General features: G+C 63.9%; 53 protein-coding genes and 1 other RNA gene. 22 read left to right on the top strand and 32 right to left on the bottom strand.

The genetic code is table 11. The features are described 5' to 3' along the window. On the bottom strand, positions 1–183 hold a 183-nt coding region (locus HY852_RS03940), incomplete at its 3' end, for an AAA family ATPase (protein WP_291602803.1). Between the two features lie 411 nt (positions 184–594). Between HY852_RS03940 and HY852_RS03935 the strand changes: the two genes are divergently transcribed. Beyond that, on the top strand, positions 595–1,029 hold the full coding sequence (locus HY852_RS03935; RefSeq protein ID WP_291602802.1) for a response regulator: 435 nt from the start codon (positions 595–597) through the stop codon (positions 1,027–1,029). Between the two features lie 27 nt (positions 1,030–1,056). On the opposite strand, the gene HY852_RS03930 is transcribed toward HY852_RS03935, so the two are convergent. The 14 genes from HY852_RS03930 to HY852_RS03865 form a co-directional block, all read right to left on the bottom strand. Beyond that, entirely contained in the window at positions 1,057–1,515 is a 459-nt protein-coding gene (locus HY852_RS03930; RefSeq protein ID WP_291602801.1) for a group II truncated hemoglobin, read from the bottom strand. A 155-nt stretch (positions 1,516–1,670) separates the two neighbouring features. After that, positions 1,671–2,114 carry a Rieske 2Fe-2S domain-containing protein gene (locus HY852_RS03925; RefSeq protein ID WP_291602800.1) on the bottom strand — a complete coding sequence of 148 codons (444 nt, stop codon included), beginning with the start codon at positions 2,112–2,114 and terminating at the stop codon, positions 1,671–1,673. Between the two features lie 22 nt (positions 2,115–2,136). Next, positions 2,137–3,333 (bottom strand): DegT/DnrJ/EryC1/StrS aminotransferase family protein, encoded by a 1,197-nt coding sequence (locus HY852_RS03920; protein ID WP_291602799.1) that lies wholly within the window; start codon positions 3,331–3,333, stop codon positions 2,137–2,139. Beyond that, the gene (locus HY852_RS03915) at positions 3,330–3,593 is read right to left on the bottom strand and encodes a hypothetical protein (protein WP_291602798.1); all 264 of its coding nucleotides are present in this window, start codon (positions 3,591–3,593) and stop codon (positions 3,330–3,332) included. Before HY852_RS03915 ends, HY852_RS03920 begins: the two co-directional genes overlap by 4 nt. Before the next feature lie 10 nt (positions 3,594–3,603). Further along, on the bottom strand, positions 3,604–3,963 hold the full coding sequence (locus HY852_RS03910) for a DUF3024 domain-containing protein (protein ID WP_291602797.1): 360 nt from the start codon (positions 3,961–3,963) through the stop codon (positions 3,604–3,606). A 12-nt stretch (positions 3,964–3,975) separates the two neighbouring features. Beyond that, positions 3,976–4,215, bottom strand: coding sequence for a nitrogen fixation protein NifZ (locus HY852_RS03905; protein WP_291602796.1), 240 nt, complete (start codon positions 4,213–4,215; stop codon positions 3,976–3,978). After that, positions 4,212–4,532, bottom strand: coding sequence for a nitrogen fixation protein NifZ (locus HY852_RS03900; protein ID WP_291602794.1), 321 nt, complete (start codon positions 4,530–4,532; stop codon positions 4,212–4,214). The genes HY852_RS03905 and HY852_RS03900 overlap by 4 nt, the downstream gene beginning before the upstream one ends. 45 nt (positions 4,533–4,577) lie before the next feature. After that, complete coding sequence (locus tag HY852_RS03895) at positions 4,578–4,802, bottom strand: 4Fe-4S binding protein (protein ID WP_291602793.1); 225 nt, start codon at positions 4,800–4,802, stop codon at positions 4,578–4,580. A 19-nt stretch (positions 4,803–4,821) separates the two neighbouring features. Next, entirely contained in the window at positions 4,822–6,384 is a 1,563-nt protein-coding gene (nifB, locus tag HY852_RS03890; RefSeq protein WP_291602792.1) for a nitrogenase cofactor biosynthesis protein NifB, read from the bottom strand. A gap of 246 nt (positions 6,385–6,630) precedes the next feature. Continuing rightward, positions 6,631–7,497, bottom strand: coding sequence for an SIR2 family protein (locus HY852_RS03885; RefSeq protein ID WP_291602791.1), 867 nt, complete (start codon positions 7,495–7,497; stop codon positions 6,631–6,633). Continuing rightward, entirely contained in the window at positions 7,494–7,718 is a 225-nt protein-coding gene (gene nifT / locus HY852_RS03880; RefSeq protein WP_291602790.1) for a putative nitrogen fixation protein NifT, read from the bottom strand. Before nifT ends, HY852_RS03885 begins: the two co-directional genes overlap by 4 nt. Beyond that, complete coding sequence (nifS, locus tag HY852_RS03875; RefSeq protein ID WP_291602789.1) at positions 7,715–8,923, bottom strand: cysteine desulfurase NifS; 1,209 nt, start codon at positions 8,921–8,923, stop codon at positions 7,715–7,717. Before nifS ends, nifT begins: the two co-directional genes overlap by 4 nt. Before the next feature lie 13 nt (positions 8,924–8,936). Next, on the bottom strand, positions 8,937–9,230 hold the full coding sequence (locus tag HY852_RS03870) for a NifU family protein (protein ID WP_291602788.1): 294 nt from the start codon (positions 9,228–9,230) through the stop codon (positions 8,937–8,939). Positions 9,231–9,275: 45 nt separating this feature from the next. Next, positions 9,276–9,596 (bottom strand): iron-sulfur cluster assembly accessory protein, encoded by a 321-nt coding sequence (locus HY852_RS03865; RefSeq protein ID WP_291602787.1) that lies wholly within the window; start codon positions 9,594–9,596, stop codon positions 9,276–9,278. A 274-nt stretch (positions 9,597–9,870) separates the two neighbouring features. Here HY852_RS03865 and HY852_RS03860 point away from each other — a divergent pair, with 274 nt between their 5' ends. After that, positions 9,871–10,461, top strand: coding sequence for a hypothetical protein (locus tag HY852_RS03860; protein WP_291602786.1), 591 nt, complete (start codon positions 9,871–9,873; stop codon positions 10,459–10,461). Positions 10,462–10,481: 20 nt separating this feature from the next. On the opposite strand, the gene HY852_RS03855 is transcribed toward HY852_RS03860, so the two are convergent. Continuing rightward, positions 10,482–10,883 carry a Rieske 2Fe-2S domain-containing protein gene (locus HY852_RS03855; RefSeq protein WP_291602785.1) on the bottom strand — a complete coding sequence of 134 codons (402 nt, stop codon included), beginning with the start codon at positions 10,881–10,883 and terminating at the stop codon, positions 10,482–10,484. 249 nt (positions 10,884–11,132) lie between these two features. Here HY852_RS03855 and HY852_RS03850 point away from each other — a divergent pair, with 249 nt between their 5' ends. Together HY852_RS03850 and HY852_RS03845 are read left to right on the top strand one after the other, a co-directional pair. Next, on the top strand, positions 11,133–11,480 hold the full coding sequence (locus tag HY852_RS03850) for a hypothetical protein (protein WP_291602784.1): 348 nt from the start codon (positions 11,133–11,135) through the stop codon (positions 11,478–11,480). Positions 11,481–11,573: 93 nt separating this feature from the next. Then, the gene (locus HY852_RS03845; protein WP_291602783.1) at positions 11,574–12,965 is read left to right on the top strand and encodes an MFS transporter; all 1,392 of its coding nucleotides are present in this window, start codon (positions 11,574–11,576) and stop codon (positions 12,963–12,965) included. A gap of 123 nt (positions 12,966–13,088) precedes the next feature. On the opposite strand, the gene HY852_RS03840 is transcribed toward HY852_RS03845, so the two are convergent. The 5 genes from HY852_RS03840 to ffs all read right to left on the bottom strand — a co-directional run bounded on the left by HY852_RS03840 (position 13,089) and on the right by ffs (position 16,513). After that, positions 13,089–13,508 (bottom strand): hypothetical protein, encoded by a 420-nt coding sequence (locus HY852_RS03840; RefSeq protein WP_291602782.1) that lies wholly within the window; start codon positions 13,506–13,508, stop codon positions 13,089–13,091. Between the two features lie 25 nt (positions 13,509–13,533). Next, complete coding sequence (gene recR / locus HY852_RS03835; protein WP_291602780.1) at positions 13,534–14,136, bottom strand: recombination mediator RecR; 603 nt, start codon at positions 14,134–14,136, stop codon at positions 13,534–13,536. 5 nt (positions 14,137–14,141) lie between these two features. Next, a complete protein-coding gene (locus HY852_RS03830; RefSeq protein ID WP_291602779.1) occupies positions 14,142–14,465 on the bottom strand; it encodes a YbaB/EbfC family nucleoid-associated protein in 324 nt (107 codons plus the stop codon). 20 nt (positions 14,466–14,485) lie between these two features. Then, positions 14,486–16,324, bottom strand: a complete 1,839-nt coding sequence (locus HY852_RS03825) for a DNA polymerase III subunit gamma/tau (RefSeq protein WP_291602778.1) — start codon at positions 16,322–16,324, stop codon at positions 14,486–14,488. A gap of 92 nt (positions 16,325–16,416) precedes the next feature. After that, positions 16,417–16,513, bottom strand: an RNA gene (gene ffs / locus HY852_RS03820) — signal recognition particle sRNA small type. 197 nt (positions 16,514–16,710) lie between these two features. Here ffs and HY852_RS03815 point away from each other — a divergent pair. From HY852_RS03815 to HY852_RS03790, 6 genes are all read left to right on the top strand, one after another. Continuing rightward, positions 16,711–17,130 (top strand): HIT domain-containing protein, encoded by a 420-nt coding sequence (locus HY852_RS03815; RefSeq protein WP_291602806.1) that lies wholly within the window; start codon positions 16,711–16,713, stop codon positions 17,128–17,130. A 7-nt stretch (positions 17,131–17,137) separates the two neighbouring features. Next, the gene (gene nudC, locus HY852_RS03810) at positions 17,138–18,088 is read left to right on the top strand and encodes an NAD(+) diphosphatase (protein ID WP_291602777.1); all 951 of its coding nucleotides are present in this window, start codon (positions 17,138–17,140) and stop codon (positions 18,086–18,088) included. Between the two features lie 86 nt (positions 18,089–18,174). Beyond that, positions 18,175–19,137: a sugar kinase gene (locus tag HY852_RS03805; RefSeq protein ID WP_291602775.1), complete on the top strand. Its 963-nt coding sequence runs from the start codon at positions 18,175–18,177 to the stop codon at positions 19,135–19,137. A gap of 70 nt (positions 19,138–19,207) precedes the next feature. Further along, positions 19,208–19,714: an Lrp/AsnC family transcriptional regulator gene (locus HY852_RS03800; protein WP_291602773.1), complete on the top strand. Its 507-nt coding sequence runs from the start codon at positions 19,208–19,210 to the stop codon at positions 19,712–19,714. Positions 19,715–19,919: 205 nt separating this feature from the next. Then, complete coding sequence (locus HY852_RS03795; protein ID WP_291602771.1) at positions 19,920–21,260, top strand: adenylate/guanylate cyclase domain-containing protein; 1,341 nt, start codon at positions 19,920–19,922, stop codon at positions 21,258–21,260. Between the two features lie 338 nt (positions 21,261–21,598). Next, positions 21,599–22,627: a hypothetical protein gene (locus tag HY852_RS03790; RefSeq protein ID WP_291602805.1), complete on the top strand. Its 1,029-nt coding sequence runs from the start codon at positions 21,599–21,601 to the stop codon at positions 22,625–22,627. A 47-nt stretch (positions 22,628–22,674) separates the two neighbouring features. Here the strand turns inward: HY852_RS03790 and HY852_RS03785 are convergent, their stop codons facing one another. From HY852_RS03785 to HY852_RS03765, 5 genes are all read right to left on the bottom strand, one after another. Then, the gene (locus HY852_RS03785) at positions 22,675–23,697 is read right to left on the bottom strand and encodes an N-acetylmuramoyl-L-alanine amidase (protein ID WP_291602769.1); all 1,023 of its coding nucleotides are present in this window, start codon (positions 23,695–23,697) and stop codon (positions 22,675–22,677) included. Between the two features lie 133 nt (positions 23,698–23,830). Further along, positions 23,831–25,330 (bottom strand): phosphomannomutase/phosphoglucomutase, encoded by a 1,500-nt coding sequence (locus HY852_RS03780; protein ID WP_291602767.1) that lies wholly within the window; start codon positions 25,328–25,330, stop codon positions 23,831–23,833. A gap of 215 nt (positions 25,331–25,545) precedes the next feature. Continuing rightward, on the bottom strand, positions 25,546–26,064 hold the full coding sequence (locus HY852_RS03775; protein WP_291602765.1) for a TIGR02281 family clan AA aspartic protease: 519 nt from the start codon (positions 26,062–26,064) through the stop codon (positions 25,546–25,548). Between the two features lie 126 nt (positions 26,065–26,190). Then, a complete protein-coding gene (hrpB, locus tag HY852_RS03770) occupies positions 26,191–28,680 on the bottom strand; it encodes an ATP-dependent helicase HrpB (protein WP_291602763.1) in 2,490 nt (829 codons plus the stop codon). Between the two features lie 155 nt (positions 28,681–28,835). Then, positions 28,836–30,152 carry a UDP-glucose/GDP-mannose dehydrogenase family protein gene (locus tag HY852_RS03765; RefSeq protein WP_291602761.1) on the bottom strand — a complete coding sequence of 439 codons (1,317 nt, stop codon included), beginning with the start codon at positions 30,150–30,152 and terminating at the stop codon, positions 28,836–28,838. A gap of 178 nt (positions 30,153–30,330) precedes the next feature. Between HY852_RS03765 and HY852_RS03760 the strand changes: the two genes are divergently transcribed. Next, positions 30,331–31,401 (top strand): acyltransferase family protein, encoded by a 1,071-nt coding sequence (locus tag HY852_RS03760; protein WP_291602760.1) that lies wholly within the window; start codon positions 30,331–30,333, stop codon positions 31,399–31,401. Positions 31,402–31,590: 189 nt separating this feature from the next. Beyond that, complete coding sequence (gene polA / locus HY852_RS03755; protein WP_291602759.1) at positions 31,591–34,680, top strand: DNA polymerase I; 3,090 nt, start codon at positions 31,591–31,593, stop codon at positions 34,678–34,680. A 96-nt stretch (positions 34,681–34,776) separates the two neighbouring features. On the opposite strand, the gene HY852_RS03750 is transcribed toward polA, so the two are convergent. Next, a complete protein-coding gene (locus tag HY852_RS03750) occupies positions 34,777–35,403 on the bottom strand; it encodes a glutathione S-transferase family protein (protein WP_291602756.1) in 627 nt (208 codons plus the stop codon). Between the two features lie 180 nt (positions 35,404–35,583). On the opposite strand from HY852_RS03750, the gene pyrE reads away from it, so the two are divergent. After that, positions 35,584–36,147: an orotate phosphoribosyltransferase gene (gene pyrE, locus HY852_RS03745; protein ID WP_291602753.1), complete on the top strand. Its 564-nt coding sequence runs from the start codon at positions 35,584–35,586 to the stop codon at positions 36,145–36,147. Positions 36,148–36,416: 269 nt separating this feature from the next. Then, entirely contained in the window at positions 36,417–37,181 is a 765-nt protein-coding gene (locus tag HY852_RS03740; RefSeq protein WP_291602751.1) for a DUF2865 domain-containing protein, read from the top strand. Between the two features lie 136 nt (positions 37,182–37,317). Here HY852_RS03740 and HY852_RS03735 read toward each other — a convergent pair whose 3' ends face one another. Next, positions 37,318–37,749: a hypothetical protein gene (locus tag HY852_RS03735; RefSeq protein WP_291602749.1), complete on the bottom strand. Its 432-nt coding sequence runs from the start codon at positions 37,747–37,749 to the stop codon at positions 37,318–37,320. A 615-nt stretch (positions 37,750–38,364) separates the two neighbouring features. Between HY852_RS03735 and HY852_RS03730 the strand changes: the two genes are divergently transcribed. Together HY852_RS03730 and HY852_RS03725 are read left to right on the top strand one after the other, a co-directional pair. Continuing rightward, positions 38,365–40,884 (top strand): glycogen/starch/alpha-glucan phosphorylase, encoded by a 2,520-nt coding sequence (locus tag HY852_RS03730; protein WP_291602746.1) that lies wholly within the window; start codon positions 38,365–38,367, stop codon positions 40,882–40,884. 229 nt (positions 40,885–41,113) lie between these two features. Continuing rightward, positions 41,114–41,929 carry a thioesterase family protein gene (locus tag HY852_RS03725; RefSeq protein ID WP_291602744.1) on the top strand — a complete coding sequence of 272 codons (816 nt, stop codon included), beginning with the start codon at positions 41,114–41,116 and terminating at the stop codon, positions 41,927–41,929. Positions 41,930–42,027: 98 nt separating this feature from the next. On the opposite strand, the gene HY852_RS03720 is transcribed toward HY852_RS03725, so the two are convergent. The 3 genes from HY852_RS03720 to HY852_RS03710 form a co-directional block, all read right to left on the bottom strand. Then, positions 42,028–43,644 carry a phosphoenolpyruvate carboxykinase gene (locus HY852_RS03720; RefSeq protein WP_291602743.1) on the bottom strand — a complete coding sequence of 539 codons (1,617 nt, stop codon included), beginning with the start codon at positions 43,642–43,644 and terminating at the stop codon, positions 42,028–42,030. Between the two features lie 280 nt (positions 43,645–43,924). Next, complete coding sequence (locus tag HY852_RS03715) at positions 43,925–46,516, bottom strand: tetratricopeptide repeat protein (protein WP_291602742.1); 2,592 nt, start codon at positions 46,514–46,516, stop codon at positions 43,925–43,927. Positions 46,517–46,567: 51 nt separating this feature from the next. Next, the gene (locus HY852_RS03710) at positions 46,568–47,326 is read right to left on the bottom strand and encodes a DUF2470 domain-containing protein (RefSeq protein WP_291602739.1); all 759 of its coding nucleotides are present in this window, start codon (positions 47,324–47,326) and stop codon (positions 46,568–46,570) included. Between the two features lie 214 nt (positions 47,327–47,540). Here HY852_RS03710 and HY852_RS03705 point away from each other — a divergent pair, with 214 nt between their 5' ends. From HY852_RS03705 to HY852_RS03685, 5 genes are all read left to right on the top strand, one after another. Beyond that, on the top strand, positions 47,541–48,242 hold the full coding sequence (locus tag HY852_RS03705) for a response regulator transcription factor (RefSeq protein ID WP_291602738.1): 702 nt from the start codon (positions 47,541–47,543) through the stop codon (positions 48,240–48,242). Between the two features lie 102 nt (positions 48,243–48,344). Beyond that, on the top strand, positions 48,345–50,150 hold the full coding sequence (locus tag HY852_RS03700) for a sensor histidine kinase (protein ID WP_291602737.1): 1,806 nt from the start codon (positions 48,345–48,347) through the stop codon (positions 50,148–50,150). Next, complete coding sequence (locus tag HY852_RS03695; RefSeq protein ID WP_291602735.1) at positions 50,147–50,671, top strand: HPr kinase/phosphorylase; 525 nt, start codon at positions 50,147–50,149, stop codon at positions 50,669–50,671. Before HY852_RS03700 ends, HY852_RS03695 begins: the two co-directional genes overlap by 4 nt. A 131-nt stretch (positions 50,672–50,802) precedes the next feature. Beyond that, on the top strand, positions 50,803–51,204 hold the full coding sequence (locus tag HY852_RS03690) for a PTS sugar transporter subunit IIA (RefSeq protein ID WP_291602804.1): 402 nt from the start codon (positions 50,803–50,805) through the stop codon (positions 51,202–51,204). Next, positions 51,201–51,533, top strand: a complete 333-nt coding sequence (locus HY852_RS03685) for an HPr family phosphocarrier protein (protein WP_291602733.1) — start codon at positions 51,201–51,203, stop codon at positions 51,531–51,533. The genes HY852_RS03690 and HY852_RS03685 overlap by 4 nt, the downstream gene beginning before the upstream one ends. Before the next feature lie 120 nt (positions 51,534–51,653). Here HY852_RS03685 and HY852_RS03680 read toward each other — a convergent pair whose 3' ends face one another. Further along, a complete protein-coding gene (locus HY852_RS03680; protein ID WP_291602731.1) occupies positions 51,654–53,279 on the bottom strand; it encodes a glycosyltransferase family 39 protein in 1,626 nt (541 codons plus the stop codon). A gap of 114 nt (positions 53,280–53,393) precedes the next feature. Here HY852_RS03680 and HY852_RS03675 point away from each other — a divergent pair. Beyond that, on the top strand, positions 53,394–53,995 hold a 602-nt coding region (locus HY852_RS03675; protein WP_291602729.1), incomplete at its 3' end, for a GTP-binding protein.

The following is a 53,995-nucleotide window of genomic DNA, read 5'->3' as shown; positions in this document are numbered from 1 at the left end:
GCTCAGGATCGTGTCCTGCGCCTTGGCGTGCAGGATGAGCCGGGTGGAGTCCGCCTTGGGGTCGCAGCCGACGATCAGGATGCGGTGGCCCATCTCGGCCAGTGCCGCCAGGGTGTTCTGCGACGTCGTCGACTTGCCGATGCCGCCCTTGCCGTAAAACGCGATTTGTCTCAGTGAAGACATGTTGCTCTCCATCAACCGATTGCCAAAGATTTCGCGCGCAAAAGGACGCGCGAGATTTTGCTTCTGTCGCAGAAGCGGGCACACGGGTTACGGGAAGGAGAGCATCGCTCGCCGTCAGCGTAGGCGCGCCCTCAGCCCTCACTCGTAGTTGCTGAGTTCAAATAGCAACCGGCGTGCCACTCGCCGCTGCCAACGCTAAGCCTCTGAGCAAGCTCGAAAAACATGCGATTCCGCCGTCGGCGCCGTCTGTGTCGAACGCGACAGGCCTCAAGGCCCTGTCAGAAACCGGACAAGACGAGCGCGATATTCGCCTCAGGAGGACGGCTTGCGGCGTCGATATCGGCCGCCGTGGAATGGAAATTGCTACCTCCTTTGCGGAGCGTGCCGGACGCGATTTCCTGGGAGAGCAAAATGCAGATCGGCGTCGAGACAGCCAAGGTCATGGACCAGCGTCGCGTCTTCGTGATCGAGGAGGACGAGATCAGCCGGGCCGCGCTGCAGTTCATGCTGCACGATGAAATCGAGACCCACGAGCTCGCCAGCCTGGAGGAGGCCTACACCAAGGGCGTCGATTGGCTGAAGCCCGACGTCGTGCTGCTCGGCGTGTCCTTTGTGAAGGATCACGGCACGGAGCTTGTCGCCGAATTGTCGGGGAATTTCCCCGGGGTGCGCATTCTCATCGTCACCGGCAAGGCCGACGAGGCCATTGCGATCGAAGCCATGAGAGCCGGCGCGCATGGCGCCGTGGTCAAGCCGCTGACAGTGCAGGCCGTGCGCAGGAAGGTCGACACCGTCCTCGGGCGCGCCGCCGCGGCTCCGCTGATCCAGCTCAGCGTCATGCCCTGAGCCGTGATGGTGTGCTGCTCTTGCGGACTAGTGCTGCGCGCCGCCGCCTCCGCAATGGCCCCCGCAGCCGCCATGCGCCGCATCGTGCGGGTTGTCGATCTGATTACGCATCCAGTCGGCGAGACGCGACATTGCGATATCGAGCTCCTGGCGGGCCGCGGCGTCCTTCACCGTCTCGTTCAGCGCACCGCGCATGCAAAGCAGCCAGGCGTCGCGCTCGGCTTCACCGATGGCAACGCCGAAATGCCGCTGTCGCAGGCGGGGATGCCCCCTCTCGACGGAATAGAGCCTGGGGCCGCCGGTCCATTCGCTGAGGTAGCGCTTCAAGATATCCTTGGTCCTGGCAAGGTCGTCCGGATGCATGGCGCGGATGACCTTCGCCTCGGGCAGCGCATCCATTCGCTGATAGAAACTCTCGACCAGCCGATCGATGGCGGAGGCACCGCCGATCCGATCGAACAATGAAATAACCGCCGTTTCGCTCATCCTCTGTCCTGATGCTCAATGTTGTCGCGGGTTTCGCGGGCCGGACGCCCTGGCGTCCAAGCTCGCAGAAGATAGCTTCCGCCGGCGCGCGCGGGCCTTGATCTCGGACAAATCCAGCCCGTGGCGCGCGAAAGTGGTCTCCTGGAAGTCCCGGACTAGTCCGGGTGGATCATGATGTCCATCGTCTCGTCATCATCGTCGTGCATCGGCCAATCGTCCTCGACCAGCCGCACGCCGCACAGGCACAGCTCACCGCCGACCACGACGAGCGCGACCGGCCGCAGGCTGTCGCCCCGGCAGGGCCCGTCGATGCAAAGGCCGCTGTCGATTTCGAAGGTCGCGCCATGCCGGCCGCATTTGAGAAACCCGCGGTCGGGCGTGAAGAAGTCGCCGCCGCCGATGTTGAGCCAGACGCCATCGTGCGGGCAGCTGTTGGCGTAGCCGAAATAGTCATTGTCGTGGGTCCGGATTACCATGATCGGGAACGGCCGGCTCTCGCCGGCCTCGTCGATGCGCGACAGGCTGAAACTCCTGGCGCCGCCGCGTTCGATGTCGGCGGCGGCGCAGATCACAAAGACCTCGATCTCGTCGGATGTCATGCGGCTGCCTCTTCGTCAGCTTTCAGTAGATCGCAGCTCCGGCGCCGACGTTGATCGAGGCGTCCTTCATGGTCTCGACGATGAAGGCGATCTGGTCGTCGGTCAGATGGGTATGGAACGGCAGCGCCACCGCACGGTCGCCGATCTTCTCCGTGACCATGAGATCGCCGCGGCGATAGCCGAGATCCAAATAATGTCGCTGCAGGTGAAGCGGCTGGCTGTAGGCCGTAGCCTCGACCTGCTCGACCCGGAGGTCGTCGGCAATGGCATCGCGGCTGGAGCGGGTGAAGCGGGTGCCGAGATGCACGACGTAGAGGAACCAATTCACCTCGGTCACGTCAGGGGCGATGTAGGGCGGCTTGATGCCCTCGAACGACTGCACGTGGCGCAGGTAGAGCTGCTCCACCAGCCCGCGGCGCTCGATGATTTCGTCGATGCGGTTGAGCTGGGCGAGCCCGAGCGCCGCCGAGACGTCGCTGATCTGCGCCTGATAGGGCGCGGCGGCGCTGACAACGACGGAACCGCGTTCGCTCAGGCGATGCGAGCGGTGGCGGCGCAATGCCACCGCAATGTCGATATCGTCGGTCACGACCATGCCGCCCTCGCCGCAGGTGAGCAGCGAAGGCTGGGAAAAATCGAAGACGGCAAGGTCGCCGAAGCTGCCGACGAGCTTTCCCTTGTATCGCGAGCCGATGGCTTCGGTGGAATCCTCGATCAGCGGCAGTTGATGCCGTTCCGCGATCGCGCGCAGCTCCGACCATGCGGCGGGATGGCCGTTGTTGTTGCAGGCGACAATCGCGCGCGTCTTCGCCGTGATGCGCTCTTCGACCTTTTGCGGCGCCAGCGTCCCCGACCAGTAGTCGATATCGGCGAAGACCGGACGCGCGCCGGCGAGGCTGATCGCGTGCGCCGTCTCGCGGAACGAATAGGACGAGGCGATCACCTCATCGCCCGGGACGATGCCGTAAGCCTTGAGCGCGACCAGGAGGCCGATCGTGCCGCTCGGCACCGCGACTGCATATTTGCGGCCGAGCCAGGCGGCGAAGGCGGCTTCGAACGCTTCCGCGACCGGCCCGTTCGAGAGGCGCGGCGAACGGAGCACAGCTTCTACCGCCTCGATCTCCACCATGGTGACATCGGGATCGGACAGCGGAATGAACGATTCGCTGCTCCGAACCGGCGTCTCGCGACCATCACAGGCGACGGCAGGGTCGATCATGGCGTCCGCCGCGCGAGCACGAGGCCGGTCGCCCGAGCCAGGTCCGCCGTGATCTGCGCGCAATGCCCGCTGCTGTCGAGGAGATGAAGGTCGAATTCGCGAAAGCTGCGAAACGGCACCTCCGTCACGTCGGAGGCGTCGCAGCGGATCCAGGAAAGATGCGGAAACTTCCTGCGCAATTCGACATAGGCCTGCGATGGCGCATCGGGCGCCGAGAGCACATTTTCGATTTCGTCCAATTCGTTCGCAGCCAGCGCCATCGTGAAATCCCTATTGCCAGAACACCCGCCTCGGATCGGCGTTCAATTCTTCCGTCAGCTCGGCCAGCCGATGATGCATCGAGTACAGCTCCCACGCGTTTGTCGTGTGATCCTTGCGGAACAGCTGCCAGGTGCAGCTCGATCGATCATGATGCAGCAGCGCGATGTCGATGACGCCGCCGTCGGCGTCGATGTTGCGCGAGCAGCACGGGCTCTGGATGCGATAGCCGTCGGCAACGGCGACCACGTCCGGCAGCACGTAGCGGTAGCGCCGCCGCGACTGAAGCGCGCGCTCGATGCGCCGGCGGTCGAGCTCGTTGGGATGCGCAGGCAAGGGAGACACCAACTTTCCGAGAGCTGCAGCGGTCATCGGCGCATTCCCCTAGATCGGGCTGATCTCGTCCTCGAGGCAGCCGATCACAAACCTTTGGCCGAACTCGACGAGGTAGATCGGCAGGTTGGCCTCGGCATGCCGTCCGACGTTGACGATCTCGCCGATGCCGCCGACGCCGATCAAAAGGGCTTCGGCCGGCGCCCCGGGATACGATCCATCGTTGCGCAGGTCGACCAGCGCCTTCACGCGCTGGCCCCATTGGTATTTCGGCAGCCTCGGCTCGATCATGCGACTGTTCCTTCCGGCAAAGGCAGGTCTTCGAGGTCCTCGCGGGGAACGGCGAGCTCGAGCTCCTTGCGCTTCATTCCGACGCGATTGCCGCTGTCCAGGAACTCGACGCCGTAGATGTAGAACTGCTGCAGGAAGGTGCCGATCGAAACGACATAGCCGATCTCGCCTTTTCTCGCGAGAACGTCCCCGATCTCCCTGCCGGCATAGGTGCCGTCGTTGCGGACCGTACGCCGGGCGCGCACCTTCTCGCCATAATTGAAAACCGGCGGATCGTTCAGCTCGACGACGTCGCTGTCACGAACGATATTGCTCATGCCGAAGTCTCCAGCCCATACATCGTGAAGATCATCCCTCCCTCCTCACGCGGGCGCCTGGTAGCGCGGCAGCGAGGCGTCGATGACGCAGGTGTTGTCGACCGGACAGACCGCGACGCATTGCGGCTCGTCGAAATGGCCGATGCATTCGGTGCACTTCTTCGCATCGATCACGAAGGTGCCGCCCTTCTCCGAGATCGCAACATTCGGGCATTCCGGCTCGCAGGCCGAGCAGCTGGTGCATTGGGACGCTATGATCTTGAACGGCATCGCTCTCTCCCGGCTCCGCTCAGGCTGCCGTAATCAACGCGCCCTGGCGGATCGCGGCGTCGCCGCGCTCGACGTGCTGGATCTCGCCGGCATTTATCTTGCCGAGATAGGCCTTGAACCAGGCGATCGCCGACTTCTCGATGAACTCGTGGGCGAATTGATCGATCGGCTCGATTCCGGCCTTGGTCAGATCTGCCTTCGGGCAGCCGCCGATCTTGGCCACGAACACGGCATGGCAGTCGTTGATGGCGCGGATGACGGTCTCGAGCCCGCCCTCCTCGCCATAACCGCCCTGGCAGTACATATCGACGCGGCGATGCCCGATGAATTTCGCGCCCGCGGTCGACAGCTCGTAGATCTGGAACTCCTTGGCGTGGCCGAAATGCTCGTTGATCAGGCCCGAGCCCTTGGTCGCGACCGCCACCAGCACCTTGATGTCGCTCGCAGCTCCGGCGAGCTCCGCGAGCTCGTCCTGCCGGGCGGCGACCTTGGCGACGCGCTCCTCCTCGACCTTGGCCTGATAGGCCTGGCGCGTATCGAGGTCGTACTCGACCTCCATCGCCATGATCTTTTCGGTGGTGAACTCCGCGCTGCGGTCCTCGCCGAGCAGGCCGACCGCGTCGGCGCGGCACTGGCGGCAGTGCCGCATCATGTTCATCTCGCCTTCGCAGGCGTCCTGCAACGACTTCAATTCCTGTGCGGTCGGGCCGCGCTGGCCGCTCAGTCCGAACACCGTGCCGTGCTCCGGGGAAGAGATCAGCGGCATGATGTTGTGCAGGAAGGCGCCGCGCGACTTCACCGCCTTGTTGACCTCGACCAGGTGCTGATCGTTGACCCCGGGGATCATCACCGAATTGACCTTGCACAGGATGCCGCGCTCGGTGAGCATTTCGAGCCCCCTGAGCTGACGCTCGGTGAGGATCTTGGCGGCTTCCACGCCCGTGTAGCGCTTGTGGTTGTAGAAGATCCAGGGATAGATCTTGGCGCCGATCTCCGGATCAACCATGTTGATGGTGATCGTCACGTGGTCGACCTTGAACCTGGAGATGGTGTCGACGTGATCGGGCAGCGTAAGCCCGTTGGTCGACAGGCACAGCTTGATGTCGGGCGCGGCCTTGCTGACGAGGTCGAACGTCTTGAAGGTCTTTTCCGGATTGGCGAGCGGATCGCCGGGACCGGCGATGCCAAGCACGGTCATCTGCGGGATGGTGGAGGCGACCGCCACCACCTTTTTGGCTGCCTGCTCCGGCGTCAGTCTCTCGCTGACGACGCCCGGGCGCGATTCATTGGCGCAGTCGTATTTGCGATTGCAGTAGTTGCACTGGATGTTGCAGGCCGGCGCGACCGCGACATGCATGCGGGCGTAGTGGTGGTGCGCTTCCTCGCTGTAGCAGGGATGGTTCTTGACCTTCTCCCAGATCTCGGCCGGAAGGTCGCCCTGCCCCGCCGCCGAGCCGCAAGCAGCCTTGCCTTTGCCGCTCGTGGTGCCGCAGCCCTTGTGTTCGGCGATCACCTGCATGATCTCGCCGATCTCGGCAACGTTGCCGCCCGTGCTTGCACCGTGTTGCGCTGACGCGTCCATGCCCAGTTCTCCCTGCAGGCGAACAGGTCTCCCGGAGCCCGACTTCCGAGAAGCCCACGCAGGAGGGATTAGCAACTCGCATGCCATGGCCGCGCAGGCCGGCTTTCCTGCTTTGTCTCAATGATTTAGCGGGGCTGGGGCGAATGTCGCGTTGCCAACATGAAGAAAGGCTTCGGGTGCGCGCTGTTGCAAACATGACAGGGGTCGCGCAGCTGTACTCCCTGCAAGCGGGGGTGAGGTGAAAGCTCAGCCCGCGATCAGGATCTCCGCCGCACGCGCCAGCGGAATGGCCAGCGGGGTGATGCCCTGCTCGACCAGGAAGCGCAGCTCGTTCCGGGACAGCGCGTCGGGCTCGACGGTCGCATAATGGATGTCCGTCGACCGTTTCGACACCTGGCGCGCATAAATGCGCAGCAGCTGGTCGTTGAAGCGGCAGCCGAGGAACAGGAAATTGCGTCCGGTCCGCCGCTCCTTCACCTCTTCGGGGATCGGCGTCTGGATGTCGATCTCGGTCAGCACCTCGACATAGTCGGCATCCGAGATCAGGAAGTTCTTGGCCGGCACGATGCTGCCGTGCGGCTTGTAAAGAATGGTGGCCCAGCCTTTCGCCTGGGTGCGGTCAGCTTCCCGGCCGGCGACGTCATAGAACCGGTACCAGCGGTCTTCGCCGATGCCGGCGCGGGTGATGCCCTGGATCTCGCCCCAGTCGCTGCGGTCTGACAGTGCGGCACGTATCGCGCCATCATACCAGCTGTCGACGATGAGCGGCAGCGGCAGCGCGGCGAGATGATGGTGCAACGGCGTCGGCTCGACTGGTGACGCAAACGCGTCAGCCATCAGCGCCGTCACCGTCGCGCGGTGGCGCGTGCTTTCGATATGCTGCGCCGCGGCCCAGGCATTGCCCTTGGCCCGGCGCGGCAGTGCGACCTTGGCGCCGAAGAAGGCCGCGAGCGCCTCGAAATTCATTGGCACGCCCGGCTTTGCGAGTTCGGTGACACCGGTCCCAAGATAGGGAATGACACGGCCTTCGCGCAGGCGCGCGCCGACATCACGGAGGATCGCCTCGGCGTCGGCCGGACCTGCGAAATCGATGCTCGGGACCGCGGCGTTCATCGCTCCCCGCCGTCTTCGCCGCGCTTCCTGGCATTGATGGTGATCGGAAGCGCGGTATCGGCCGCCATCTCCGGCAGATCGAGCACCCAGCCGTTGGCGATCTTGATCCAGCCGCCCCACAGCGTCTCGTGCTGGAATTCCACGATCGGCTCCTCGAGATCCTTCTTCGGTACGTAGATCGACAGCCCCATCTCCGGAGAGCGGCGTATCATGACTTTCATAGGATCATCTCCGTGGATCGAGAGGCGTTGGTTGGCATAACGCTCGCGCGCTCCTGCCACGAAGGTGACAATGCTTTCAGCCTCTGAAGAATTTCCGGCAGCACCTGCAGGACGTGATCGATTTCCCCGACCGTGTTGTCTCGCGACAGCGAGAAGCGGATCGCGCCGCGCAGCCAGGCTCCCGGCACGTTCATCGCCCGCAGCACATGGGAAGGCTGCATCGAACCCGACGCGCAGGCCGAGCCCAGGGAGGCGGCGATACCGGCGCGGTTCAGATGGTGCAGGATCGCTTCGCCTTCGAGATGCTCGAAGGCGATATTCGAGGTGTTGGGCAACCGGCTCCCGGTATCGCCCAGCACCATGCAGTGACCGAGCCGCAGGATCCCCGCTTCCAGCCGGTCGCGCAGCGCGCCGATCCGGCTCCGCTCCCGGTCAAGCTGCGCGGCGGCGATCTCGGCCGCCTCGCCCAGTCCGACAATGCCGGGGACGTTCTCGGTGCCGGCGCGACGGCGTCGCTCCTGCGGCCCGCCGAAGATCAGCGGCTTGAACTCAATGCCCTTGCGCACATAGAGCGCACCGGTCCCCTTCGGTCCATGCAGCTTGTGTCCGGAGAGCGACAGCATGTCGATCTCGGTATTCTTGAGCTCGACCGGCACCTTGCCGGCCGCCTGCACGGCATCGGTGTGAAACATCGCGCCGACTGAATGGGCCATCTGGGCCAGCAATTCGACCGGAAACAGCGTGCCGGTCTCGTTGTTGGCCGACATGACCGAGGCGATCGCGGTGCGCGGCGAAAGCGCGCGCCGATAAGCCTCGATGTCGAGCCGTCCGTACGCATCGACAGGGACGACATGGGTCTTGACGCCGCGGCCGGCGAGTTCCTCGACCAGCGACAGGATCGCCGGATGCTCGACCGCAGTGGTGACGATGTCGTAGCGACCTTCCTGCACCGCGAGCGCCGACAGGATGGCTGTATTATCGGATTCGGTGCCCCCCGAGGTGAAGACGATCTCGGAGTCGGAGGCGGCACCGAGCAGCGCTGTCAGCTGCTTGCGCGCCTGCTTTACCGCGCCGGCGACCTCGCCGCCGAAGGCATGGGAGGAGGAAGCGTTGCCGAACTGCTCGGTGAAGAACGGCAGCATGGCGGCGACGACTCGGGGATCCGTGCGCGTCGTCGCGTTGTTGTCGAGGTAGATCGGCCGCACGAAACCGCCTCTTTCAATGCCGGGGCTTTGCCGCTCCGGCGACCGGGATCAGGCGAACGAACTCGCCGAGCCGCTCGATGAGTTTTCCCTGGATTCCTTCCAGTGTCGCGCTGGCGAGCTTGCACAACACGCAGGCACCGGTGAGCTTGACCATGATCTTGTTGCCGTCGATCTCGATCAACTCGCAATCACCCCCGTCACGCTTGAGATGGGGCCTTACCTCGTCGAGCACGGCGCGGACGATCTGCTCGCGATTGGTCGGCTCTGGGGCTGGCGCTTGCTTCAGGTGTTCGGATTCGACCAGCATGGTTGCTCTCTCTCTCCAAGGTCGCGGATCAATTCTGTTGTTGGACTAGCTGAACGACTTGCCGCAGGAGCAGCTCGATTTCGCGTTCGGGTTGTCGAAGGTGAAACCCGATCCTTCCAGCGCGACCACGAAGTCGATGGTGGTTCCGGCGAGGTGCTCGTGGCTCTTGTTGTCGACGAACACCTTGACGCCCTCGTGCTCGATCACGGTGTCGTCGGGCTTGGCCTCTTCGGCGAGACCCATCATGTATTTGAATCCGGCGCAGCCGCCCGTTTCGACCATGATCCGCAAGCCGGCTGCCGGTTGCGCCGACGAGGCGATCGCGCTCTTCACCGCGTTCACGGCGCTGTCCGTCAGGTTGATCATCGCTTGACCCCTCATTGCCTGGGTTCGCTGAGAGGCAAATTGGCAAGTCCCGTGCCAGCCGACACACAGCTGATAATGCTGGCCTTTCTCGCTTACTGCCTGTTGCCTTCGCGACGCGTGTCGGGTTTCCGACAAAGCTGCTCGCTGCGCAACGCCGGCTCGATGCGCGGTCGGTGCAAAAACGCAGTGTTTTCATCATTTGCTGCATGGTTGGGCGCTGCGGCAAACAACTTGCATAGCCCTCCTCGAGCACAGCGGACGAGGAGTGCATTTCATGACATCAATCGAGAAGACGCCCCTTGGGCGGCTGGATCACGAGGGACGGCTTTTCAATGCAGTCTTGAAGGGCGGCACGACCAAGCCGGGCCGCTTCGGCTTTCGCGGCGACATCGCGCTGAAATTCCAGACCCAGCTCGCGGACGAAAAGCGCCCGCCGGAATATTCCATCGAACAGGTCCTCACCGTCGCGCAGGAAGGCGACGACACCATTCCGGTGCTAGCCGGCTATCTGCATTCGTTCGCCTGGCTCGGCGATGTCGCAAAGGTGCTGCACGGTGCGCTGAGTCCGCAGGGCAGCTATTTCATGTTCTGCAACAACATCGACCTGTTGGCGAAATACCGCACCAGGATCGGCGACATCACCTTCCGCATTCTGCCTTGCGACGAATCCACGGTGTGGAAGGAAATGATGGATCTGGCCGGCGTCGACAAGAACGACGTCAAGAAGCTCAATACGGCCGGAAAGCTCGATTACCTGCTCGATGCCGCCAAGGACATCGACGCGTCATATGAGGAGATCAGCTTTGAAGAAGGCCTGGCGCGGATGGAGCCGGTGAGGAATCGCAACGAGAACCGGCCGGTTTGAGTCCCGCCTCATTCGACGCGTCATGGGGCTTCATCAGAGGCCTCGTCGTCCTCGACGAGCGTCACTCCGGTGACGCAGATGTCACCGTCGAGCACCGCAAGTGCGATCGGCGTGAGCCCCTTCCCCCTGCAGGGACCCTCGACACAGGTGCCGGCGCCGAGCTCGAAGGTCGAACCGTGCTTGCCGCACATCAGGCGGGTGCCGTTCGCGTCGAGGAACTGGTCGCGTTCCCAATCGAGATTCACCCCGTGATGCGGGCACTTGTTGACGTAGCCGAAGACCTGCCTGCCCCATCGCACAATGACGATCGGCCACGGCTGCGGCGCGCCGTCCTCGCCGACGATCAGGAGGTGAAAGCCGCGCGCGCGCTGGCTCGGAATATCGCTGAAACGACAGATCGCATAGGCGGTACTCTGTTCCATGCTGCCCTCCTTCACGACAGGTCGACGCCAGCCTTGCAAGAATCGCGCAAGCACGCGCGAGCGGACTCTTTAGTCGCCTGCCCGGTTCCACATCCTTGTGCGGAATCCGGCAGCGCTGTGGCAACGTCGCCATGCGGTCATTGATGGAAGCAAACCGCGCAACCTCATCCATCGTTCACTGGGATCGGAGCGCGCGAGCCATGTGGCACGGAATTTGATGGACTTCAGCGAACACACATGGAGAGCGACATGAACAGGGCATCCAAATTCGCCGGCTGTGCAGTGGACCAGGCGAAAATGACCTTGGCCGAAGTCCTGCACGGGCCAAACGCGGCCCTGAACGAGCCGGCGCCCATGAGCCTCGTTTGCGGCGGCGAGAGGTTCGAGTTGCTGGCATCTCCCGATCGGACCGCGTTCGTGCTGCGTTCGAAGCGCGACTTCTATGTGGCCCATCTTGAAGGCGAGGAGGCCGCGCGCTTTGTCGCCGACTACCAGGCGATCCACCGGCAATATCCGGCCTGGCAAGCCGACCAGACCCTGTCGCAACTCTGGGACCAGGGCGGATACATGTGGTTTGCGGCCCAGAACGCTGACTGATCCCCGCGACGCCGGGCGAGGTTCGAGCGCCATCCGCACTGAACGGCCCCGGCAACCTCTTCGCCGGTGTCCAGAATCTGCTAACAGGTCAGGATGACCGCACCTCAGGCCACTCCTGGAACAATCGCATCGGCCGCCACGTCGGTCCCATCGACCCAAGCTCCTGCGCCGAACTGGCGCGAGAGCCTCGCCGTGTACCTGAAAAAGCGAGTCCTGATCGTCCTGCTCCTCGGTTTTTCCTCGGGCCTGCCGCTGGCGCTGTCGGGTTCAACCCTCTTGGTCTGGATGCGGGAATCCGGCGTCGACCTCGGCACCATCGGGCTGTTCGCGCTGGTCGGCACGCCCTATACGCTGAAGTTCCTGTGGGCGCCGCTGGTCGATGCGCTGCATGTGCCGGCCTTCACGCGCGTGTTCGGCCGCCGCCGCGGCTGGCTGTTGTTCGCGCAACTGCTTCTGATCATCTCGATCCTGCTGCTCGCCCTGACCGACCCGGCCCGCTCGCCGTTCTTCGTGGCGCTGGGGGCGCTGCTCGTGGCGACGACGTCCTCAACCCAGGACATCGTGGTCGATGCTTTCCGCGTCGAGAGCCTGCCCGAGAGCGAGCAGGCCGCCGGCATGGCCTCCTATGTCGCGGCCTATCGCATCGGCATGCTGGTCTCGACCGCCGGCGCGCTGTTCATTGTCTCCGGCTTCGAGAGCACCGGCCTTCCGCGCCCCTCCGCCTGGATGTGGGGCTATGTCGTCATGGCCGCGCTGGTGCTGATCGGGACGGTCACGGCGCTCGTTGCCACCGAGCCCGAGCAATCGGCACGCGCGGAAGCTGCGGCGGCCACGGAGACCGCGCTGAAGCGGATTGTCCATGCCGCGGTCGGCGCGTTTTCCGAGTTCCTGTCCCGCCAGGATGCCCTTGCCGCGCTCGCCTTCGTCGTGTTGTTCAAGTTCACCGACGCGTTCTCCGGCACCATGACCGCGCCGTTCGTGATCGACCTCGGCTTTTCCCGCAACGACTATGCCGCGATCGTCAAGGGCGTTGGCCTTGCCGCCACGCTCATCGGCGGCTTTGCCGGCGGCTACGTCGCCCGCCGCTATTCGCTTGCCGCGAGCTTGTGGTTCGGCGGCGTGGTGCAGGCGCTCGCCAACCTTTCCTTCTCGTGGCTGGCGCTGGTCGGCGTCAACCAATGGGCGCTCGCCTTTGCGATCTGCGCGGAGAACTTCACCAGCGCCATCGGCACCGTGATCTTCGTCGCCTATCTCTCGGCGCTGTGCCGGAACCCGCTGCACACCGCGACCCAATATGCCCTGCTCACGGCGCTGGCGGCCGTCGGGCGCACCTATCTTTCATCGGGCGCGGGCTATGTGGCGAAGGCCACGGGGTGGCCGCTGTTCTTCGTGATCTGCGTCCTCGTCGCAGTCCCCAGCCTGATCCTCCTTGCCTGGCTGCAGCGGCGCGGGCATTTCGAGGCGCTGGGACCGGTGAAGGTTTAGGGCTTTCGCGTCGTCACCCGCGCAAGCGACGTAGGATGGGCAAAGGCGCGACATCGCCGCGCCCACTATCGATCAAGGTGGTGGGGCGCGCTTCGCTATGCCCACTGCATCTCTCACCCGCTGTTATTTCGTCACCAGGCTCCATTTGGTGATCACAGCCTCGCTCATCTGGCCGGGATCGACGGCGCAACTGACCTCGTCGACCTTCACCGAGATCTGCTTACCGACCAGCGATTTGAGCTGGGTGGCCTGGGCGTCATTGGAGGTGACGAGCTGGAAGGTTTCGGGACCGGTCTCGAGATTGCAGAGCCCGCTCGGCGGCGGCAGACGGCGCGGCTCGCTGGTGAGCTGGAAGGTGGGGACGCCCTTCTTGGCACGGCGCAGCTTTAGAGCATTGAGTTCGCCCGAGAGCACCTCGCCCATCTTGATCGGCTTGCCGGGTTTTGACGGGCTCTCCGCCTGCTGGGCGGATACTGCAGACACGGCAACCGCCGCCATAGCCACGGCCAGAGTCAGCCGTTTGCCGAATGGTCGTTTCGTCATGTGATCCATTTCCGTAACTACTAGGCTAGAACAGCGTCCGCTGCCGCATCGCGGCCGAGAGCGTGCCTTCGTCGAGATAATCGAGCTCACCGCCGACCGGCACGCCATGGGCAAGACGCGTCACCTTGACGTTCGCGTCCTGCAGAAGGTCGGTGATGTAATGCGCCGTGGTCTGACCGTCCACCGTCGCATTCAGCGCAAGGATGATTTCGTTTACCTGCGGATCGTGCGCGCGCGCAACCAGCGCGTCGATGGTAAGATCCTGCGGACCGATGCCGTCGAGCGGCGACAGCGTCGCGCCCAACACGTGATAGCGGCCATTGGTCGCATTCGCCCTTTCCAGGGCCCACAGGTCGGCGACATCGGCAACCACGACAATGATCGACGGATCGCGCCGTGCGTCGGTGCAGACGGTGCAGGGGTTTTGCGTATCGATGTTGCCGCAGGTCTTGCACACCTGCACCCTGTCCAGCGCGACCTGCAGCGCCGCCGATAGCGGCGCCATCAGCGCCTCGCGCTTCTTGATCAGGTGCAGCGCCGCGCGCCGGGCCGAGCGCGGCCCGAGCCCCGGCAGCCGCGCCAGGAGCTGGATCAGGCGTTCGATTTCTGGACCGGCAACCGCAGGCATGGGTGCTAGCCGAGGCCAAACAATCCCGGCGGCAGGCCGAGCCCGCCGGTCAGCGCCTGCATCTTCTCCTGCATGGCGCTTTCGGCCTTGCGGCGCGCATCAGCATGCGCGGTGACCAGAAGATCCTCCAGAACCTCGCGCTCTTCCGGCTTCATCAGTGAGGGATCGATCTGGACACCCTTCACTTCCATCTTGGCGGTCATCCGTACCGCGACCAGCCCACCGCCGGAGATGCCCTCGACCTCGACATTGCCGAGTTCCTCCTGCATCGCCTGCATCTTGGACTGCAGCTGCGCCGCCTGCTTCATCATGCCGAGAAAATCGGCCATCCGTGCTTTCCTTGCCTTTGCTACAGATCGTCGCCGTCAGAACCGTCGGCCAGATCCTCGCTGCCATACTCCGCGTTAATAGTGGATTCTGGCGGCTCGGGGGCAATCCTGCGCACCTCGATCACCTTCGCGCCAGGGAAGCGGGAAAGTACCTCCCGGACGCGCGGATCGGCTTCCGCAGTGCGCTCGCGCTCCTGCCTGGCCACCTGGTTCTGCGAGCGCAGGGTCGGCTCGCCGGCATCGTTGGATACCACCACGGTCCAGCGCCGGCCGGTCCACTGTTCGAGCTTGCGGCCAAGATCGGTGATCAGCGTCTTCGGGGCGTTGGGCTCGAGTGCGATTTCCAGCCGGCCATCCTCGAACCGCACCAGGCGGACGTCGCCCTCCAGCGCGCCCTTGGTCAGAAGATCGCGCTTTTCGCCGGCAAGGGCCACGAGCTGGCGAAAGCTGGTGATCCGCAGCGCGGGCGCGGCTTGGGTATCCGGCGCAGGCGCCGTCATTTGCGGGCGTGCGCCGCCCTCAAACCTTGGCCCCGGCGAGGTCGGCGCGCGAACTGCGGCGGGGGCTGCGGACGCTACCGGAGAAGCGGCCGCGCTGCGCGGCGCAGCGCTTGTGCTCGTGACCTGCGAGGCGCCGCCGCCCTGCTCCAGCATCCTGATCGCTTCGTCCGGCGTCGGCAGGTCGGCGACATAGGCGATGCGGACCAGCACCATTTCGGCGGCGGCCGCCGGGCGGGTCGCGCCTTGCGCCTCGGTGATGCCCTTGAGCAACATCTGCCACATCCGCGACAAGACGCGCATCGAGATCTTGCTGGCGAAATCGCGCGCGCGCAGCCGTTCGGTCTCGCCGAAAGCGACATTGCCCGCCGTTGCCGGCACGATCTTGACGCGGGTGACGAAGTTGACGAATTCGGCGAGATCCGACAGCACCACGATCGGGTCGGCACCGGTGTCGTACTGGTCGCGAAACTCCTTGAACGCGGCGGCGATATCGCCACGGACCAGCGCATCGAACAGCTCGATCACCCGCGTACGATCGGCAAGGCCCAGCATCTGCCTGACCTCGTCCGCACGCACCGTTCCAGCCGCATGCGCAATCGCCTGGTCGAGCAGCGACAGTGAATCACGCACCGAGCCCTCGGCGGCACGCGCGATGATGCCGAGCGCCTCCGGCTCGATCTCCACGTTTTCCTTGGCCGCGATATTGGAAAGATGCCTCATCAGGACATCGGCCTCGACACGGCGCAGGTCGAAACGCTGGCAGCGCGACAGAACCGTGACCGGAACCTTGCGGATCTCGGTGGTAGCGAACACGAACTTGGCGTGCTCCGGCGGCTCTTCCAGCGTCTTGAGGAACGCATTGAAGGCCGCCGTCGACAGCATGTGCACTTCGTCGATGATGTAGACCTTGTAGCGGGCGCTGGTCGGTGCGTAACGCACGCTGTCGTTGATCTGGCGCACGTCGTCGACGCCGGTGTGCGAGGCGGCATCCATCTCCAGGACATCGATGTGCCGGCTTTCCATGATCGCCTGGCAATGCACGCCGAGCTTCGGCATGTGAATAGTCGGCCCTGTCACCGAGCCGTCCGGCAATTCGTAGTTGAGCGCGCGGGCAAGGATGCGCGCGGTGGTGGTCTTTCCGACGCCGCGCACGCCGGTCAGGATCCAGGCCTGCGGGATTCGCCCGGTTTCGAACGCGTTGGAAACGGTCCGGACCACGGCGTCCTGGCCGATCAGGTCCTCGAAGCTGGAGGGGCGGTACTTGCGGGCCAGAACCCGATACGGCTTGCTCGCCTCGGGCGGGGCGCCAGTCTGGCTGGCGCCGTCGGGCCGGGAAGAAGGGGCGCCAGCGTCGGTCATCGGTCAATCCGCAATGAAATGTCTCTCGGCCGGCTTTGCGGAAAGGAGCGCCGCACGGTAATCACCGCCCGCGCGATACGCTCGAAAAACAGGTAGGAGACTGACGAGCGACCCGATCCGGACCTCGTTAGGGCTGCTTCCTTCCGGACCTGACCCGGTTGGCGAGTGGCTCGTCCACCGCCAATCTCCCGGCCTCTATTTGGGGCCAAAAGGGCCGGAAAGCAAGCGGGGTATCCCCGGTGATACCCCAGGGGGAGATGGTCACCGGGGCCGGTGGCGAACCGGATCATCCGCTTTCGCGGATGGTAACGCCTTGGTATGAAGCCAGGACCGTGCCCACAGAAGCACTCAAGAAGCCCGAAAGCATCGGGTATTTGGGAACTCTCATGCCCGATCCCGCCTGGTCCCTCCATTCCCAGCTCCAAAAAGACACCATCGATATCGGCGACCTGCCGCTGTGCCGGGTCCTGGTCATCAAGGATGCCCACTATCCCTGGCTCCTCCTGGTCCCGCGCCGCCCCGACGTGGTGGAAATCATCGATCTTCAGGAAGTCGAGCAGGCGCAATTGATGACGGAGATTTCCCGCGTCTCGCGAGCGCTGAAGGAAATCACCAAATGCGACAAGCTCAACATCGCGGCGCTGGGCAACCTCGTGCCGCAACTTCACGTGCACGTCATCGCGCGCCGCACCAGTGACGCGGCCTGGCCGCGACCGGTCTGGGGCGTGATGCCGCCGCTGCCCCATGACGCCGAAGAGGTGCAGAACTTCATCGGCGCGCTTCGCCGCAAGATCTGGTTGGGTTGAAAGAACAATGTCAGCATTCGATGCCTTTCCGCTGGGGCAGCCGGCCTTCATCAGCAACATCCTCGACCGGGCGGCGCACCTGCGCTCCAACGACGAAAAGCTGTTCGCGCTGGAGAGCAAGCCCTCCTCGCGCGCCTATGTCGTGCACCGCGATTCGCTCCTCGTGAGGCGCGAAGACGATGGAGTGCGCGCGCTTCTGACCATCGACGAAGCGCTGAAATTCGGGGCCAATCCCGGTACCATTTTCCTGGGCTTGCGCGACGGGGCCGCCGTGTTCGGCATGGGCATTTCGCAAGGCGCGGTCGAACAGCTCGTGGGACGCGACGACGTTACGGTCACGGAACTGCGCGGGATGGCCATGCAGGGCGTGCTGCCGCCGGAGCAGCTCTCGGCCATCGCGATGGCGAAATCGCTGGTCACCTGGCATCAGCGCCACGGCTATTGCGCCAATTGCGGAACGCGTACCGGGATGAAGGAAGGCGGCTGGCGGCGCGACTGCCCGAGTTGCAAGGCCGAGCATTTTCCGCGCACCGACCCGGTCGTGATCATGCTGGTGACCTCAGGCGAGAAATGCCTGCTGGGACGGCAAAAGCAATTCCCCCCGGGCATGTATTCGTGCCTCGCCGGCTTTGTCGAAGCCGCCGAAACCATCGAGGATGCGGCACGCCGTGAGATCTTCGAGGAATCCGGCATCCGCTGCACGGACGTCGCCTATTACATGACCCAGCCCTGGCCCTATCCTTCATCGCTGATGATCGGCTGCACCGCACGCGCCCTGAACGAAGACATCGTCGTCGACCGCGCTGAGCTGGAAGACGCACGCTGGTTCGATCGCGACGAAGTGCGTCTGATGATCACGCGCAAGCATCCGAATGGACTCGCCGGGCCGCACCCCTTTGCCATCGCCCATCACCTGGTGGGGCGCTGGTTGCATGGAGCGGATAGCGGCGGCGCATAGCGAGCACAGGAACTGCCGATGCCCTGCGTGATTAAATCGCCTGACCGGCTCTGCGCGGGGGCGCAACCGGCATGACGGATCCCGGCATGGACTTTCACACCGCCGCGCCGAAAATTGCGCCGCGTATTCTTTGCATCGGCATGCCGGTGAGGGACCTGACGTTTCGCGTCACCGGTGTGCCCGCGCGCGGCTCGAAGGAGAACGCGACCCATTTCGGGGAAATCTGCGGGGGCAACGCGCTCAATGCCGCGATCGCCATCGTGCGGCTCGGCGGCCGCGCGGCGATCTGCGGACCGATGGGGGATTCCCGCGAGACCGCGAGCCGGTACATTTTCGACCGGATGGCGCATGAAGGCGTCGAGACCGCGCACATCGTGCATATGCCGAATGTCGTGACGCCCATCTCCGCCATCATGATCGACCCGACCGGCGAGCGTACCATCGTCACGTTCCGCGATCCCGAATTGTGGAAGGTGCAGCTCCCGGACGCGGACGAACTGCTGAACGATTGTCACGCGATCCTGACCGAAAGCCGCTGCGCCGAATTCTGCACCGACCTCTGCGCCGAGGCGCGCCGGCGCGGCATTCCCGTGATCGTCGACGCCGATCGCGCGATGTCGCTGCGCGAGGGGCTACTGACGGTATCCTCCCATCTGGTCTTCTCCAGCGAGCCGTTGCAGGAGACCGCCGGCGTTGCCGACGACGGCGAAGCGCTGAAGAAGGTCGCGCGGCTGACGCCGGCCTTTCTCGCCGGCACGCGCGGCCCACGGGGCACCATCTGGCTGGACGAGCAGGGGAAATTGCAGGAAACGCCGGCCTTCCCGGTCCACACCGTGGACACGCTCGGCGCCGGGGACGTGTTTCATGGCGCCTTTGCCTTGGCCATCACGGAGCGGCAGGAACTGCGCGAGGCATTGCGGTTCGGTTCCGCGGCCGCCGCCCTCAAATGCACCCGCTTCGGCGGCGCCTTCGCCGCCCCGCAACGTGCTGAAGTCGAAACACTTTTGCGCCAGGACCGGGTTTCGCACCCGGCGCGGCCGCCCGGCTAATGGGCTTGCCTTAGAAGATTTTTCTATATATGAGGGAAATAAACCCACATAATGGAATTAAGTTCTTCAAATGAGCGATGCAGCGATCCAGATCCACGAACCCCGGCGCCTTGATGCCATTGATCGCAAGATCCTGATGGTACTGCAGGAGGATGCCTCGCTCTCGGTCGCCGAGATCGGCGACCGGGTGGGGCTGTCTTCCACCCCCTGCTGGAAGCGCATCCAGCGCCTGGAGGCCGACGGGGTCATTACCAAGCGGGTCGCGCTCGTCGACCAGAACAAGATCGGGCTCGGCATTACCGTGTTCGTGTCGGTGGAAAGCAGCGATCATTCGGAAGCCTGGCTGAAGAAGTTCGCCGAGGCGGTCAGCGCCATGCCCGAGGTGATGGAGTTCTATCGCATGGCCGGCGATGTCGACTACATGCTGCGCGTCGTGGTCGCGGACATGCCGAGCTACGACGTGTTCTACAAAAAGCTGATCAGCGCGGTGCCGCTGAAGAACGTGACGTCGCGCTTTGCGATGGAGAAGATCAAGTCGATCACCACGCTGCCGATTCCGGCGGTGGTGGCGGCTTGAACTGAGGGCGTGTACTCATAAATCGGAGAGCCACGGATCTGGGCGTCTTGATTTCGACAACGGCGCGAAAGCGGACGTCGTTGGAGATCCGCTTCGTGGGCATCGGCTCATGCATCAGGAAAGCCGTGCTGACGCATTGATCCGCCGCCACGGACTTGCGGAATACGCCGTAGGGCGAGAACGACGCAGTTGAGGGTGCCAGGCCATGGTCCCTACAATCCACTACGCAAAAAGCGGCGACGTTCACATCGCGTATCAGGTCGTTGGTGAAGGGCCCATCGACCTGGTGCTTATTCATGGCTGGATCTCTCATCTCGAGTATCAGTGGGAGGATCCCGCACTGGCTCGGTTCCTCAACCGTCTGGCCTCTTTCAGTCGACTGATCGTCTTTGACAAGCGCGGCACGGGCCTGTCTGACCGCGTTGCGGAGAGCGCGCTGCCGACCCTCGAACAGCGGATGGACGACATCCGTGCGGTCATGGACGCGGCGGGTTCAAATCGCGCCGTCATCTTCGGCATCTCTGAGGGCGGGCCGCTTTCTACGTTGTTTGCCGCGACCTATCCGGCGCGAACCGCTGCGCTGATCATGTATGGCGCTTACGCCAAGTGGATTCGCGCCGACGACTATCCTTGGGCCCCCACACGTGAGGAGCACGAAGCGGCTTTCAAGGCATTCGAAAAGCATTGGGGAACGCCAATCGGTCTCAAGACCCTGGCCCCCAGTGTCGCCAATGACGAACGAATGCGCCAATGGTTTGCGCATCACATGCGCGTATCCGCCAGCCCTGGCGCCGGCGTCACGCTCTACCGGATGAATGTCGAGGTTGACATCCGTGCCATACTTCCGACGATCAGGGTGCCCACTTTGATTCTCCACCGCAGTGGCGATCGATTACAGCCCTGCCAAGGTGCTCGCTACATGGCCGGGCAGATCCCGGGCGCAAAGTTCGTCGAGCTCCCTGGCGATGATCACATTCCCTGGATCGGCAACGCCGATCTGCTGCTGGCGGAGATCCAGGAGTTTCTGACTGGCGAACCTCCCGTACTAGAGGCGGACCGTGTCCTCGCAACCGTCCTGTTCGTCGATATTGTCCAGTCAACCCAGCGCGCCATGGCGATCGGGGACTCGCGCTGGCGCGACTTAGTCGAAAACTATCAGCAGCAAGTCGCCAAGGAGGTCGCGCGTCTCGGCGGCCGCGTAGTCAACACCGCCGGCGATGGCGTCTTTGCAATGTTTGACGGTCCGGCACGCGCGATCAAATGCGCCCGCGCGGTCAGGGATGTGGTTGGCACGTTGGGATTGGCGATCCGCTGCGGTATTCACACCGGCGAGTGCGCCATCGAAGGCAACGACGTGGCTGGCATCGCTGTTCACATCGGTGCCCGCGTAGCAGCCCGCGCTGACCCCGGGGAGATTCTTCTCTCCAGCACCGTGAAGGACCTGATTGCCGGATCGAGAGTGGAATGCTCGGATCGAGGTTCTCACGTCCTCAAGGGCGTCCCCGGCCGGTGGCGGCTTTTCGCTGTCAAACAAGGTGCCCCTTAAGTGCTGCTTGCGGGAAAAACATCTGCTTTGGGGTCGAGAGCGCCGGTTTGAAAGCCGACCAGTCACGTCCGGCCCACCCCGACGAGCAGACCCTTTCCAAGCCAGAGCGGACTTCGCGTTAGCCAAGCAGCGCGTTCATTGTTTACGATCCGGTGAGTCGTATCCGGTGTAATTTTACGCATTGGGAGACCGCCATGGGGATAAAGCACCGTACCGCCGCGCCCACGGCAGCTCTTGCTCTCGGGCTCTTCTTCATGCCGCAGGTTTCCACCGCCATCGATGGGATCATCAACACGGCCGCGCCGCTGGTCTCGGCCGCCATCGGCAGTTTCAGCTTCATGTCCCCTGCAATGGGTCAGCCGGGCGCACTCACGAAAAAGCAGTCGGATGCACTCAATACGTACAGCCGTGCAGTGAACGACTTCGAGACGATCCTGCGCCAGCGGCGCGAACAGATCAATTCGAATGAACGGCTGCCGAACTTGCCGGGACAAGCGCTCTACCTTGCACGCGTGAACATGATGAGCGCATACAAGGACCTCACCGACGCTGTTCCGTCCAAAGTCGGACGATCCAATAAATTCGGAATCCCTCCGGCGTACTTTGACGCCGACAATGAGCCGTTGCTCGATGAGTACAGGAAACTCTTCGACCTCATGGAGGCGCCGCCCGTCAATGCGCAAAAATCAGATACTCCGTTCAAGGACGTTGTCGATCTGGGAATTGCTATTGCGCGAGCCAGGGGCCTTGATGCGACGGACGCTGAAGCGGCAGGCCGTATCAGCCTGGGGCTGTTCTTTGCCGAGACAAACGGCAATCAAAACGCGGGGAATGCGCGCTCGAATAGATACAAGGGAAGTCTGCAAACGGGTCCATCCGAAGATCAAAACGGTCGAACGAAGTGGGCCGCGATAAAACAGTCGATCGCAGCCTTTGATCCTGCGTTGAGCCTTCGCGACGACACGGAAGAGGCGCGGGTTGGCAATCTGGACCATCGGCTCAACCACTGGACCGCCGTGCGAGATGGCCTAATGAACGCACACGCGGATATTTTTCCGCAGGTACCGGAGATCGTGAAAACACTGCCAAATCCGATCGATCAAATGAAGTTGTTTGAACTCATCCAGATTATTCCCGCTCCCACCAGGTCCGCACTCAAGTCGGGAAACCTGGTCAACCATAGAATTTCCGGCCCGACGATCATGGGATATCTGCGTAACAACAGTATCTTCGCTTTTGGACAGGCTGACAGGGCAAGGACATCCGCAACCTTGCGCGAGATTCTTGATGCGATGTGGCTCTTCAATGATAAGTTTGAGCGAGCGCTGTCCCAATTCGACGCGATCAAGGCGCGGTCAAAGGGTTGAAATCGGCTGGTCGGAATCGGATGCGAAGTGGGGCCGTCACCGCGTCATCAGAGCGGACCGAGGATGGCCCATCGAGGCTCACAGAATTGCTTGACGGCCGCCGTGACACCGCTGCTGATGATGTCCCGGCGTTCAGGTGAGTCCATCTTGAGCTCTTCGTCCCGGTTGATGATCGAGCCCGCCTCCAGCAGGGCGGCAGGCATCCGGGTCTTTCTCAGCACGAGGAGCTGATCGTAGCTGTAGACGCCGGTTTCCTTGTTCAGCAGCGGGTGCTGGTACCGACCCATGATGGCCTGGGTATATTGCTGGGCATACTGGAGGCCCTGGGCCTTCATTTCCTTGCCGATCAGTTCGGCGAACGCGAGGCTCGTCTTGAAGTCCGGATTGTTGCGGGAGACGAAGACGGAATAACCGCTGAAGCGGTCGCTGAAATGGCTTTTCTTGCCCTCGAACTCCCAGTCCTCGAGGAGTTTGCTAGGCACGGAGTCATGGTGGATCGACAGGAAGAGATCCGCGTTCCGATTGTTGGCGGTGGCGATACGCTTGAGGAGGCTGGGCCTGGCCTTGCCCTCGGTCAGGAGCAACCCGGTCTCGACAAAGCCTTCGGCCTTCAATTTCTCCTCAATCCGCTGCGCAAGACGCAGATTGAAGACGAACTCGGCCACGTTGCGGGCGCTGATCGCGCCTTCTGATTCGGCAGTATGTCCCACGTCCAGAACGATCCGGAATCTCGAGGGATCGCATTTTGCGACCCGTTTCGAAGCGACAGGGTTCAAGGCGGCCGGCTCCAAGGCGGCAAGCCTTACGGTGCGGCGCTTTGGCTTGGCGGCAGGCTTCGCCAAGGTGGCTCGCTTGGGCGAGGAGACGTGCTTTGGCGATGTGCCTTGCTTTGACGAGCCCTTGAACACATCCGACAGCCAGCCTGCATCGCTGGCCTCGATTGGCAGTAGCAACAATGCGGCCATCACGGCGACGATGCTGCGGCGGCCGGGCCAAAATCCCGCAACGATACCGCCGAGAACCCAAATAGACCCGCGGCGATTCATGCCGGCCCTCCCGAAGGCCATCATAGCGGATCAGATAGCGATACCGGAAGAGGTTGGTGACGTCCGTTCCTTCACAAAACTGACCATCGATTGAGGCACGCTGCGGCCCACTGGATGCCCCGCTTTCGCGGGGCATAACGCTTGCTGTGCGTGGCGCTCAGATCTTCTGGTTGTACTCGCCGACCTCGGGGTGGGTGCGCAGGACCTTGTCGACCACCTCGAACATGTCGCGCATGCGCTGTTCGGAGACCGGGCTCTCGACCACGACAACCAGCTCGGGCTTGTTGGACGAGGCCCGCACCAGGCCCCAGCTGCCGTCCTCCACCGTGACGCGCACACCGTTGACGGTGACGAGATCACGGATCGCCTGGCCGCCGATCTTGTCGCCCTTCTTCTGCAGCCCCTCGAAATGCTTCACCACGGCATCGACGATGCCGTATTTGGCTTCGTCTGCGCAGTGCGGCGACATGGTCGGCGACGACCACGTCTTCGGCAGGGCGTTCTTCAGGTCTGCCATCGACTTGCCGGGCGCACGGTCGAGCATTTCGCAGATCGCAATTGCCGACACCAGGCCGTCGTCATAGCCGCGGCCGAACGGCTTGTTGAAGAAGAAGTGGCCGGACTTCTCGAATCCGGCGAGCGCGCCCAACTCGTTGGTGCGGCGCTTCATGTAGGAATGGCCGGTCTTCCAGTAGGTCGTCCTGGCGCCCTGCTTCTGCAGGACCGGATCGGTGACGAACAGGCCGGTCGACTTCACATCGACGACGAACTGCGCGTCCTCTTGGATGGCCGACATGTCGCGCGCCAGCATCACGCCGACCTTGTCGGCGAAGATCTCTTCGCCGGTATTGTCGACGACGCCGCAGCGGTCGCCGTCACCGTCGAAGCCGAGTCCGACATCGGCCTTGTGCTCGAGCACCGCGTCGCGGATCGCGTGCAGCATCTCGAGATCTTCCGGGTTGGGATTGTATTTGGGAAAGGTATAATCGAGCTCGGTGTCGAGCCGGATCACCTCGCAACCGATCGCCTCCATCACCTGCGGCGCGAACGCGCCGGCGGTGCCGTTGCCGCAGGCGACCACCGCTTTCAGCCTGCGCTTCAGCTTCGGACGGCTGGTGAGGTCGGCGATGTAGCGAGCCGGGAAATTCTCGTGGAATTGATAGGAGCCACCGACCTTGTTCTTGAAGTCGGCGTTGAGCACGATCTCCTTCAGGCGCGTCATCTCGTCCGGGCCGAAGGTCAGCGGCCGGTTGGCGCCCATCTTGACGCCGGTCCAGCCGTTGTCGTTGTGCGAAGCTGTGACCATGGCGACGCACGGCACATCGAGCTCGAACTGGGCGAAATAGGCCATCGGCGTTACCGCCAGGCCGATATCGTGCACCTTGCAGCCCGCCGCCATCAGTCCGGAGATCAACGCATATTTGATCGAGGCCGAGTAGCTGCGGAAGTCATGCCCGGTGACGATTTCCTGCTTCGCGCCCAGTTCCGCGATCAGCACTCCCAGCCCCATGCCGAGCGCCTGCACGCCCATCAGGTTGATTTCCTTGTTGAACAGCCACCGGGCGTCGTACTCGCGAAAGCCCGTGGCCTTCACCATCGGCTCGGATTCGAAGGCGTAGGTATTGGGAACCAGCACGGCTTTCGGCTTTGGAAACATGCAAATGGCCTCTGAATCGGAAAAAGGACTATGGCCGCAGCCATAGCGAATACCTAGCCGCAGCGGAAGGCGCTTTTGTGAGGATCAATGGGGCGGATTGATGCTCTTGGTCATCGTCTGCGAGGCCGATGATCGAGTTTTCCAGAAACCGGCGAAATGGCGAAAACCGGCGCGCATCCATGCCCGGCCAATCCGGCGCGTGACGTGGAGCTGACCTACTGCTCCAGGACCATCTTCCCGTTGGCATATTCGAAGCGCTTCAGCTTCGACAGGAAGGACAGGCCGAGCAGGTTTTCCGACAGCGCCTCGTCCGGAAGCACAAGGGCGTCGACGTCACGCACGACGAGCCCGCCGACATCGAGCATGGCAATGCGCGTGCGCGCCGCCTTGACCGTGCCGTTGGCGGTGGAGACGGCGGCCTTGTATTCGCCGCGCGCGGGGCGCAGCCCGAAACGGGCAGCGGAGCTCTCGTTCAGCGCTACCACGGAGGCGCCGGTGTCGACCATGAAATCGATGCGCTGGCCCTCAATGCGACCTTCGGCCTGGAAATGACCTCGCGCGTCGCGGGGAATGCTGATGCTGCGGACGCCCGCCTGGCCCGTGGTCGCGGCGACGTTCATGGCGCGCGAAGTGGTCGTGGCCGACGCGGATGTCGGGGTCATCTTGTCCGCCATCTGCGCCATGAAGGTGCCGAGGACGATCATGATGGCCGCGAAGATCATAATGTTACGCATGACGCCACACCCGGAACCGAAAACGCAATTTCACCACGCCCGCCATCGTTCGGCGACCGACACCGCCGGCCGAAGGCTGCCATTTTGGCGAAAAGGATGAGCGAAGGGTTAATTCGCCACTCTCAATCACGTGCCGCGCGGCTTGGCGCGCCGGCTCGGCAGAGCATTGGCCGGGTCGTCCGGCCAGGGGTGGCGCGGATAACGCCCGCGCAGCTCGGTGCGGACCGCGGCATAGCTGCCCCGCCAGAAACCCGGCAGGTCGCGCGTCACCTGCACCGGCCGCTGCGCCGGCGACAGCAATTCCAGCACCAGCGGCACTTTTCCCTTCGCGATGGAGGGATGCGTGTCGAGCCCGAACAATTCCTGCAGCCGCACGGCGATGGTCGGACCCTGCTCAGCCTCGTAGTCGATCGCCAGCATGGTGCCGGTCGGCGCCTCGAAATGCGTCGGCGCCTCGCGATCGAGCCGGGCCCGCAATTCCCATGGCACTAGCGCCAGCAGCGCCTCCGACAACTCGCCGGCGGAAAGATCCTTGAGCGCCAGCTTGTCGTAAAGCGCAGGCACCAGCCAGTCCTCGCGCCGCGCGATCAGGGCAGCGTCGGAGAGGTCGGGCCAGCTCTCGCCCTCGGCCTTGCGCAGGAACATGACGCGGTCGCGCCATTGTTTGGCGTGCTTGGACCAGGGCAGCTTGTCGAGGCCGACCGTGCTCAGCCCGTCGGCGAAAATGCGCGCCGTTTCCGCCGAAGGGGTGAGCGCGAGCGGCGCCTCGGAGAGCGTGATTGCATGCAGCGTGCGCTTGCGTCGTGCGCGTAGCGCGAGCGCGGTCCGATCGAAGGAAACCTCGTCGGCCGCTTCGATGTGATCGGCGAAGCGAAGTTCGATCTCCTCCTGCGTGATCGGCGCGGCCAGGAGGATGCGTCCGTTCGCCGCCGTTCCGGTCAACTCGGCGACGGCGATATAGGGCGCGCGCGCAAGGGCCGACGTCTGCTCGAGGTTGGCGCCACGACCATTGGCGAGGAGGAAGCTGCCGTTGCCGCGGTTGCGTGCAACGCGATCCGGAAAGGCAAGGGCGAGTATGACACCGGTGGAGAGGTCGGCGTTCCTCGCCGCCGTGTTGCCTCCGCCGTTTGCGAACGATGCGACCTGCGAGGCCCAGCGGCGGGCAAGCTCGCGCGCGCTCATGGCGCGTGGCGACCGGTCGCGGCGAAACTGATCGAGCCGGTGGTCGAGATCGACACTGTCGCCGCCGAGCCCGCGCTCGGTGAGCACGGCAGCGATCTCGGCCGCCTCTTCGCCGGCACCCAGGCGGTGCGAATCCACGATCATGCGCGCAAGGCGCGGCGGCAGCGCCAGGGCGCGCAGGCTCTTGCCCTCAGCGGTGATCCGGCCATCGGCATTGAGCGCGTCGAGCTCGGTAAGCAGGCTTTTCGCTTCCTTCAGCGCCGGCAGCGGCGGCGGATCAAGGAAGGAGAGCGCGGACGGATCGCTGACGCCCCATTGCGCAAGATCGAGCACGAGCGAGGACAGGTCGGCGCTCAGGATCTCGGGCTGGGTATAGGGCGCGAGCGAGGCCGTCTGCGGCTCGTCCCACAGCCGGTAGCAAACTCCGGGCTCGATGCGCCCGGCGCGGCCGCGGCGCTGATCGACGGCGGCGCGCGAGGCGCGCACGGTCTCTAGCCGCGTCAGCCCGATATCCGGCTCATAGCGCGGCACGCGCGAAAGGCCGGAATCGACGACGATGCGCACCCCCTCGATCGTCAGCGAGGTTTCCGCGATCGAGGTTGCGAGTACGACCTTGCGCATGCCCTTCGGAGCCGGCGCGATGGCGCGGTCCTGCACGGATGCCTCCAGTGCGCCGAACAGCGGAACGATTTCGATGCCGGTGTCCTGGATGCGTTCGGCGAGAAAATTCTGCGTGCGGCGGATTTCGGCCGCGCCCGGCAGGAACGCCAGCACGGAGCCTGGCTCGGCGCGCAGCGCCGCCGCGATCGCGTCCGCCATCTGCCGCTCCAGCGGCACGTCCACCTTGCGGCCGAGGTAGCGGGTCTCGACCGGAAAGGCGCGGCCTTCGCTCTCGACCACCGGTGCTTCGCCCAGCAGTCTTGCGACGCGCGCGCCGTCGAGCGTCGCCGACATCACCAGGATACGCAGATCCTCGCGCAGGCCTATTTGCGCATCGCGCGCCAGCGCCAGTCCGAGATCGGCATCGAGCGAACGTTCATGGAACTCGTCGAACAGCACCGCGGCGACACCGGTTAGCTCGGGGTCATTCAGGATCTGGCGTGTGAAGATTCCTTCGGTCACCACTTCGATGCGCGTTGCGCGCGAGACCTTCGAGCCGAAGCGGACCCGATAGCCGACGGTTTCGCCGGCGCGCTCGGAAAGCGTGCGCGCCATCCGCTCGGCGCTGGCGCGGGCAGCGATGCGGCGGGGCTCCAGCACGACGATCTTCCTGCCGCTGACCCAGGGCTCATCGAGCAGGGCGAGCGGCACGCGGGTGGTCTTGCCGGCGCCGGGAGGCGCGACCAGCACCGCGGCGTTGTGGCGGGCCAGCGTGCCCGCAAGCTCGTCGAGCACCGCGTCGATCGGAAGTGGCGTGTCGAAGCTGCGGGGCAAGATCTCACCAATCCGTCATGCCCGGACAACAGCCCGAAGCGCGTCTTCGCGCCAAGCTTGCCGGGCGTCCACGTTCTCTTAGCAAGGAGAAAACAAGACGTGGATGGCCGGGACAAGCCCGGCCATGACGAAATCGACAGCTGGAGATAGAGCCGTCATTCCTGCGACGACGTCCGCCCGACGCTTTCATAGACAAAACCGGCGGCCGCCAGATCCTCCGGACGATAGACGTTGCGCAGGTCGACCATCACGGGCTGCGCCATCACTTGCTTGAGCCGGTCCAGATCGAGCGCCCGGAACTGCACCCATTCGGTGACGATGACCAGGGCGTCCGCGCCGCGGGCGCAGGTATAGGGATCATCACAATACTCGATGGTGGGCAGTTCGTGGCGCGCCTGCTCCATGCCGGCCGGATCATAGGCCCGCACCTTCGCGCCCATGTCCAGGAGGCCCGTCACCAGCGGGATCGACGGCGCCTCGCGCATGTCGTCGGTATCGGGCTTGAAGGTGAGGCCGAGCACGGCCACCGTCTTGCCGCGAAGCGCGCCGCCGAGCGCATGGGAGACCTTGCGCGCCATAGCGCGCTTGCGGTTGTCGTTGACCGCCAGCACGGCCTCGACGATGCGCAGCTGCACATCGTTGTCCTGCGCGATCTTGATCAATGCACGCGTATCCTTCGGGAAGCAGGAGCCGCCGAAGCCCGGACCGGCATGGAGGAACTTGGTGCCGATGCGGTTGTCGAGGCCGATGCCGCGCGCCACCTCCTGCACATTGGCGCCGACCTTTTCCGACAGGTCGGCGATCTCGTTGATGAAGGTGATCTTGGTCGCCAGGAACGCGTTCGCCGCGTATTTGATCATCTCCGCGGTGCGCCGCGCCGTGAACATCAGCGGCGCCTGGTTGAGCGACAGCGGCCGGTAGATATCGCTCATCACCTTGTGCCCGCGCTCGTCGGCAGTGCCGATGACGATACGGTCGGGGAACTTGAAGTCGCGGATCGCGGCGCCTTCGCGCAGGAATTCGGGGTTCGACGCCACCACCACATCGGCGTTTGGATTGGTCTCGCGAATGATGCGCTCGACTTCATCGCCCGTGCCGACCGGGACCGTCGACTTTGTCACCACGATCGTGAAGCCCGACAGCGACTTCGCGATCTCGCGCGCGGCGGCATAGACGTAGGAAAGGTCGGCGTGGCCATCGCCGCGGCGTGACGGGGTGCCCACCGCGATGAATACGGCTTCCGCCTCCGCCACCGGCCTGGAAAGGTCGGTGGTAAAGTCGAGACGCCTGGCCTTCACGTTGGCGGCGACCAGCGCGTCCAGCCCCGGCTCAAAGATCGGAATCTCGCCCCGCTTCAAGGCTGCGATCTTGCTCTCGTCCTTGTCGACGCAGGTGACCTCGTGACCGAAATCAGCAAAGCAGGCGCCGGAAACCAGCCCCACATAACCCGTGCCGATCATGGCAATTCGCATGAGAAAGACCTGCCTGGTTTGGTTAACGCAAGATGATGATTTGGGCGGTCTTAGAGCATTTTCATGTCCGAAGGAAAAGGGAAAACCGGCACGGCAATTGTAGGAGTAAAGGAGACCGAAACCGCCGGGCGCCATACTGCCCCGCCCTGGAGCGGCGGGCGCCTCGAAAAAGGACACCATGACACGAATCGGCACAGCTGCGGCCAGCGGGCGTACCACACCGTCGTCGACGCGCGCACGCATCGACTGGGTGGACTATGCCAAGGGCATCTGCATCGTCATGGTGGTCATGATGCATTCGGTGCTCGGGGTCGAGGCCGCCGCCGGCCAAACCGGCTTCATGCACGGCCTCGTCGCCTTCGCAAAACCGTTCCGGATGCCGGACTTTTTCCTGATTTCCGGCCTGTTCCTGCCGCTGGTGATCGATCGCGACTGGCGCACCTATCTCGACCGCAAGGTCGTGCACTTCGCATACTTCTATGTCTTGTGGGTGACGATCCAGTTCGGCTTCAAGGCGCCGGCCTTCGCCGCCGAGACGAGCTGGCGCGAAGTCGGCCTGTTGTATCTCGAATCGTTCATCGAACCGTTCGGCACGTTGTGGTTCATTTATCTGTTGCCGATCTTCTTCGTCGTCACAAAACTGACATGCCGCGTGCCGTCGCTTGCCGTCTGGATCGTGGCGGCCGCGCTGGAGACGGCACATATCCTGACCGGCTGGACCGTCATCGACGAATTCTGCGCCCGCTTCGTCTACTTCTATTCAGGCTATGTCCTGGCAGGCCATGTGTTCGCACTATCGGAGCGGGCGCGGGCACGCCCGATGCTCGCGCTGGCGGGACTCTTCTGTTGGGCGTTGATCAACGGCGGTCTCGTCGCCACGGGAAATAGCGAATGGCCGATCGTTTCGCTGCTGCTCGGCCTTTCCGGCGCCTGCGCCATCGTCACGATCGGCACGCTGCTGGCCCAAGCGCGCTGGCTCAATTTCCTGCGCTTGTGCGGCGAGCATTCCATCGTGATCTACCTCGCCTTCTTCCTGCCGATGGCGGTGACACGGACGCTGCTGTTGCGCTCCGGGCTCATTCCCGATATCGGCACGATCTCGCTGATCGTCACGATCTTCGGGATCGCCGGCGCGCTCGTGATTTGGCAGGCCGCGCTGCGCCTGCGCGCGAACTTCCTGTTCGAGAGGCCGGACGCGTTCTGGATCGCGCCGAAGAAGGCTCAACCGGTGCTGCAGGCGGCGGAGTAGCACAGGTTGTCGTCGCCCCGGCTTGACGGGGCGACCCATTACTCCGCGGCCTATCGGCATATCTCACCTGCTCTGGAACGCTGGATCATCCGCTTTCGCGGATGATGACAGCGGGGATACCTGTTTCGAGTCGCTAAGAATCGGCCCATAGAGGCTGTCAACCGCCGCAAAAATCCCTACATTGCGGCCATGCCCAAATCCTCCCCGAAGACCGCCGCAAAGCCCGTTGCCGACAAGGCGCCCGGAACGGGCGACCATGTCTTTCTGGTCGACGGCTCCTCCTACATCTTCCGCGCCTATCACGCGCTGCCGCCACTCAACCGCAAGTCCGACGGGTTGCAGGTCAATGCCGTGCTCGGCTTCTGCAACATGCTGTGGAAGCTGCTGCGCGAGATGCCTGCGGACAACCGGCCGACGCATCTTGCCATCGTCTTCGACAAGTCCGAGGTCACGTTCCGCAACAGGATCTATCCCGAGTACAAGTCGCACCGGCCGCCCGCGCCGGACGATCTGATCCCGCAATTTCCGCTGATCCGCGCCGCGGTGCGCGCCTTCGACCTGCCCTGCCTCGAACAATCCGGCTTCGAGGCCGACGACCTGATCGCAACCTACGTGCGGCAGGCCTGCGAGCGCGGCGCAACCGCAACCATCGTCTCCTCCGACAAGGACCTCATGCAGCTCGTGACCGACTGCGTCACGATGTACGACACCATGAAGGACCGCCGCATCGGCATTGCCGAGGTGATCGAGAAGTTCGGCGTGCCGCCGGAGAAGGTGGTCGAGGTCCAGGCGCTGGCCGGCGATTCCACCGACAACGTGCCGGGCGTGCCCGGCATCGGCGTCAAGACCGCGGCGCAGCTGATCATCGAATACGGCGACCTCGAGCAGTTGCTCCACCGCGCCGGCGAGATCAAGCAGCCGAAGCGCCGCGAGGCGCTGATCGGGAACGCCGAGAAGGCGCGGATCTCTCGGCAACTCGTGCTGCTGGACGACAAGGTCGAGCTCGAAGTGCCGCTGGACGATCTCGCGGTCCACGAGCCCGACGCGCGCAAACTCATCGCCTTCCTCAAGGCGATGGAGTTTTCCTCGCTCACACGGCGCGTCGCCGAATACTCGCAGATCGACCCGGCCGACATCGAGCCGGACGAACTGTTGAAGAGCGGGGGCAACTCGTCCGCAACCACGCAAGCCGCTTCCATTCCTTCCTCCCCTGTGGGGGAGGGTCAGGAAGGGGGGTCCCACACGAACGGTGCCTCGGGCTTACCCCTCTTCCCCACCCTCCCCCACAAGGGGGGAGGGAGCGCAGCGGGCCAAACGGCGCTCGCCGGTGCACCGAACAACAAAGCCAAGGAAGACAAGGGCGCGAGCCCCAAGGGCTCGCCGATCTCGCTGGCCGCTGCCCGCGAGGAAGCCGCGCGCAAGACGCCGGTCGACCGGAGCAAGTACCAGACGATCAGGCACCTCGACCAGCTCAAGGCCTTCATCGCGCGCATCCACGAGGTCGGCCATGTCGCCATCGAAGCCAAATCCGGTTCGATCGACCCGATGCAGGCCGATATCTGCGGCATTGCGCTGGCGCTGGCGCCGAACGACGCCTGTTACGTCCCGCTGGCCCATAAGCAAGGCGGCGGCGCCGATCTGTTCGATCCGGGTCTCGCGCCCGACCAAATCAAGCTTGCCGATACGCTCGAGGCGCTGCGGCCGGTGCTGGAGTCGCCGGGCATCCTCAAGATCGGCTTCAACGTCAAATTCGACGCGGTGCTGCTGGCGCAGCACGGCATCAGCCTGCGCAACTACGACGACGCGCAACTGATGTCCTATGCGCTCGATGCCGGGCGTAACGCGCACGGACTGGATGCGCTGGCCGAGCGCTGGCTGGGACACGCCACCATCAGCCATGGCGAACTGACCGGGAGCGGCAAGAACAGGCTGTCCTTCGACCAGGTCGCGGTCGACAAGGCGACCGCCTACTCGGCCGAGGACGCCGACGTGATTTTGCGCCTGTGGCGCGTGCTGAAGCCGCGCCTTGCGGCGGAGCACATGGTGGCGGTGTACGAGACGCTGGAACGGCCGCTGGTTGCCGTGCTGGCACGAATGGAGCGGCGTGGCATCTCGATCGACCGCCAGGTGCTGTCGCGCCTGTCGGGCGAATTCGCCCAGACTGCGGCCCGCGTCGAAGCCGAATTGCAGGAGCTCGCGGGCGAGCCGATCAATGTCGGCAGCCCCAAGCAGATCGGCGACATCATCTTCGGCAAGATGGGAATTCCCGGCGGTACCAGGACCAAGACCGGCGCGTGGTCGACCTCGGCGCAGATCCTCGACGACCTCGCCGAGCAGGGCTACGAGTTTCCGAAGAAGATCCTGGAATGGCGCCAGGTCTCAAAGCTGAAATCGACCTACACCGATGCACTGCCGAACTACGTCAACCCGCAGACCCATCGCGTGCACACCACCTACGCACTCGCGGCGACCACGACGGGGCGGCTGTCGTCGAACGAGCCCAACCTGCAGAACATCCCGATCCGCACCGAGGACGGCCGCAAGATTCGCCGCGCCTTCATCGCTTCCCCCGGCCACAAGCTGGTCTCGGCGGACTATTCGCAGATCGAATTGCGCCTGCTCGCCGAGATCGCCGACATTCCGGTCCTCAAGCAGGCGTTCCGCGACGGGCTCGACATTCACGCCATGACGGCGTCCGAAATGTTCGGCGTGCCGATCCAGGGCATGCCGAGCGAGATCCGCCGCCGGGCGAAAGCGATCAATTTCGGCATCATCTACGGCATCTCGGCTTTCGGCCTCGCCAACCAGCTCGGCATCGCGCGCGAGGAAGCTTCCGCCTACATCAAGAAGTATTTCGAGCGCTTCCCGGGCATCCGCGCCTACATGGACGAGACCAAGGAGTTCTGCCGCAAGAACGGCTACGTCACCACGCTGTTCGGCCGCAAATGCCACTACCCGGAAATCAAGGCTTCCAATGCCTCGGTCCGCGCCTTCAACGAACGCGCGGCTATCAACGCTCGCCTTCAGGGCACCGCGGCCGACATCATCCGCCGCGCCATGACGCGGATCGAGGACGCGCTGGCCGAGAAGAAGTTGTCGGCGCAGATGCTGTTGCAGGTGCACGATGAATTGATCTTCGAGGTGCCGGACGGGGAAGTCGCGGCGACGCTGCCGGTCGTGCAGCACGTCATGCAGGATGCGCCGTTCCCGGCGGTACTGCTCTCGGTCCCACTCCATGTCGACGCCCGCGCCGCCGACAACTGGGACGAGGCGCATTGAGGGCGAATGGCGAATAGGGACTAGCGAATAGTCGTCGCGGGCGGAGCGCGGAATACTACTTCCTATTCGCTACTCGCCCCCTTCGCTATTCGCCAACTAGTCCAATCTTGCTTCCATGCCGCGCTTGACGGCCGGGCGCGCCATCAACGCATTGTACCAGCGCTCGACATTGGGAAAATCCGCAAGGTCCACCTTGTGGCGCGGATGACGCCAGGCCCAGCCGAGGATGGCAAAATCAGCAACCGACAGATCGCCGGCAACGAACTCGCGGCCCTCAAGCCGCCGGTCCAACACGCCATACAACCTCCGCGTCTCCGCCATGAAGCGCTTCAGGCCGTAGGCACGGTCCTGCTCGTTTTCCAGCGCGATGAAGTGGTGCACCTGCCCGGGCATGGGGCCGAAGCCGCCCATCTGCCACATCAGCCATTCATAGACCGGAATGCGGTCGATCAGGGCCTTAGGCAGGAATTTTCCCGTCCTCTCGCCGAGATAGAGCAGGATCGCGCCCGACTCGAAGACGCTGACGCGCTTCCCCTCGGGGCCACCGGGATCGACAATCGCCGGGATCTTGTTGTTGGGGCTGATTTCGAGGAACGACGGCGCCATCTGCTCGCCCCTGGAGATGTTCACCGGGATCACCTTGTAGGGCAGCTCCATCTCCTCCAGCGCAACGGAAATCTTGCGGCCGTTCGGCGTGTTCCAGGCGTAGAGCTCGATGGTCATCCTTGTTCCTCCGCGAAAGCGCCTCAGTACGCTGGACTGACCCGGCCTTACAACCGGCGTCAAAATACCGGCCGCTGCGGCGGATGGGCCTGTTGACGGCGTTGTCTCCGCTCTGGAATGTAACGGCCAGCGCCGGTAAATTCCGCTGCTTTTCAAACATATAGACCTTAAGAGAACGCCGTGTCGAAATCAGCCTCCCGCGCCCGCCTTCACGACATCATCCGCAAGCGCTCGTTCGGACGCGGCGAGATCACGCTCGCCTCGGGACGCAAGAGCGATTTCTATTTCAACCTCAAGCCGACCATGCTCGATCCAGAGGGCGCGGCGCTCCTCGCCGAGCTCACCTACGAAGCGCTGAAGGACGACCAGCTCGACTTTGTCGGCGGGCTGGAGATGGGCGCGGTGCCGCTCGCCGGCGCCATCGCCCAGCTGTCCTGGCTCAAGGGCCATCCGATCGCGGCCTTTTTCGTCCGCAAGAAGCCGAAGGAGCACGGCGCGCGTCTGGCGATCGAGGGATTGGCCAAGGACGAGAATCTTCAGGGCAAGCGCGTGGTCGTGGTCGAGGACGTCACCACCACCGGCGGCTCGGCGATGAAGGCGGTCGAGGCCTTGCGCGAAGCCGGCGCCAACGTCGTGCTGGTCTTCACGATGGTCGACCGCGAGGAGGGCGCGAGCGAAACCTTCGCGCAGGCCGGCATCCCCTTCCGTTCGCTCTACAAGGCCTCGGAATTCTTGAAGAGCTGATCGCTTCAGCCAAGGCCGTCATGCCGTCCTCTGCCGGGCGTCCACATCTTGGCCGATCGATTCAAGAATTTCGTGGACGGCCCGGACAAGCCCGGCCATGACGGATGCGCGCCTCTTTTCCGGCAAAGCGGCGCGCCGGTGACCGCTCATTTACCATCCAACGCTATGATCAACCCAAAGCTGAGGCACGGCCTCGGCATGGTCAGTTGCGTGCGGTGGAGTAAGCGTTGCGTAGAGAGTGGTCGGTTGCGCGAAGGCGGCGCCGCGTGATGTCAATTGCCGCCGCCACGATCGCCATGCCGCTCCTCTTGGCACCGGCGCCGGTTTCGGCCGAGAACCTGTTCGATTTCCTGTTCGGCGGTTTCCAGAGGCCCCAGCGCGAAGTGCCGGCGCAGGCGAACTCCTATGCCGATCCCGGCGGGTGGCAACCCTACGGCAATCAGCAGCCTGTATCCCGTCCGGTCATGGCCGGCTCGGGACCCGCCTTCTGTGTGCGCACCTGTGACGGCAAGTACTTTCCGCTGATGCGCGGCAGCGCGTCGCCGGCGCAAATGTGCCAGGCGTTCTGCCCAGCCAGCGTCACCAAGGTCTATTTCGGCTCCAATATCGACGGTGCCCATGCCGCCACCGGCGAGCGCTATGCCGACAGCGAGAACGCCTATGCCTACCGCAAGGCGCTGCGCGCGGACTGCACCTGCAACGGGCGCGATCCCGCCGGACTCGCGCCGATCGACGTCGCCCTCGACACGTCGCTGCGACCTGGCGATGTCATCGCTACCACCGATGGATTGGTTGCCTATTCGGGCGTCCGCATCGGCAACAACCAGGCCGCGGAATTCACGCCGGTTGCGTCCTATCCCGGGCTGACCCCGGAGGTGCGCGCGCGGCTCGGGGTGATGAAGGTCGCTCCGGTGCGCGCCGAGATGGTGACCGGCGACGCGCCGATCTCCGATGCGGCTCACGAAGCTCCACCTACCTTGATCGAGGTGCCGAAGCTATCGCCAAAATCCGCCAAACGCGCGGCGGTGGAGTAGATCCTCATGGTGAGGAGGCGTGCATGCGCCGTCTCCGAACGATGCTTCGCATCGCCGGCAGAACCATGAGGCCTCCCGCGGCCTCATCCTATCGAGACGCCGCTTGCGCGGCTTCTCAGGATGGCGGGCAACCTTCTCACCTTCCGATGATCACGCCGATGACGTTCGGCGCCGCGAGGTATTTTTCCTCGATCGCTGCACGCGCGGCGGCGCGGTTCTCCGGTGTCAGAAATCCGCGCTTCTCCGCGAGGATCATCCAGCAGAAACCCCACCAATCGGTCAGCATGCCGCTGTCATCAACGAGGTCGTAGCCCTGCTCGGCGGCAAAAATGCGCGCATGCGCCTCGTCCAGGGTATCGAGGAACAGATGATCGTCGGCGGAAAATAGCTCGTCGCTGAAATCGTCGGTGGTGTAGCCCCAGATCGACTGGCACACCGCGTTGAATTCGCGGTCGATCTCATCGTCATTCACCGGCCGGTGGCGCGCCGCTTGATGCAGGCGCGACAGCGAGCGCGCAAAGTCGCCAATGCGGGTGAGGGCAAATTGATCAAAAGCGATAGTGGACATGTAGTCCTCGCAAAGTCGGACAGACCCTAGATATTGTGTCGGCGATACGCCGAATCACAATGATATATCAGTCACTTGCTAAAGTGTTCTTAATTTGTTCGCCCGTCCATTTTCGTCCCTGATCAAGGCGAGGCGAAGAGGCTCCGGCCACGGTGTGCGCTTCGATCTGCCAAAGCGGCCCGTCCCATTCCGAGGGGAGCGCGTCGGTGTCTCAAACGATGCTGATGAACGGCGCCAATCGGAAATCCCATTCACTGAGCCGGGCCGCATCAAGTGATGCAAAGATTTTTCGCGCCCCCTCGAGCTAGGAAAGATTGCTCAACAGCATCTCTTTGGCAGCAAGACGTATGGTGCGGCGGGCGGCGATGATTTCGCCTTGGTTCCAGTTCATGAGATCTTCACTCGCAGCCTCTTACTGTAAGCGCCTTGCCTTACAGGGCCCCGATCCGCCCGGCCGTATGGCGCCGCAACCCGGCGGGTTCAGGTGGATTTGGCGGCCCGGTCCTTGCGGGGAACCTTTGGGGCAACCAGGCAACCCGCACCCGCGGCAACCCGGGTTTCGGTTGCGCAGCAAGGCGCGTATGATTTGGCTTGTCACACTGTCAGGATGCGAAGTTGCACGATCAGTTGTTCCATTATCCGACGCCCGACCACCCGATTGATGAACTGACGCTTGCCGAGATCAAGGGCGCGATCCTGGCCAAGCTGCGGCTCGCCATCGGCAAGGACGCAAGCGTGGCGACGCGGCACGACTGGTACAAGGCTGCAGCGCTCGCCTTGCGCGACCGCATCGTGCACCGATGGCTGACCTCCGAGAAGGAGAGCTACGATGCCGGCCGCAAGCGGGTCTACTATCTGTCGCTCGAGTTCCTGATCGGGCGGCTGTTCAGCGACGCGCTGAACAATATGGGGCTGCTGTCCGTGTTCGACGCGGCGCTCGGCGACCTCGGCGTCAATCTGTCGGACCTGCGCAAATGCGAGCCAGATGCGGCGCTGGGCAACGGCGGTCTTGGGCGTCTTGCCGCCTGCTTCATGGAAAGCATGGCGACGCTGGCCATTCCGGCAATCGGCTATGGCATCCGCTACGATTTCGGGCTGTTCCGCCAGTTCATCAACAACGGCTGGCAGCAGGAATATCCGGACGAATGGCTGAGCTTTGGCAACCCCTGGGAACTGCAGCGGCCGGAAGTGGTCTACCAGATCCATTTCGGCGGCGGCGTCGAACATGTCGACGACAAGGGGCGCGACCGCGCGATCTGGCATCCGGCGGAGACCGTGCAGGCGGTCGCCTACGACACCCCGATCGTCGGCTGGCGCGGCCAGCACGTCAACGCGCTGAGGCTGTGGTCGGCGCGGGCGTCCGACCCGCTGAGGCTCGACGTCTTCAACACCGGCGACTATGTCAGCGCCAGCGCCGAGGAGGCGCGGGCCGAGGCGATCTGCAAGTTCCTCTATCCGAACGACGAAAGCCACGCCGGCCGCGAGCTGCGGCTCCGGCAGGAATATTTCTTCGTCTCCGCTTCGCTGCAGGATCTCGTCAAGCGCCACATGACCGCCGACGGGCAGCTGCGCAGCCTCGCCATGAAAGTGGCGGTGCAGCTCAACGACACGCATCCGAGTCTCGCGGTCGCCGAGCTGATGCGGATCCTGATCGACCTGCACAACTTCCGCTGGGACGAGGCCTGGAAGATCACTGTCGCGACACTGTCCTACACCAACCACACGCTGCTTCCCGAAGCGCTGGAGACCTGGCCCGTCGAACTGTTCGAGCGGCTGTTGCCGCGGCACCTGGAGATCATCTACCGCATCAACGTCAACCATCTGGCGTTGGCGGAAGCGCGCTGCCCCGGCGACATCGATTTCCGCGCCTCGGTCTCGCTGATCGACGAGAAGAGCGGTCGGCGCGTGCGGATGGGGCAGCTGGCGTTCGTCGGCTCGCACCGTATCAACGGCGTCTCGGCGATGCATTCCGATTTGATGCGCGAGACCGTCTTCCACGATCTGAACCATCTCTATCCCAGCCGCATCGTCAACAAGACCAACGGCATCACCTTCCGGCGCTGGCTGATGCTCGCCAATCCGAAGCTGACAAAACTGTTGCGCGAGGCCTGCGGCAACGCCGTGCTCGACGATCCGAACAGGCTGGAACTGCTGGAGGCGCGCGCCAGCGACAATGCATTCCAGCAGCAATTCCGTAGCGTGAAGCGCCACAACAAGATGGCACTGGCGCGCCTGATTGCCGAGCGGCTCAACATCTGGGTCGACCCTGGCGCGCTGTTCGACGTGCAGATCAAGCGCATCCACGAATACAAGCGTCAGCTCCTCAATATCCTGGAGACGATTGCCCTCTATCAGGCAATCAAGGACGATCCCAACCGCGACTGGGTACCGCGCGTGAAGATCTTCGCCGGCAAGGCGGCGGCGAGCTACCGCTACGCCAAGCTGATCATCAAGCTGATCAATGACGTCGCCGAGATCGTCAACAACGACGCATCGATCCGCGGTCTTCTCAAGGTCGCGTTCCTGCCGGACTACAACGTCAGCCTCGCGGAAGTGATCATCCCCGCCGCCGACCTCTCCGAGCAGATCTCCACCGCCGGCATGGAGGCCTCCGGGACCGGCAACATGAAGCTGGCGCTGAACGGTGCAATTACGATCGGCACGCTGGACGGCGCCAATATCGAAATCCGCGATCATGTCGGCGCCGAAAACATCGCGATCTTCGGCATGGAGGCGATGGACGTCATTGTACGACGAAAGCAGGGGCTCGATGCTTCCGACGCGATCCGCAACTCGCCGCGGCTGGCGCGCGCCATCGATGCGATCGGCAGCGGGGAGTTCTCGCCCGGCGATCCCCGCCGCTTCGAGTCGATCGCGCATGCGCTCCGGTATCTCGACCACTACATGGTCAGCGCCGATTTCGATTCCTACTACGAGTGCCAGCGCGGCATTGATGCGCGCTGGCAGGTGGTGCCGGCATGGACACGTGCCGCCATCCTCAACGTAGCCCGCATGGCGTGGTTCTCCTCCGACCGCACCATTCGCGAATATGCCGAGGAGATCTGGACCGTGCCCGTGCACCCCGCTCCGGGCCCGCTGCAGGAAGAAGAACTTCAGCGCGGCGCCACGCGCTGAAATTCCGGCACGCGAAATCAGCATTACCCGGAACGTCATTGAATTTATTTCGGCGGCGGCGATACTGGGACTAATGCTTCAGCTCGTCTTTGCGAGCCAACGGGTCGCGCGAATACGCGCCCGATGACAGGCGCGCAAAGCAATCCAGAAACATCGCCATGCAACTGGTCTGGATTGCTTCGTCGCTTCGCTCCTCGCAAAGACGGATTGGCAGGTTGCGAGGAATGCGATGCTCACAAGATCCACCCACGTGTTCGACGATGCCACGCGTGTCACCGCCGGCGACAGCCGCTGGCGGGGACACACCAGCGATGACTACTGGGCCTTTGTCGGTCCGTTCGGCGGGGTCACAGCCGCCACCATCCTGCGCGCGCTGATCGAGCATCCGCAATGCTCCGGCGATCCGTTGGCGCTGACCGTGAATTTCTGCGCCCCCATCGCTCAAGGCCCGTTCGACCTCGACGTCCGCCTGGTGAAAGCGAACCGTTCCACCCAGCACTGGTGCGTCGAGCTTTCGCAAGACGGCGGAGACGTCGCGACGCTCGCGACCGCCGTGTTCGCCGAACGGCGCCCATCCTGGTCGCACCAGCCGGTAACACCGCCGGACGCAAAGCCGTTCGAAGAGACGTTGCCCTTCGCCAAGCTCAGCATGTCCTGGGTCAAGCAGTACGACTTCCGCTTTGTCGAGGGCGAACTCAAAGTCGGCACGCCGCACGCCGCGCCGTCCAGCGCCTATTCGAAATTGTGGATCAGTGACCGCGTGCCGAGAAACATCGATTGCCTCTCTCTGATGTCGATGTCGGACGCCTTCTTCGGCCGCATCTTCCATGCCAAGGGCGAAATGGTCCCGTTCGGAACCGTCTCGATCACGACCTATTTTCACGCCGCCACCGAAGAGCTCGCGGCCGAGGACATCACGCGCGTGCTCGCGGTCGCCGACGCCAAGATCTTCCACCGCAGCTACGGCGACCAGCACGGCGAATTGTGGTCGCCGAGCGGCCGCCTGCTCGCGACCACGACCCAGATCGCCTATTTCAAGGCGTAGCTCGTGATGCGCGGGCCTGATCCGCGCATCCGTCACAACAAGTGTTTTCGCCTTGAGCCGTATTGCCGGGACAGACCCGGCAATGACGCCGTGTGAATCTACTCCGCCGCGAGCCGCAGGTCCGGTGCGGCCGCGCGCACATCGGGATCGACCTGGGCCTCGAACTTGGCGAAGTTCTTCTGGAACATGCCAATTAGCGCACGGGCCGTCCTGTCGAACTCGCCCTTGTCGTGCCAGGTGTTGACCGGATTGAGGATCTCGCTCGGCACGCCCGGCAGCGCCGTGGGCACCGCAAAGCCGAAATACTTGTCGGTGCGGAATTCGACGTTGCGCAGGGAACCATCGAGCGCCGCGGTGAGCAGCGCGCGCGTCACCTTGATCGGCATGCGGCTGCCGACGCCGTACTTGCCGCCGGTCCACCCGGTATTGACCAGCCAGCAGTCGACATCGTGCCCTGCGATCAAATCGCGCAGCATGTTGCCGTAGACCGATGGATCGAGCGGCAGGAAGGGCGAGCCGAAGCAGGTGGAGAATTCCGGCTGCGGCTCGTTGCCGAGGCCGCGCTCGGTGCCGGCGACCTTGGCGGTGTAGCCGGAGAGGAAATGATACATCGCCTGCGCCGGCGACAGTTTGGCGATCGGCGGCAGCACGCCGAAGGCGTCGGCGGCCAGCATCACCACGTTCTTCGGATGCGGCGCCCTGCCGGTCCGCGAGGCGTTGGGGATGAAATCGAGCGGATAGGCAGAGCGGGTGTTCTCGGTCTTGGAACCGTCGTTGAAGTCCACCTCCCGGGTGTCCTCGTTGAGCACCACGTTTTCCAGCACCGCGCCGAAGCGTTTGCTGGCCGCCCAGATCTCGGGCTCGGCTTCCTTCGACAGCTTGATGCATTTGGCATAGCAGCCGCCTTCGAAATTGAAGACGCCTTCTGGACCCCAGCCATGCTCGTCGTCCCCGATCAGCGTGCGCTTCGGGTCGGCCGACAGCGTGGTCTTGCCGGTGCCGGAGAGGCCGAAGAAGATCGCAGTGTCACCCGCAGGCCCGACGTTGGCCGAGCAGTGCATCGGCATCACGCCGCGCTCGGGCAGGTAATAGTTCAGCGTCGTGAAAACCGACTTCTTCATCTCGCCGGCATAATAGGACCCGCCGATCAGGACGATCCTGCGGGCGAAATCGATTGCAACCACGTTCTCCGAGCGCACGCCGTGTCGTTCGGGATCGGCGCGGAAGCTCGGCATATCGATCATGGTGAGCTCGGGCACGAAGGTCGAGAGCTCGATCGCCTGCGGCCGGATCAGAAGGGTGCGGATGAACAGCGAATGCCAGGCGAGCTCGGTGAAGACCCGTGTCTTGATCCGGTAGGTTGGATCGGCGCCGCCATAGAGATCTTGCGCATAAAGCGTCTTGCCTTCGGCGTGCTCGAGGAAATCCCTATACAATGCTTCGAACTGCTCGGACGTGATCGACTGATTACCGGCCCACCACATCCTCTTGTCGGTGGTGCCGTCGCGGACGGTGAACTTGTCCTTCGGGCTGCGGCCGGTGAATTCGCCGGTGTCCGCACAAAGCGCGCCGTCGGCCGAGAGCACCGCCTCGCCTGCGGCCAGTGAATATTGGTACAGCTGGGGCGCACCCAGATTCCAGTGCACCCGTTTGAGATTCTGAAGGCCGAATTTGTCGGCGCCGAAGGCGCCGTTGCGCACGCCGGTTTCTTGCACGAACCATCCTCCTCGAATCCGCGTTGTCGTTCGGTGCAGCCTGCCCAAGCTGCCCGTCGTCGCGGCGACCGTTACGTTGAAGCCGTCGGTCTTATCTGAGCGACCTTAGTGATGAACGCCGGTATTGCCAAGCCGATCCCGCGCGACTTGATCAATTTGGAACCTCAACGTCGAATCTGCCTTTCGGACAGGCACTCGGTGCAACAATCGGGCGCATTGCGGCATTCACGCGCGTGCGAGATCGAACACGCCGCATCGCACAATTGGCACGATCACGTGATTATCGTGCGGCTCCCTCGCCGATCAGCGCAAAGGGAGCCCACAACGCGGGGTACGCGTTCCGCGGTGAAGACGAATCCTCAAGGTAGGTCAGCATTGCGCGGCGCAATGCCTCCGCGCGGCCCATGCGCGGATCGTCTCTCAAAAGATCAAAGGTCGACGTCGTGAGCCGGGTCGCCGCCTCCGAGTCGACGGCCCAATGCGAAACGAGCAGCGCGCGCGCTCCCGCATAGAAGAAGGACCGTGCCAGTCCCGACAGCGCTTCGGCTCCCGGCTTGTCGCCGGCAATGGTGTTGCAGGCGGACAGGACCACCCAGTCGGCATTCAGCTTGAGCTGCGCGACTTCGCTCGCCGTGAGCAGCCCGTCGTCGAAGTCGGACGCAACCGCGGGAATGGACAATGCAAGCGAGGGCTCGCCCAATCCCTTGACGTCGCCGGCGACCAGCCCGTGGGTTGCGAAATAGACGATGCTGTAGTCGGCAAGTCGTGCGCGCTTGACCGTCGTTTCGCTCGCATCTCTGCCGAGATGGACGTCCGAAGGCGCGGCGCCGACGTCCTTTGCCACGGCGTTTAGCTCGTCCGCGGTGTCGGGCAATTGCGGCAGCGCCTGCGCAAGCCGGGCGCGATCGACGCCCGCGCCCTGCCAGAAATCGCTGTAGGCGATGGTCGCGATGTTGCGCGCGGCGACCTTGGGCCGGGTTGTTCTCTTGTCCGAGAGTCCTTCCTGACCCGGATTGAACAAGGGATCACCGAACCCGGTCATTGGTTTGACGCCCTGGTCCTTGCGCGCGAACGCGCGCAAGGATTTCAGGCTCGCCACCGACGGCAGCACCGAGACGGCCTGACGCCGCAGCAGCCAGGCGGCGTTCCGGTAGCCGTCGAGCTTTTCGGGAATCGCCGCAGGCGGCTTCTCGGTGACCAGGAGATGGAAGGGCAGGGCCGTCAGCGCGCCTGACGGCACCACGAGCAGGCTGCGCCTGTCCTTCGTGAGCGCCTCGACCGGGCCGAGCAGCGCCACATAAAGCTCGTTGGCGAGCGCAAGATCAAACAAACCTGCCTTGCCGGTAGCATCGCTCGCCTTGCCGACGTCGAGGCCGCGGCGGAAGGCGGCTATCTTTTGCGTGATCGCGTCGCTGCCCAGGGGCGTCTGTTTCCAGTCGATGCCATCGCGCGTGATCGCGACCACGTAGCTTTCCTTGTCGACGACCGAGTACAGCACCATGGCTTCGTCGGTCGACAGAAGCGCCTGAATCTCCTTTGCCGTCAGCGGCAGGGGGTTGGAGAGCGCGGCGTAGTCGGGAAATTCGACCGCCAGGATCTTCTGCAGACCGGCTCGCTCGGCGGAAATGGCGGCCAGCCGTTGCCGGCTGCGCTGTTCCGCGGCGGCATCGCGCTTGGCGGCCTCCTTGGAGACCGCGGCGATGATCGACTTGTCGAGCGCCTCCGCTTCCGCGCCGAGGTCCTGGTCCTTGCGGACCAGCTCGGCAAGCCGGTCGCTGCCGGCGGCAAGGCGCACCGCGAGCTTGTTCACCGCGGACGCGGCGGAAGATTGCGTGCCGCGCTGGATTGCGCCGAGCGCGTCATCCAGCGCCTTGTCTTGCGGCATCAATTGCTGTTGCCGAGCCGCAAACAGGACCGGAAGCGCCACGCGCAGCTGCGCGCGACGGCCCGCGGTCATCCGTTCCACCAGCGGCAAGGCATCCGCGGTGCGGCCCTGAGCCTGGTAGAGTGCAGCGAGATTGTTCACTGAGGCGGCCGTGTCGGGATGATCGGGACCGACGGCGGCTTCGCGGATGGCAAGCGCGCGCTTGAACAGCGGCTCGGCCTCGACAAAGCGTCTTTCGCGCTGATAGAGGTCCGCCAGATTGTTCAGCGAGCGTGCGACGTCGGGATGGCTCGGTCCGAACCGCCTTTCGCGGATCGCAAGCGAGCGCTTGATCAATGGCTCGGCGTCGCCGTCGCGTCCCTCGGCCTTGTAGACCTGCCCCAGATTGTTCAGGAGTGTTGCGACCGCGGGATGTTCCGGACCCGCCGCCTTCTCGTAAATCGCGAGCGCGCGCTTGAACAGCGGTTCGGAATCGGCATGGCGGTCCTGGCGCTCATAGAAGGTCGCGAGATTATTCAGGGCCTGACCTACGTCGGGATGACCGGCCGAAAGCGACCTTTCGCGGAGCACAAGCGCGCGCTTGAACAACGGCTCGGCTTCCGAGTAGCGGAGCTGCCGCTGGTAGAGCGCACCGAGATTGTTCAGCAGAGGCGCCATCTCGACGGAATCGACACCGACCGCCTTTTCCATGGTGGCAATCGCGCGCTTGAATATCGGCTCGGCATCTGCGTCCCGACCGACGTCGCCATAGAGCTGCGCGACATTGTTCAGCGCGCCCGCAACATCGCGATTGGGCGGGCCCTTCTCGAGATTCGCCAACATGGCTTGCGCCAGCGCGATCGCCTCAGCGTATTTTCCGGCGCGGCCAAGTTCGATCACCTTGCCGCTCTGCGCCGCCAGGCCTTCGGCAGATGACGGGCTGGCCAGGCAGGCGCACGCGGCCAGCGCCACGCACACTGTCAGCGCCACTCGATTGCATCTTTTCATGGGAACTCTCGCGCGAAATCTGCCATAGGTCGCAGCGAGGCGCCCCGCCGTTCAAGGAACCTTGCCAAGGGAACCCAGCTCTTTTTTTCTGGCTTCATCCGCCAACTGCACAAGCGTCTTGCGCAGCTCCAAAGGCGTGCTGACGGGCTGGGGGAACTCGAGCCGGAGCACGGTCTGGCCCGACTGCATGTCGATACCTTCTGGGTCGCAGCCGGAGCAGCGCCAGTCGGCTTCGGCCGCCGCAAGCAGCCGCCTCGCGTAGAGATTCATCGTGTCGCGATGGTCGGTGTTCATGTGCTCGATGATATCGGGTTCGGCTTCTACCAGCGCCTCGGCACCGGCGAGGTCGATGATGAACCGGTCGGCCTTAAGATCCAGGATCCGGCCGAATCCGGCAACCAGATGGGTCCATGCCGGGTGAATCCGGTAGAACGAAAAATCTGCAAAGGAAACAAATGCTTCCGCGGACGGATGGGCACTGAGGTAGCGGCGGCGAACCAGTTCCAGCTCGCTTTGCGCCGCCGCCTCGGCCTTGCCGACCAGCATGATTCGCGCCCCCTCCAGCGGATCACCGGGCGCCCGCTCATCCAGCATCAGCGACACCCGGTTGTCGGCAAGAATATTCCTGGTGTGGACCGCCAGGGCCGAGATCAGGAGGATCGGCGAACCATCAGGATGGCTCGCGACATTGGCCAGCGCGCAGTAGGGATCGCCGGTCCCGGTCATCAACGTCGCCAAGGCGCCCTGCCGGCTGCGCCGAAGCAGGGACTTTGCGAGCTTGGCCGGGTCGAAATTGGAGGTCGGCTGCATGCTTCTTTCCTAGTCAATCGGTTGCATGACGGGGCTTATTTCAGGTAAACGGAGTCCTATATGGACGAGGCGCGTCGCCGGGCGGCGTGTTTAACGGAACTTGGTCACACTTCAGCCCAGCTTGCACTGCTCGGTGGCTGTGTTCGAAGCCCATGTATGCGGCGCATCACTGGATTGCTCGCCGTTTCTGCCACTCCAAACGGAAAGCAGGCTCATGCCCACAATCGCTTTGGTCGACGACGACCGCAACATTCTCACATCCGTCTCGATTGCGCTGGAAGCCGAAGGCTACCGTATCATGACCTACACCGACGGCGCTTCGGCGCTGGACGGCTTCCGCACCACCCAACCCGATCTCGCCATTCTCGACATCAAGATGCCGCGCATGGACGGCATGGAGACTTTGCGTCGGCTCCGGCAAAAGTCCGATCTGCCCGTGATCTTTCTCACCTCCAAGGACGAGGAGATCGACGAATTGTTCGGGCTCAAGATGGGCGCCGACGATTTCATTCGTAAGCCGTTTTCGCAGCGCCTTTTGGTCGAGCGCGTCAAGGCGGTGCTGCGCCGTGCGGCGCCGAAGGATCCGACCGCCGCGCCGAAGGAGAACGATGCCAAGGCGCTGGACCGTGGCCTTCTGCGCATGGATCCGGAGCGGCATACCTGCACCTGGAAGAACGAGCCGGTGACACTGACGGTGACGGAATTCCTGATCCTGCAGGCCCTGGCGACACGTCCGGGCGTGGTGAAAAGCCGCAACGCGCTGATGGACGCGGCGTATGACGACCAGGTCTATGTCGACGACCGGACCATCGACAGCCACATCAAACGCCTGCGCAAGAAGTTCAAGGTGGTCGATCCCGAGTTCGAGATGATCGAGACCCTTTACGGGGTGGGCTATCGCTTCAAGGAAGCCTGAGCCGAACAGTTTCGCGCGGGGTTGCTGACTGACGCGGCCGTCGGTCTGGGCTAGGATGCGGGTGCCCGCGCATGCCGGTTGAACGAAACGCAGGCTTAGCCATTGCTTGACCGAACGCAGCCTCATTCGAGCCTGAACGCCGACGAAGACGCGTCGTCGCGAGCCTTGGACAATGCTGCGGACGAAAAGCCTGTCGCGCAGGGCTGGCAGGGGCCGCTGGACTGGCTGCGCCGCGCCGGACAATTCTTCTTCGCGCTGAGCTTCTCCAGCCTCACGCGACGCATCGTCTCGCTCAACCTGGCGGGTCTGGTCGCACTGGTTGCCAGCATTCTTTATCTGTCGCAGTTCCGCGCGGGGCTAATCGACGCCCGGGCGCAAAGTCTGCTGGTGCAGGCCGAGATCATCGCCGGGGCGATTGCGGCCTCCGCAACCGTGCAGACCAACGCCATTACCATCGATCCCGAACGGCTGCTCGACCTGAAGCCGGGCGAGACCAGCGCACCGGACGAATATTCGCCGCTCGATTTTCCCATAAATCCGGAGCGCGTGGCCCCGGTGCTGCGTACCCTGATATCGCCGACCAAGACGCGGGCCCGCATCTACGACCCGAGCGGCGGCCTCCTGCTCGACAGCCGCAATCTGGAGAATGTACTGCGCTTCGACCTGCCGCCGCCCTCGGCGGAAAAGCCCGGGATTATCGAGCGCGCGCTGATCGCGGCCCGCACCTGGCTCAACCGCGGCGATCTTCCACTTTATCGCGAGCTCGGCCCCGAAAACGGCAACGGCTACGAGGAGGTCGCAGATTCGCTGAAAGGCCAGAAGCGCAGCATGGTGCGGGTCAATTCACGCGCCGAGGTGATCGTCTCGGTGGCGGTGCCGGTGCTGCGCTCGCGCGCCATCCATGGCGCGCTCATGCTCTCCACCCAGGGCGACGACATCGACCAGATGGTCACCGCGGAACGGCTGGCGATCCTGAAGGTCGGCGGGGTCGCCGCTGCCGTCATGATCATGCTGTCGCTCCTGCTCGCCAGCACGATCGCAGGCCCGGTGCGGCGTCTTGCCGACAGCGCCGAACGGATCCGCCGCCGCATCAAAACCCGCGTCGAGATCCCCGATTTCACCCGCCGCCGCGACGAGATCGGCCATCTCTCCGGCGCCCTTCGCGACATGACGGCGGCGCTCTATAATCGCATCGAGGCGATCGAAATGTTCGCCGCGGACGTCGCCCATGAACTGAAGAACCCGCTGACCTCGCTGCGTTCCGCTGTCGAGACGCTACCTCTGGCGCGCAACGACAACAGCCGGTCGCGCCTGTTGTCGGTGATCGAGCACGACGTCAAGCGGCTCGACAGGCTGATCTCCGATATCTCCGATGCCAGCCGGCTCGACGCCGAGCTGCAGCGGCAGGACGCCATGCCGGTCGAGCTGCGCCGGCTCCTCACCACCCTCACCTCGGTCGCCAACGAGACCAAGCTCGGCCACGACGTGACGGTTGAAGCCCGCTTCGAAGGCCCGAGCCCCGCCGACAGCTTCTCGGTACCGGGTCACGATTCCCGGCTGGGGCAGGTGATCTCCAACCTGTTGTCCAACGCGCAGTCCTTCTCCAATCCCGGCGGCAAGGTGCGCATCACCTGCCGGCGCGTGCGCTCGGAGATCGAGATCGTGGTTGACGACGATGGGCCGGGAATTCGCGACGATGCGCTCGAGCGGATATTCGAGCGCTTCTATACCGACCGTCCGCACCAGGGCTTCGGTCAGAATTCTGGACTGGGCCTGTCGATTTCCAAACAGATCATCGAGGCGCATGGCGGACGGATCTGGGCGGAGAACCGGCCGGGCCAGACCGGACCGGACGGCCTGCCGACGGTTGCGGGCGCGCGCTTTGTGGTCAGGCTTCCCGCGCTATGAGCCTGGAGGGAACCAGCGTTCACGCTTCGGCCGTGAGGGTTGGGAACCGGGCGGCGTTGATCCGCGGTCCCTCGGGGGCCGGCAAGTCGCGCCTCGCCTTCGATCTCATCCTGGCTGGACGGGCCGGCCTGATCGAGCCGGCAGTTCTCGTGGGCGATGACCGCGTTTATCTGGCGCCGGAGGACGGACAAGTCGTGGTCCGCCCGGCAGCCGGGTTGGCGGGACTGATCGAGATCCGCGGCCTCGGCATCCGCCGCTGCGACCATGTGGACAGCGCCGTCGTCGCCCTGGTGGTGGATCTTGATGCCCGGGACGCGGAACGCCTGCCGCGGAGCGAAGCGCTGACGACAAGTATTTGCGGTGCAAAAGTACCACGAATCCCCGTCGGCAGGGGCTTCTCGCCTGTCCCCCTGGTTATCGCCGCGCTCACGACGACGGAGAGTTCACCTTCCGGTAACCTTTCCGGCGATTGTTTGAAGGAAATTGGTAACCATATGAGCTCCACTATCGCGACCGAATAGACCGTGCGTCTCCCCCTCTTTCCCGCCAGATTCCGGGAGAATCGCAAACATCCCCTCTTGCGCGGGGGCTCTGGATGGTCAAAGTGGCGCGTTCGTGCGGTGCACCGAGAGCGCCCGCGAGGAGTTTTCGGATGATTGGTCTAGTACTTGTGACTCACGGGCGCCTTGCCGACGAATTCAAGGCGGCGCTTGAGCATGTCATGGGTCCGCAAAAGCAGATAGAGGCGATCACGATTGGCGCCGAGGATGATTCCGATCTCTGCCGCAGCGACATCATCGAAGCGGTTAATCGTGTCGACACCGGCGACGGAGTGGCCATTCTCACCGACATGTTCGGCGGAACGCCGTCCAACCTGGCTATTTCCTGCATGAGCCGTCCCAAAGTGGAAGTGCTCGCGGGCATCAATCTTCCCATGCTGGTCAAGCTGGCCAAGGTCCGCGAAGAGCGGCCGCTTCCCGAAGCGATCGCGATGGCGCAGGAAGCGGGCCGCAAATACGTCACCATCGCCAGCCGAGTGCTTGCCGGCAAATGAGCGACGACGACGCGGCGCCACTTGACGGCCAGCGCGGGCCGGGCGTGCCCGAGGGCGCAATTTCCAGGGAACTTCTCATCATCAACAAGCGCGGCCTGCACGCACGCGCTTCCGCGAAGTTCGTCCAGGCCGTCGAGCGCTTCAACGCCCAGGTGTGGGTAACGCGCGGCGCCGAGACCGTCGGCGGCACGTCGATCATGGGCCTGATGATGCTCGCCGCCGGACCGGGCACCACCATTACCGTTTCCGCCATGGGTCCGGAAGCCGAGGCGGCGCTCGCCGCCATCAGCGAGCTCGTCGCCTCCAAATTCAACGAAGAAGGCACCTGATGGCGCGCCTTCAGGCGCCGTTCCGGAATGGTTCGAAGGACCAGACCCGGAATCTCGAGATTCCCCGGTGCGCACTTGCGCACGATGGTTCGCGCTACGCGCGCCCTGGAATGACTTCGGTCACTTCGCCGGTGCTGCGATATAGACGTTCCAGATCATCGTCGGACCCGGCTGGCCGTGGAAGAAGCGGCGCGTGGTCATGACGATGCGCTCGGCGTGCGGCGCCGCCTCGGCAATCCACTTCTCGAATGCCGGCAGCCGCCCGTCCGCAGGATCGAACACCCCGATGAAGCCGAGCCGTTTCACGTCCTGCTCTGACGTCAGGCCCGCGCTCCAGATCTCGCCGGGCGTGAACGGTACCGGATGGTCGGGACTGTAGAACGACAGCGGCTGGATGTTCTCCATCATGCCCGCCACGATCGACCATCGCGAAGCAAAGCGCGTGTGCCAGGCCTGCGTCAGCTCGCGCGCAAGCTCGGCCCGCGCGCCGTAGATCGCGCCGTTGTTGGGATTGACCGCCATCTCGGTCTTCGCGATCCAGGGCGAGCCGGCCAATGTCGCCAGCGTGAGCACCAGCCAGATCGCGGCGATGTTGAACAGTGCGGCCTTAGGCACCCGCAGCGTCGGTATGGCCACCAGCGCGAGCGGCACCAGGAAGAACAGCGAGATGCCCCAGTCGGTCTTCAAGTAGATGCCGAAGGCGAGCGCGCCGAGCAGTGGGCCGATGGCGACAACCGACTGAACGATCCAGATATTGAGCGCCTGCGACAGGTTCACGCCTGCGTTGGCGCCGCGCGCCCAGTTGCGCGCGAGAAGCCCGACCGGCCTTTTCGCCAGGATCGCGCGCCACCCCGGCACCAGCACAAGCGCGAGACCCGACAGCGCCACCGGCAGCGCGAGAAGCGCCAGATTGTGCGCGACATAGCCCAGCACCAGCCGCACAACCATCCCCTGACTGGAGAGGCTGTAGACGTCGCCGGCGTAGACCAGCGGCAGGAAATGCACGCCGTAAAGCCAGGTCAAGTGCGGGATCATCGCGACGAGAAGGGTTGCGATGGCAACCCACGGCGCCGGCGAGCGCAGGAATGCGAGGCGTTCGGGATGAAGCAGCGCCGCAAGCCCGATGGCGCCGATCATGGTCAGGACCCAGTACTTGGTCATCAGCGCCAGCGCCCCGGCAAGCCCGAGCCAGATGCCGGACCGCAAGCTGCGTTTTTCGAACGCGTTGAGATAAGCCAGCACCAGCAGCGGCAGGGTAACGAGCTGCAACAGGTCGGGGTTGTATTTGAAACCCTTGAAATTGAAGATCGGGTAGAGCGCGAGCATCACCACGACCATGAACGCGCGCCGGCGGTCGACCACGCGGAGCGCGATGAACCAGCAGATGACCAGACCGATGCTCACGGTGGTCATCGCCAGGGCATAGGTCGGCCAATCGGTAACGGGGAAGACGCTGAACCACAGGCCCGCGATCCACCCCGCCAGCGGCGGATGCTTGCCGTAGCCAAGCTGGAATTTCTGACCCCAGGCAAACCCCTCCGCGACATCCATATGGATGTCCTGCGCCGCCTTCAGATTGATCAGGATGAAGGTCCACAGTACCGCGTGCAGCACGGCGAACTGGATGACCAATAGCGGGCCGCTCCTGGGATCACAGGCGCGGGCGGCAAGCCAGGCCGCCGCCCGGCGCAGGGTCGGGCGCCTTTTTGGACGCGAGGTCGCCGGCAGGAACGACGTACTTGTCATGGCCGTTGCCTAGCGCGTTTTCGGCGCAAGTGGAATCAGCTTGGCGTGAACAAAAACCCTTCAAATACTGCAATATGGTTGCCGCACGGAGACGTGAGTGGTATCCCGCGCCCCATGACCGGCCCCATTTCCAACATCCGCAATTTCTCCATTGTCGCCCATATCGATCATGGCAAATCGACGCTGGCCGACCGCCTGATCCAGATGACCGGCGGTCTGTCGGAACGCGAAATGGCGGGCAAGGAGCAGGTGCTCGATTCCATGGACATCGAGCGCGAGCGCGGCATCACCATCAAGGCGCAGACCGTCCGGCTCAACTACCGCGCCAAGGACGGCAAGGATTACATCTTCAACCTCATGGACACGCCGGGTCATGTCGACTTCGCCTACGAAGTCTCGCGTTCGCTGGCGGCGTGCGAAGGTTCCCTGCTCGTGGTCGACGCCAGCCAGGGCGTCGAGGCACAGACGCTCGCCAATGTCTACCAGGCGCTGGACAACAACCACGAGATCGTTCCGGTCCTGAACAAGATCGACCTGCCCGCCGCCGAGCCGGACAAGGTCAAGCAGCAGATCGAGGACGTGATCGGCATCGACGCCTCCGATGCCGTGATGATTTCGGCCAAGACCGGCCTCGGCATTCCCGACGTCCTGGAAGCGATCGTCAACCGCCTGCCGCCGCCCAAGGGCGACCGCGAAGCGACCTTGAAGGCGCTCCT

The organism is Bradyrhizobium sp. (assembly GCF_016213215.1).
Lineage (GTDB): Bacteria > Pseudomonadota > Alphaproteobacteria > Rhizobiales > Xanthobacteraceae > Bradyrhizobium.
This window is presented reverse-complemented; position numbering and strand designations above follow the sequence as displayed.

Coding starts and splice junctions, on each gene's coding strand:
- HY852_RS03935 (WP_291602802.1), top strand. CDS start 595: ATGCAGATCGGCGTCGAGACAGCCAAGGTCATGGACCAGCGTCGCGTC.
- HY852_RS03930 (WP_291602801.1), bottom strand. CDS start 1,515: ATGAGCGAAACGGCGGTTATTTCATTGTTCGATCGGATCGGCGGTGCC.
- HY852_RS03925 (WP_291602800.1), bottom strand. CDS start 2,114: ATGACATCCGACGAGATCGAGGTCTTTGTGATCTGCGCCGCCGCCGAC.
- HY852_RS03920 (WP_291602799.1), bottom strand. CDS start 3,333: ATGATCGACCCTGCCGTCGCCTGTGATGGTCGCGAGACGCCGGTTCGG.
- HY852_RS03915 (WP_291602798.1), bottom strand. CDS start 3,593: ATGGCGCTGGCTGCGAACGAATTGGACGAAATCGAAAATGTGCTCTCG.
- HY852_RS03910 (WP_291602797.1), bottom strand. CDS start 3,963: ATGACCGCTGCAGCTCTCGGAAAGTTGGTGTCTCCCTTGCCTGCGCAT.
- HY852_RS03905 (WP_291602796.1), bottom strand. CDS start 4,215: ATGATCGAGCCGAGGCTGCCGAAATACCAATGGGGCCAGCGCGTGAAG.
- HY852_RS03900 (WP_291602794.1), bottom strand. CDS start 4,532: ATGAGCAATATCGTTCGTGACAGCGACGTCGTCGAGCTGAACGATCCG.
- HY852_RS03895 (WP_291602793.1), bottom strand. CDS start 4,802: ATGCCGTTCAAGATCATAGCGTCCCAATGCACCAGCTGCTCGGCCTGC.
- nifB (WP_291602792.1), bottom strand. CDS start 6,384: ATGGACGCGTCAGCGCAACACGGTGCAAGCACGGGCGGCAACGTTGCC.
- HY852_RS03885 (WP_291602791.1), bottom strand. CDS start 7,497: ATGAACGCCGCGGTCCCGAGCATCGATTTCGCAGGTCCGGCCGACGCC.
- nifT (WP_291602790.1), bottom strand. CDS start 7,718: ATGAAAGTCATGATACGCCGCTCTCCGGAGATGGGGCTGTCGATCTAC.
- HY852_RS03870 (WP_291602788.1), bottom strand. CDS start 9,230: ATGCTGGTCGAATCCGAACACCTGAAGCAAGCGCCAGCCCCAGAGCCG.
- HY852_RS03865 (WP_291602787.1), bottom strand. CDS start 9,596: ATGATCAACCTGACGGACAGCGCCGTGAACGCGGTGAAGAGCGCGATC.
- HY852_RS03860 (WP_291602786.1), top strand. CDS start 9,871: ATGACATCAATCGAGAAGACGCCCCTTGGGCGGCTGGATCACGAGGGA.
- HY852_RS03855 (WP_291602785.1), bottom strand. CDS start 10,883: ATGGAACAGAGTACCGCCTATGCGATCTGTCGTTTCAGCGATATTCCG.
- HY852_RS03850 (WP_291602784.1), top strand. CDS start 11,133: ATGAACAGGGCATCCAAATTCGCCGGCTGTGCAGTGGACCAGGCGAAA.
- HY852_RS03845 (WP_291602783.1), top strand. CDS start 11,574: ATGACCGCACCTCAGGCCACTCCTGGAACAATCGCATCGGCCGCCACG.
- HY852_RS03840 (WP_291602782.1), bottom strand. CDS start 13,508: ATGACGAAACGACCATTCGGCAAACGGCTGACTCTGGCCGTGGCTATG.
- recR (WP_291602780.1), bottom strand. CDS start 14,136: ATGCCTGCGGTTGCCGGTCCAGAAATCGAACGCCTGATCCAGCTCCTG.
- HY852_RS03830 (WP_291602779.1), bottom strand. CDS start 14,465: ATGGCCGATTTTCTCGGCATGATGAAGCAGGCGGCGCAGCTGCAGTCC.
- HY852_RS03825 (WP_291602778.1), bottom strand. CDS start 16,324: ATGACCGACGCTGGCGCCCCTTCTTCCCGGCCCGACGGCGCCAGCCAG.
- HY852_RS03815 (WP_291602806.1), top strand. CDS start 16,711: ATGCCCGATCCCGCCTGGTCCCTCCATTCCCAGCTCCAAAAAGACACC.
- nudC (WP_291602777.1), top strand. CDS start 17,138: ATGTCAGCATTCGATGCCTTTCCGCTGGGGCAGCCGGCCTTCATCAGC.
- HY852_RS03805 (WP_291602775.1), top strand. CDS start 18,175: ATGGACTTTCACACCGCCGCGCCGAAAATTGCGCCGCGTATTCTTTGC.
- HY852_RS03800 (WP_291602773.1), top strand. CDS start 19,208: ATGAGCGATGCAGCGATCCAGATCCACGAACCCCGGCGCCTTGATGCC.
- HY852_RS03795 (WP_291602771.1), top strand. CDS start 19,920: ATGGTCCCTACAATCCACTACGCAAAAAGCGGCGACGTTCACATCGCG.
- HY852_RS03790 (WP_291602805.1), top strand. CDS start 21,599: ATGTCCCCTGCAATGGGTCAGCCGGGCGCACTCACGAAAAAGCAGTCG.
- HY852_RS03785 (WP_291602769.1), bottom strand. CDS start 23,697: ATGATGGCCTTCGGGAGGGCCGGCATGAATCGCCGCGGGTCTATTTGG.
- HY852_RS03780 (WP_291602767.1), bottom strand. CDS start 25,330: ATGTTTCCAAAGCCGAAAGCCGTGCTGGTTCCCAATACCTACGCCTTC.
- HY852_RS03775 (WP_291602765.1), bottom strand. CDS start 26,064: ATGCGTAACATTATGATCTTCGCGGCCATCATGATCGTCCTCGGCACC.
- HY852_RS03765 (WP_291602761.1), bottom strand. CDS start 30,152: ATGCGAATTGCCATGATCGGCACGGGTTATGTGGGGCTGGTTTCCGGC.
- HY852_RS03760 (WP_291602760.1), top strand. CDS start 30,331: ATGACACGAATCGGCACAGCTGCGGCCAGCGGGCGTACCACACCGTCG.
- polA (WP_291602759.1), top strand. CDS start 31,591: ATGCCCAAATCCTCCCCGAAGACCGCCGCAAAGCCCGTTGCCGACAAG.
- HY852_RS03750 (WP_291602756.1), bottom strand. CDS start 35,403: ATGACCATCGAGCTCTACGCCTGGAACACGCCGAACGGCCGCAAGATT.
- HY852_RS03740 (WP_291602751.1), top strand. CDS start 36,417: ATGTCAATTGCCGCCGCCACGATCGCCATGCCGCTCCTCTTGGCACCG.
- HY852_RS03735 (WP_291602749.1), bottom strand. CDS start 37,749: ATGTCCACTATCGCTTTTGATCAATTTGCCCTCACCCGCATTGGCGAC.
- HY852_RS03725 (WP_291602744.1), top strand. CDS start 41,114: ATGCTCACAAGATCCACCCACGTGTTCGACGATGCCACGCGTGTCACC.
- HY852_RS03715 (WP_291602742.1), bottom strand. CDS start 46,516: ATGAAAAGATGCAATCGAGTGGCGCTGACAGTGTGCGTGGCGCTGGCC.
- HY852_RS03710 (WP_291602739.1), bottom strand. CDS start 47,326: ATGCAGCCGACCTCCAATTTCGACCCGGCCAAGCTCGCAAAGTCCCTG.
- HY852_RS03705 (WP_291602738.1), top strand. CDS start 47,541: ATGCCCACAATCGCTTTGGTCGACGACGACCGCAACATTCTCACATCC.
- HY852_RS03695 (WP_291602735.1), top strand. CDS start 50,147: ATGAGCCTGGAGGGAACCAGCGTTCACGCTTCGGCCGTGAGGGTTGGG.
- HY852_RS03690 (WP_291602804.1), top strand. CDS start 50,803: ATGATTGGTCTAGTACTTGTGACTCACGGGCGCCTTGCCGACGAATTC.
- HY852_RS03685 (WP_291602733.1), top strand. CDS start 51,201: ATGAGCGACGACGACGCGGCGCCACTTGACGGCCAGCGCGGGCCGGGC.
- HY852_RS03680 (WP_291602731.1), bottom strand. CDS start 53,279: ATGACAAGTACGTCGTTCCTGCCGGCGACCTCGCGTCCAAAAAGGCGC.